Origin of the sequence: Robiginitalea aurantiaca, assembly GCF_030380815.1 — a bacterium.
In the GTDB taxonomy this organism is placed as follows: domain Bacteria; phylum Bacteroidota; class Bacteroidia; order Flavobacteriales; family Flavobacteriaceae; genus Robiginitalea; species Robiginitalea aurantiaca.
In genome coordinates, this window is the sequence record NZ_JAUDUY010000003.1 from 1 (window position 1) to 57671 (window position 57671).

The window sequence follows — 57671 nt, forward strand, 5'->3', positions numbered from 1 at the left end:
TAGCCGAAAAAGCGGGTCCTAAACGCCGGTTGATTGTGGAAGGCATTGAGAATCTCAGCCCGTATTTAAGTGATGGGAGAAGCTGAGCTAGAGCGTATCTGGACCTAACCCTTGCGGCATCCTTCACTCCAACCCCAGCGCCTCCAACTGAAGTACACGCAGCTGCCCCTGTAGTTCCTTCACAACCGCTTTATAGGCCGTGTCCTCAATCAAGTTATTGAGCTCGTAAGGATCCTTTTTTAAGTCGTACAGTTCAGCACTGTCAAACCTCAGCCATTTGATGTATTTATACTGATCCGTAACCACAACCCTGTAATCCAGCTGGGCCGTCCACGGGAATGGGTTTTCATTGCTGTAATACTCTATAAGCCCTGAGGATCGTATTTCATCTTTTTCACCACTCAACAAAGGCATCAGCGATTTTCCCTGAACCGTCCCCGCATTGTTCACCCCTGCAACATCCAGGGCCGTGGCTGCAAGGTCTACAGACAGTGTCAGGCCGTTAACAGTTTTCGCCGGCTTGGGTATTCCGGGATGCCGAATAATGAGCGGGGTCCTTACGGATTCCTCATAGGGCATTCTGCGCTCCAGGGAAAACCCGTGTTCTCCATAGAAGTATCCATTATCGCTGGTAAAAATGACCACTGTATTCTCGCGAATTCCGAGCTTCTGGAGCTCGGCCATAATCCGCCCGAGACTTTCGTCTACGGCAAGCATCATCTCCGCCCGGGTTTGAATCGTTTTTTCGGAAATACCCAGGTCCATACTGCCGGCCCACCTCGGGTCCTTTTCCAGGGCTGCAGCGCGCAGTTTAAAGGCATTTTTAATCACGGGTTTCCCTTCCTCAACACGAGATGTGGGAGAATAGGAGGGACTTCTTTTGTAGGGCTTTCCCCGGTATAACCCTTCGTGCCTTTTTGCAGGAATAAATTCCTTGGGCACATCCAGGTCCGTGCTGCCGTCATCCCGCTGTACCGCTTCCGGATGCACCGCCTTATGCCCGATATACAGGAAGAAGGGCCCTTCCGCATTTTCCTGAATAAAACCAATCGCCATATCGGTGAATATGTCTGTAATGTATCCTTCGGCCACGTAGGAGGTATTGTCTTCAAAAAGAACAGGGTTGTAAGTCCTTCCCTGTCCTTCCATACACACCCAGTAATCATAGCCGGGCCGGGGAGCAGGACTGTTTCCCATATGCCATTTCCCTACATGGGCGGTTTTATAGCCCACCTCCTGCAGGTATTTCGGGAAGAGGTCGAGCATAAAACTCGCCTGATTTCGGGCCGTATTGTCAATAATTCCATGCCTTGAGGGATATTGCCCTGTAAGGATACTCGCCCGGTTGGGGGAGCATAAGGGCACCGCGTGATAGGCCCTATTGAATTGCGTGCCCTCTTTGGCCAGCAAATCGATGGCCGGGGTCTGCAGGTACGGATGGCCCCCACCGCCCCATTCGTCGTACCTCATATCGTCCACGACGATCATCACAATATTCGGTTGGGTGGATTGACAATAAAGGTGTATGGAAGTAAAAAACAATACCAGGATAAAGACAGAGCGGAGCATGGGTTGCGGATATTACCCTTTGAAATTACATAAATTCCGCGTTGATTGACAAGGCCTAAATTATAATCAAAAATTTGGGCCTTGTGTTCTTAATTCGAAAGTAGAATTCTTTAGTATTCTATATAGTCTCTTCCTTCCGGGATGTAGCCGGGGAAATCAGGGCGTTGGATTATCAGGGAGACCCTCCCGGCTCTTCTTTCTTCAGTAAGTCCAATATCTGGCAGTTGGAGTTCTATTTCCATTTCAGCCAAATGAACTGGGCTGAGGTGATCGTTGGAGGAAAGACTATGGAATCAATTTCGCTTCAACCTTTATTGGTCAGGTCTTTTGGGTTTCCGTGGATTTGATGAACACTTGCCAAGTGACGGCCGTCATTGCCATTTGACCGAGCACAGAGTACCTTGGGGATAGATAAAAATTACATCATGAAAGCATATGGCTTCTATTCCCTGTTTTTTGGCATTTTTCTATTGGCCTTTTCCACTGTTCATTCTCAAAATATAATAACCGACGGAGGCTTTAGTTTAACCACTGAAATACTTTCAGATTTTGAAGGGCCTCCTCCCGCTAATATCTGGTGGACATGGCAAGATCAGAATGTAATCGCCAATGCATCGATTGTAAATGAGCAATTGCATTACCAGATACGCAGTTCTGGAAATCAAACCTTTGCGGTGCAGATGATACAGTTGGGGTTCCCTTTGGAGCCTGGGCATTCATATAGACTTTCATTTGATGTTAAGGCAGATTCAAATCGCACTTTTGGTGTTTTTCTTGGTGAGAATTGGGGAAATTGGACAAGCCTGATAGGCTCCAACAACTACATCCAAAATGCCACTACTGAATGGCGGAAGATTAATATAGAGTTTGATGTCTATACGGTATTTCCAGAGCACAAACTAAGTTTTGACTTTGGAACGATAAATACCAATGTGTACTTAGACAATGTATCACTCATTGACCTCGGGGTAATTAAAGAAGCCCCCTTTGCGGAATTGAGTTCCTCTAACAAGGATGTAAAAAACCCAGGTTTCCGGCCCGAATCAATGCTTGATCAGGAATTTATAGATTCGTACAAAGAATCGAAATTTATCATTTACCCCACCATTATCAGGACACCAGGCACTACAACCTGGTCTAAATCACTTTCAAATGAATTCACCCAAAATTTGAATAGTGTGGAGAATTTAAATTTAGCTCTAAGGAAAGAAAAGCTCGATCCGGGAGAATTAAAGGGACAGGCTCAATATCAATTCTTTCAAAATGATATGGAAAGGCTTGGAAGCGGGATTAAGGAGAAAAAGGAGAATATAGATTATTACATCATACCAGAGATTCTATTTGAACCACAAAGAGAAGGGACTCATTTCGTATTTGGTATTCATCTTTTTATCCTTAATAATGAGGGTGAGAACGCATTTTCTTTCTTGCTAAATTCTCATCACCCTTTATTTGTTGAGGCAAAATTATATGCCTACAAGCCGGATGAAAATGATATTGAAGCACTGAAACAAAGGAGTTTGGAAGTTGCAGCACAAGCGTTTTTATTAATGGTTGAACAATATGATGCGCAACTCAACTAACTTATAGGAGGGCACCCGGGCGGAATGATTCAATATAAGGCACCCCTCCGCCATCAAAAGAAATAGGGCTTTAACCAAATCGATCTTTCATTATTTTCCGAAGTGCCAGTGGATGAACTGTCACCTTACTTAAGGTTTCGGTTTTCTCAATACCATCCCGGCCTTTAAATGTTGAAACTCCCCGTTCTCAAAGGAAACCTGTCCATTGACGATCACGAGGGGAATGCCTTCAGGATACTGGTGGGGGGATTCAAAGGTGGCTTTGTCAGTGACGGTTGCGGGGTCGAAAAGGACGATATCAGCCTTCATCCCTTCCCTGAGCAGTCCCCGGTCTGTCAGGCCCATCACAGCGGCTGGCAGGGCGGTCATTTTATGTACGGCTTCGGACAGAGAAAGGACCTGCTTTTCACGCACGTAACGGCCCAGGACCCTGGGGAATGTCCCGTACCACCTGGGGTGGGGGTGGCCCATTCCGGGAGCGACCAGCCTGCCGTCTGAAGCGATCATGGTTTGGGGATGTTTCAGGATACGCTCCACATCCCCTTCGTCCATGGCATGGAAGACACAGGAGGCCCCACCCTTAAGTTGGGCTTCGATGACAAGGTCTGCACCGTTTTCCATGGTGGGTTCCAGCCCTTTTTGGTCACACCAGTATTCCAGGGTCTTTCCCTCCAGCTCGGGCATCCAGGCTACTTTGGCAAACTGAACCCTTTTGAGGTCGGCCCCGCCCCGGTCATTGATCAGATTAAAAATGATTCCAGCACTGATGCTGTCCCTGAGCCGGGGGTTAGAAACCCGTTCCCGAAACGCGTCATTTCCCCCGGCCCTCGCCCAGCCGGGGATCAGTATCGAGATGCTGGTATAACTTCGATCGTAGGGATACTGGTCTATCCGGATGTCCAGCCCTTTGGCCCTTGCGGAATCGACCATGGCCAGGGTTTTTTTGCTCTTGCCCCACATGGGCTTGCCGACTACTTTGTGATGGGTTAGGACCACGGGGATATCGGCCTTTTCGGAAATTATGATGGCTTCTTCGACCGATTCCAGCAGCCCCAGGCCTTCTTCCCTTAAATGGGAGGTATAGATGCCGCCTTCGACCGACGCAACTTTCGACAAGGCAATGACCTCGTTAACTTCGGAGAAGGTGCCGGGCAGGTATTTCAGTCCGGTGGAAATCCCAAAGGCACCCTCCTTCATGGCCTGTGAGACCTGTGCTTCCATCTGTTCGAGCTCCTGTCCGGTCGGAGCCCTGTTATCGAGTCCCATCACATTCCTTCTGACGGTATTGTGCCCGATGAGGTAGCCCACATTCATGCCCACGCCAATTTGTTCCAGGGTGTCCAGATACATGCCAAAAGGCCATGGACTGGATCCATCCGGACCTCCCAGGGCCGTTGTCACCCCCTGCCGGATGTGACTTTCGCATTCCGGCAGTTCGAGAATCGGGTCCAGGTGGGTATGGATGTCTATAAACCCCGGAGCCACCACCAGACCACTGGCATTGATCTCCCGCCTCCCGACAGCATCGGAAAGATCGCCCATGGCGACGATACGATCTGCATTGATGCCGATATCCCCTACATAGGACTCCCTTCCGGAACCGTCCAGGATTTGTCCGTTCTTAATCAGGATATCATAGTTTTCCTGTGTGGCACATCCCGCCAGCAAAAGAGCTGAGAAAAGGAGACAAAGCGCTGTATTCTCAAATTTAAAAATCACGATAATAGGTTATGAGGTCAAGTAGCTCATCGCCCCCTTGGTTTTTGTAGTCCTCAGGGGTTAATGTATTATTGAGAACCAAATACGTTAATGAATCTTACAGTTTATAACTTGAAATAATGGTTTCAAAATTTGCAATTTCCTTTAATAAATCCGTCTGAACTTCTTTATAGAATGAAAGGATTTTCGCGTCGTTATTTCGGTGCTCATTCCAGGTGTTGATTTGAAGGGCAATCAAGATCCCGAGGACCACCAAAACGATTTCCCCAACAGCATACAATATGTATTTGCCCAGGGTATTATCAGAGAGTAAATTTCGACGAATCTTTCGGAAGAATCGGAGCATGGGTTTGTGGTTACACCAATCAGGCAACAAAGATTACCCGCTTGAAGTAACCTTACCGGATTAGTCCATGCGCTTCAGTACTTCAATTCGGGTTCCATTTTCAAAGGTTCTTGTAAAATAAATCGAGTCCTTTTCGATGGTAAGGAGTTTTGAACTGCGGGGCGCGTCATTCATATAATTTGGGGACTTGGCCACGATGGCATACTGAATTAGCGAATCACCTACCACTTCATAAGTGCCCGAATTCGAGATCAAGCCGCTATAGGCGTTCCTGATATCCTCATCACTTCTTTCTTCCCCTTCCTTCAGGGACGGCCAGGACGGCCTGTCTTCAGTAGCCACCTCCATGCTGTAATGCTTGTCTGTGAATATAAAAATGCTTTTGTAGGGCTTCGTATATATTGTAGTATCCGGGGATTGCCAAATCATCTGGCTCACTTCCCAGGCCCCCTCCAGGGTGGGCTCCTCTATTATTTCAATTTCGGCCGGGGCTTCTTTTTTTTCCGCGCAGGCAGCGATTACAAATAGCATGAGCAAAGTAAGTAGAAGGTTTTTCATAACGTGTGGTTGATTTTGTGGTTTCTTTGAAGATACAACATTTAAATTTGATGTCTTTTTGGGCGTATTATGGACGAATGATGCTTAAAGAGGGATGCTATTGAGCAATATCGGATCACCCAATATTCGGGATAAAAAACCCCCCGGAATTTTTGGTTCCGAGGGGGGTTATGATTAGTTGGCGGGAAGGATGTTCTGATTCACCCGGAAGAAGTTCTCGGGATCATATGCCTTCTTGATTTGAGCAAGCCTTTCGTAGTTCCCTTTATAACTTGCCTTGATCCGTTCCTGACCTTCGTCCATAATAAAATTCAGGTAGGCGCCGCCGGTGGAATAAGGATGCAATGCATCCCAGTATTCCTTGCACCAATCTGTGATTTTTTCTGCGTTTGCAGGATCCGGATCCACGCCGACAATAACACCAGCGTATTTGGCATCCCTATTTGCCCAGGGCGTATCTTCCTTTCCAACCCTGCTGGCCGCACCACTAATGGGGTAGAGGTGCATTTGCGAAAGCGGGGTTGGAATTTTAGATCCGTACTCTAAATGTCCGGAGCGCACTTCAGGCCCGAGCTCTTTAAAATAGTCGGCCCTCCAGTACCACTGCAACCCATGCGGGAGCATGCCATCGAACAGCGTTTGAATGGATGGATAGGGCATTTCTCCTACATGCGCAAAAATGGGATTCATGGCATGAACGGGAGCAAAAATTTCGTCCATTTTCTCTGGGTCCCCTACGTAGGCCCAAACAATTCCGCAGAACTTTTTGTTATGCAATTCTTCCGGGAATGGAGCTCCGGGGATTACCATTGTGGCTATGAAGCCGTTAAGTTCATCTGGGGCATTATTGATAAAGGTATGATACCACTCCATCACCTCCTCAACCCGTTCAATGGGCCACAGCGTGGGACCGCCGATAATATTCTTAACCGGATGTGCCTGGAATTTGAAAGAAGTGACTATGCCAAAGTTTCCGCCCCCGCCACGGATGGCCCAGAATAAATCAGCATTCCGCTCGGCATTTACGGTTACTATGGACCCGTCTGCCAGCACCATGTCGGCCTCGAGTAGGTTGTCTATAGTAAGGCCGTACTTTCTGGAAAGATGTCCGACCCCTCCGCCTAATGTAAGGCCGCCAACGCCGGTGGTTGAAATGATTCCAGCCGGAACGGCCAGCCCAAAGGGATGTGTTGCATGATCCACCTCTCCCCATAAATTCCCTCCGCCAACACGGACAGTACTGTTTTCGACATCCACATGGACGAATTTTATACCGGACAAGTCTATGACCATGCCTTCATCGCAGAGTCCAAGCCCGCCCCCGTTGTGTCCTCCGCCTCTCACGGCCACTAAGAGATTATTCTCCCGCGCAAAGTTCACAGCGTACTTTACATCGGCAGCATCTACACACATCACAAACATTCCCGGGCGCTTGTCGATCATTCCATTGTACACCTTCCGCGTTTCGTTGTACTGCGCATCATTGGGGAAAATAATTTCTCCCCTCACCTGAGCTTTCAGAGCGTCAAAAGCAGACGCCTCTAATTCCTTAACTTTTGTTTTTGCTGACATTGTTGTTGTTTTAAATTAATTGGTATGTGGTTGTTTCACGGGGGTTGTTTGTGTTTTTTCGCCAGGCCGATTTCGGCCTTGGCGCTATGCATAGGCATGCCCTTTCATTGTGTCAATCACGAAATCCAGGGCAGTATTCCAGGCCTCAAGGGTTCGTTTGGTTTTGTTTTCACCCAGTACTTGCTCGATAGTTTGCATCATGGCCAGCTTTACCACCGGGTAGTACTCTGCTTTCACGCCATACTGAACATGGCTCCGGCCCAATTTTGCCAAACCCTTTTTAAGGTGTTCCGGCCTGGAAAAGGAATACACAATCCCGCCCAGCATATGGGTAAGTAGGCGTCCCTGTTCAGTCATATTGTTGCGGAAAAGTGCCCTTACCTGGGGAGCCAGAGTAAATACCTTGTTATAGAAGATGCTTGCGAATTCTTCCTCGTCATCGAGCATTGTGTTCATGGAAGATTGCAGTTCCAATTGAAGGTCCATATCCTTAAAACCAACAAGCTCATGCAGACGTAAAGGGTCGTCTTTCCCGGCCAATTTATTCAGGAAGGTTTTTCCTGTTACAACCGTGTCTGTATCAACGTTATTCAGCACGGTTTCAGATATCAGAATATCCGTATCGGTAACCTTGGTTTCGTTTTGGATTCTGCTCGCTACGTTTACCGGGTCCCCGATTACGGAGAATTGTTTATGTGTTGGATGGCCGAGATGCCCTATAAATGCCGTCCCGAAATTGATGCCGATACCCGATTTCAATTTAACGTCGATATCCTTCAGATCAGTCCGGTTCAGGGATTCAAGCGCATATTGCATTCCCAGGGCAGCGCGTATGGCATCTTCACAATTCTTTTTTCCTGATCCGCCGGTGGTTCCAAAAACCCCGATAATCTCATCCCCGACGTATTGATAAATGATACCATTGTTCATCAGGATAGGCTCGCCCAATGCGGTATAAAACCGGTTGAGCATATAGGCGATGTCAAAGTTGAGGTTATGAGAAGAGAGGTGGGTGAAATTTCGGAGATCACAAAAGAGTATGGCTATGGGACGCTGCTCCGCGCGCCCTGTGGGGGCTAATTCCTTCTGTAAGTTGTTTACCTCGCTATTGGACCAGATCAAGCGTTGAAGTGTCACATCACCTTTCGGACGTGCCTGACATGCCAGTCGAATAGAGGGATCCCATTTTCTGGCGTGACTGCTGCTAATTTCAAAAGCGGATTTCGGGCTTAGGTTCTGAATGCCTTCCAGGATTCGCACCCTGCACGTCGTGCATACCCCATTTCCCCCGCATTCGTGAAGGTGTGGAATTTTATTGTCTATAGAGATGTCGAGAAGGGATTTAGAATTGGAATCCGAAGAGACTTCCTTTTGTATTGCTGCGTATGTTATCTTGTTGGTCATCGGAACGGTGTTTCATCAAAATGCTCGCATCCTCTCTAATCGCTTTTGGTCAAAGTTACTTTTGAATGTTTTGGGATTTTACACCCAAATGAGTGATTTTTAAAAATAACCTTTTTCTATGAGGCTGCATCACACAATTGTGTGATACTGATAATCATTGAATTAGGTGTTGACGGCGCCAAAGAATTCGATAATTTTGATTGCATGGGATCAGCATCCCGCAAACCTCCGAAACAAAAAGGGCCGGCAGTTGCCCAGTCAAAGCATTTTATAAAATCCGGGTATGAGAACTATAAGGGTATTCATCATTCTGTTCCTGGCGGGTTTCAACTTTATGGCCAGTCAGTCAAGGGAGTTGGACAGCCTGAGTGCAGCTGTAAAATTGATGCCGGAAGACTCGTTGAAATGCGAGACCTATCTGAAGATGGCTTACCTGTTCTATTCCGGAGATGCCTCAGAAATGTATGCCCATAAAGCACTGGACCTGGCAAAACAGTTGAACAGCCCTGGGCTCGCAGGGAAGGCCTTTCACAGATTGGCATGGTCCTATGGGCTGGATGAAATGGATAAGAAAACAGCATATTTGGATAGTGCCGCAGCCAGCTTCACTAAAATCAATGACGCTTACGGTCTCGGCAATGTTTTTGATACCAAAGGGACGATCTTAATGATTTATGGCTCCATTGAAGAGTCCTTTGAATCGTATCAAAAAGCCTATGACTATTTTTCCAGCATTCCTGATGAGGAGCGTAAAGCAGGGGTTTTGAACAATTGGGCAATTGCTGAATACACAGGTGGAAATACCCAGGCTGCATTGGAAAAATACCAAACTGCCCTGGAGTACAGGCTTAAGGAAGTCCCGGTATCGCACATTGACATTGCCAGGTTATATCAGGGAATGGGAGAGTGCCATCGACTAAATGGAAATCTGGATTTGGCGGCAACCAACTACCTGAAAGGATATGAACATCGGAGTGCAGCGGATAATATCGGCGTGGTGGAATCCATGATGAGCATCGCATCTATGATTTATGAGGCCGCTGAAAAACAAGAGGACACTACTTCCATATTGGCCCTGTTAAACACTTATGGGTTCCAAAGTTCTCAGGACCTTATCGAAAAATCCGAAAAGACCCGTGGTGTGTCGGATCGACCCGGACTGCAGAACGAAATCATGGATGTAAAGCGACAAAACTACCTGCTAAAGGGAGATTTTGAAGCGGCTTACGGACTGCTGGAGAAACAAAAGGAATATCAGGAACAGAATAAATTAAAAGAAAGCAGTCTGGAAGCCCTGGCCGACATGAAGGTCAGGTTTGAAAAGGATCAATTGAAGATCGAGCTGTTAGAAGAAGAAGTAATGAACCAAAAAACCCAGGAAAGCGTGAACATGTTATTATTTTCTTTAGTAGGATTATTGTTGATTTCGCTAGCCGGATTCCTCTATTTCCAGAATCGAGTCAAATCAGGTAAACTGGAGCTTAATGAAGCGCACAGGGAACAACAAATCATATCGATGCGTTCCATGCTGGAAGGTCAGGAAAAGGAGCGATCCCGAATTGCGCGCGACCTTCATGATGGTTTGGGGAACCTACTGTCAAGTCTGAAGGTAAATTTTGGGAGTCTCCAAATAAATTTTGACGATAAAAATTCAGAAAGAATTTATGGTACTGCCAGTGAGATGATCGATGAGGCGTGTTCTGAGGTCAGAAAGATCGCCCACGAAATGATGCCGCAATCCCTAAGAAAATTGGGACTTCGAAAGGCGGTTGAAGACCTGGTTGTGAAAATGGACGCCGTACATGAATTCAGTGCGGAGCTGCATGTTCACGGAACAGAACGGACTTTTGATGACAATACCAATGTGATGTTATTCCGGATTATTCAGGAAGCGTTGAATAACATTGTAAAATACGCCCAGGCACACGAAGTCTCCGTGCAGATGGTCTATGGGGACGAATGGTTCGATCTCACTATAGAAGACGATGGGATCGGTTTTGATCCGCACAGCGCAGATGTGGAGAAGGGCATGGGGTTAAAGAGCATAGCTTTTAGAACGGAATTTATCGGGGGCACCTACGATTTGAACAGCAGAATAGGCGTCGGCACTTTAGTGACTATAAATATCCCGCTAAGTGAGATAAGCGAAGTCTAATATAAAAGGGAATCACATGGAAAAGATTAAGGTACTATTGGCAGATGATCATCAGATCATGCTCGATGGCCTGAAAGCAATCCTTACTAAAGACAGGTCATTAGCAGTGGTGGGTACGGCCAAAAATGGACTTGAGGTCCTTGAATTCCTTAAAAAAGAACCCGTGGATGTCCTGCTACTCGACCTGCAGATGCCTGTAATGGATGGCCTGGAGACTACCATGCATGTCAAAAAGGCCTATCCGGAGGTAAAGATTATCATGCTGACCACCAATGACGAGGGTAGCATTATCACATCTTTGTTTAAGGTTGGGGCTAGCGGATACTTGCTGAAAAATGCGTCCAAAGAATATCTGTTAAAAGGCATTAAGGACGCTCATGAAGGTAAAAAAGTGATCAGCTCCCATCTTGCCGAAAAGATCATTGAAAGCCTGACAGAAGACCCCAAGCCAAAAGAGGGAACGAGACCTATGATTACCAAGAGGGAAATTGAGGTTTTAAAACTAATCGCAGAGGAGTATACCACCCAGGAAATCGCAGATCAATTATTTGTAAGCACCAATACGGTGGCAACCCACAAAAGAAACCTCTTTGTAAAGATGGACGTCAAAAATTCCGTGGGTATGATCAAAAAAGCGGTAGACTGGGGACTCATTTGATTCTGCCCGATCAGAGACTGGCAATCATCCGTTTGAGTTTTTCAGTGACCTCTTCAGCAAGGACGCCAAGTTCGGGGTTTTGGACAGCCTGCATGGAAGCCATGGGATTAACAGCAGAGACCTCGACCTTACCCTCACCAATATCCTGAACAATCACATTACAGGGGAGCATGGTGCCTATTTTGTTCTCTGCTTGCAAAGCCCTGTAAGCGTATTGAGGGTTGCACGCACCTAGGATCTTGTAAGGTGGCAGATCCACATCCAGTTTCTTTTTCATGGTCTGTGCAATGTCGATTTCGGTCAGGACACCAAAGCCTTCTTCCTTTAATGCAGCCGTAGCTACTTCAATGGCCTTGTCAAAGTCCATGGTGAGTGTAGTATTAAAATAGTAGTTCATAGCATGAGGTGTTTGTTGGAAAAACCGAGCACATTTTCTTCACTCTAAAATTACGCAAAATGAGGGTAGGCGCGAAAAACAAATCAGAACCTTTTACAGGTATAAATTTGAACTTAAAGAAATCGGAAAAACACCATCACCGATCACTTTCGGTAATCATAAGAAACCCATTTTCAAAAGCGCCGTAGGTACCTATACAATTTCCCGTCTCATCCGAGACCCGGGCAAGGGTGGTATTATCCCCTTCCAGTCCGAAATAATCGTTGCCGGGGATCGTGGTGAAGGTGTTCGGGGGAACGGCAAATTCCGTAACGCCCTGTCCTTCATTATTGGTCAGTTTAAAGTGTACGGTTTCCGGGGTGAGGTTGGCATAAAGCTCGCTGGATCTTAGGGCTTTCAAAGGTTGGAGCTCCGATCTGGTAACCCCACAGCGGTACTCTGCAAAGGGCGTCATCCCAATTTTTTGAAATAACCTTTGGATTTCAACTGCGCTGTAATTGTCCTTGAGCTGTTTCAATATGGCCAGGGTGGCGATGGTTTGGGCCCTGTAGCGGGTAATTTTATCGTAATAATTCTGGGTTTGAACCCAATACCGAAAAACGGTGGTCTGATATTCTTCCTCGTAGAGGAAAAACGCTATGCGTTTGGCTGTGGAAAGCGAATCCTTTTTCACAAACCAGTTAAAACTCGTTAAGAACTTTGTGTTCTCGTCAATATTTGCATCCAGGTTAGACCAGGCATCGTTCAGGACAGAGCTGAAATTCTGAAGCTTCTTAAGGCCGTCAACGATCGGTTTATAGACCGCGGGCACGAGTTTTTCAGATTCCACAAATTGATTGATGTTCTTTTCGGCAGGCAGGTAATATTCCCAGTTACTAACCAAATAGTCAAGCCTGGAGTTGTTTTCATAATCCGCTGCGGTCAGGCTATTGTTGGCAATGCGTTTAACAACCGAATCCTGCATTCTGTAGAAATCCAATGCCTGGTCTGCCAACTCATAATTCAAAAGGAGGTCCTGTTCGATATCGAGCAACAATTGGGAGATTTCCCGCTGCTTTTTGCGTTCTTCATTCCAGTTATCTACCTGAAGGGCAATCAAAATCCCTATCACTACAAGCAGGATTTCCCCGATGGCGTACAAGAGGTATCTGCTGAACTTGTTTTCAGTGATCAGCCGTTGGCGTATGGTGCGAAAGAAGCGGAGCATAGGTATCTGGAATTTCTTTATTCAGTCTTTTTGTTCAGTTATAGTATCTTAGAGCATATAAAACTAGTTTATAGGGGGGACTTCTCAGCTAACAGCGAGAATATTTAAAATACATGGCAACACCTGAATCTGAGAAAAGTAACTATAAAAGATGGAAGCAGGTCGCGCAGATTTTTGCGGCTTATTTGGTGGGCGCATGGACCTTTCTGGAATTCCTGGACTGGATTCTCAGTCGCTACTCCCTTTCCCCTTACTGGGTGGAGCTTCTTTTATGGGTTTTTATTGGGATCATACCTTCTCTGCTGATTTATCTCTTTCACCATGAACGCATCAATCAAAAGTCCTTACGCTTAAGAGAAAAGATAATCTTTCCCCTTAATATTCTCGTACTGGCCGTTGGTCTGTACTTCGGGTTTGGCACTACGGATTTAGGTGCGACTACAAAGGCTATTGAGTACACGACTGAATCCGGCGAAAAAAGGACTGCCTTAATTACCAAAGAAGAGTTCCGGACAGGCTTCTACATTTACAATTTTGAACCCAAAGTCGCCGACAGTACGACGGCCTGGCTTGAGTTTGGCATTCCCGTATTACTCAATGAGGACTTGCTGCAAAACAAAAACCTGAAACCGGATGCTGTGTTTATAGATAATACGGCGGAGAAGGTAAAGGAGGCCAGTTATTTTTATGACTTTTATATCGACGGGGATTATGAAGTGACAGATAGTTTGATTACCCTGAACACCTATATCCGGAAAGCCAAAAATGCCAAGGTGATCATGGAGAAAACCTTTAAGGGAAACGATATTCTGGACCTGATCGACGATGCGACAGTATTTATCACACAATCATTGGATTCCGATGAATTCAACAACCCCAGTTACCTCGATTTGCCCATTAAGGAAATTACGAGCAGCAACCTCAAAGCCCTTGAGTATTTCCGATACGGCGATTATGAAAATGCGGTAAAAGAAGACAGCACCTTTGCCCTGGCGTATCTTTTTGACGGAAGGCGGAATGTCATCTATAGCCGGAGCAAAACACAGGAGCAAAGTCTGGCGGATAAGGCCTATGAATACCGGCAAAGGATGCCTCTGCAAAGACAAAGCGAAGCCCTGGTCCTCAGATACCTGGCCTATGACCAGTTTGAGGAAGCCGAGAAACTCGTGAAAATCCAGTTGGAAGTCGACCCCACTAGCGACATTTATAACAATACCCTGAAAAACATTTACGGGAGAACCAAAAACCTGAAGGCATACACCCAAATGGCCATGGATGCCTGGGATAATCAAAAGGATCGTGAAAGCGGCTTATCGATGATCGAAGCGGGACTTATTCAGGAAGAGTATGACGCTGTCATAAATCAAATTGATGCGTTCTCTCTGCTTCAGCCCAACGACGATGTCTTATTTGCATTCAAATTAATGCCGGAACTTTTGAAAGGTGACATTGAAGCGGCTCGTGAAACACATGAACGAATTAAACTGTTATATCCGGACTTACAAAATAAAACCAGGGTATACGACTCCGTACTGGCGTATTTGGAAGAAAATCCCGCAGAAGGGGAGGACTTACAAAAGTTCGAGGGGGAGTATCGGAGTGAGAGCAGTGAACAAACGTTCACCTTTTGGCCAAAAGGGAATACTGTTCTGAAGTATACTTCAGGCCAGCGCATCAGAGTCCTTATCAGGGCGGGTGATCATCGTTTGGTTTCAGGGCATCCGCTAATTGAAGCCACTCAAAACTATGATTTTTTATGGGATGATAAGGGACAGTACTACGGGGTTAAATTCGATCAGATTCAGGCCGATGTGACAGATACCTTCTGGTACTGGAAGCAGGATGAAACAATTAAAAAAGCAGAATCTTTGCTGCAGCAAAGACAGTTGGACGAGGCCAAATCGGCCTATGAAAATGCCATAAAGGCGAATCCGAGACATTATTACCTGAAAACAGCATTGGAGCATATAGACTATGTGCTGGGTATGGATTCAACGGCACTGATCACCCAGCTTAAGGGGGTATCAGGCACCTACAGTATAGATGGAAATGAAAGTGTTCGAAAATTCTGGATTGAGGATGGCCGGTTGATGTATAAGCGAGATGGCCTGCCAGGGAAGGAACTTCTGCCGATTTCAGAAACCAGTTACATAAGTATGTCCGGGGTGCAAATCAAATATTCCTTCGAATACGAAAACGAAGCGGTAATTGCCAGCTACGTGTGGAGATTTAATGCTGAGAATATGAGCTGGGAAGAAAACTACATGCCGGATATCAATTATTTGCCGAAGGATTAAGAGCAAACGGACAATAAGGGCTTCTTTGCTGAGGTCGATTTACTCCCACCTATTACAGGCCAATCTCCTTACAGCAGAGGGTATTGCCAGTTGATTTTTTTTTCAGAAAAGAACCGGTAGCGGATATTTCTGAAGAAGTTTATCGGGGATCCAGGTAGTCTTGTATGCGATTTGATAAGGCGAGGTTGGACTCCCTGTAGGTTTTCAGGTTAGAAAAAACCAATTCGCTCTGGTGTAAAAGGTCTGCAAGGAAGTTTAACACCTCAGGCTCATGGATAAATTCCGTAAAATCGGTTTTATACGTGTCCTCAAAAGTCAACCGAAACTCGGGAATGGAAGTATAATTCGCGCCCGTTTGCAGTTTGTCAAGCGGCTGAAAATCCGGGACGTTATTAAAATCAAACGCACCGGCTTTTTGCTGATATATCTCCAGGGACCATTCGAGGAATTGTCGGGAGTAGTAGGTTATGATTTCCTCGGAAAGCTTTTTGTCTTTTATGCCCTGAAGGATCCCGCTACTGTATAGGGTCTGGTAGTTTACGTCAATTTTGGAAAATTTTCGAAACTCAAAAGTGTTTAGAAAATACTGGCCGAGTTCTTTGTTGCTTTGGGTTGCTTTTCCCTGATGATTTAAAAGAATTTGCTGAATTCCATTTGTGATTTGGGTGTAATAGCCCGTTAGGAAATCAATTCGCTCAACCTCAAGTTTCAAATCGGCCTGTATGCCTTTCAGGAGCTGTTCCGTCACCTTTTTCTCTTTGAACTCCTCTTGTTGAATATTCACCTGCAGGGCGATCAAAATCCCGATGACCACCAGCAGGATTTCTCCGATGGCGTATAAGAGGTATTTTCCGAATCTGTTTTCTGTAAGCAAGCGTTGGCGCAGTTTACGGAGGAAATGGAGCATGCGTTGTGAAAGCTATTTTCACTTTTCAAGATAGAGAAATATTTGGCGCACCTGCAAATCCCCGGACCTTCACCGGCATAAATTCTTAATATACCACAGTTCAGGAGGTTTCCTGGGGCATCAAAAAACAGATTGCTTCCGGCAGTATGCGCAGGGTTGCCGGGGCCAGTCCGATGTACTCCCCATCTGCCTCAATATGACAGGGAACATTGCTTTCAAGCAATAGCTCCTTAGCATTGTAGTAGGTGATTTGGGGGTGGTTTATCCTGACGCCTTTTTTCAGGTTGCCGAGGTTTTTCAAGTAATCCCAGACACTCAAATCCCCGAATATTGTGACCTGAAAAAGGCCATCGGTAAGCCTGGCATCCGGGGCAACGCAGAGGGCATTGCCAAAATAACGCCCGTTGGCCACTGCCAATTGTAGCAGCCGACCCTTCCACTGCCAACCGCTGCCGGTACAACTCACCTCTTTTTTGGCATATCGGAGAAATCCCATGAAAATTTGCCTGAAGTAGTTTAACCCCGGCCCCAGTATCCCTGAGGATTGTTCCATTTTTTGAACCACTTCGCCCCCAAGCCCTGCTCCTGCAATATTGATGAAATAGCGGATTTCCCCGGTTTGCTCCAGAACGATTTGCCCGAGGTCAATTTTTTGGATTGTATGGGATTGAATGAGATTCATCAGGGAATCTATGGAATCTGAAAGATGTGCCGTTCTCGCAAAATCATTGGCCGAACCACAAGGAATGAGCCCAATTGCCGGGTATTCAGGCATTGGAAGACTACTCTGTAAAAGGCCATTGATCACTTCGTGCAGCGTGCCATCCCCTCCGATAGCAATCATGTAATCACAACCCCTTTCAGCTGCTTCCCTGGCCAGATCGATGGCGTGCTTTTTTCGCTGGGTAGCAAGGATCTGTACGCGGCCCTGGTTCATTTGACCAAAATACCGTTCAAGCCCGGGAAGGGCTTTTCCAGCGCGCTTGTTTTTGTTATTTGCTATAAAGACAATCTTCATCCGGGCGTATTGGGGATAGCAATTCACTGGCCAATGGCCCCTGGGTCATTTATTCTTTCCCGGTCAGCGAGAGGTTGATCACAATGGCCATAAGGAGCCATATGATGAAGGTTTCTCCATGCGACATTTCATACACAGACCCGGCCGCCTTGGCGGCAAGTAATACCAGGTATACGACTATAGGTGATAGTAAGAGGCTGATGGCGAGTTTAAGAAGTGATTTCTTGTAGTCCATAATGGGTTGGGTTTAGGAATTTAAGGTAACAATTCTTTTTCCAAATTCAGGGTTTTTACGAGTAGGGCCAGCAAAATACCAATAATGATAATATTATTACTTCCTGGACGTACCGCAGTTTTTTGGATTCGCCCTGCTCCCATTAAGTCTTACAGGACAAAACAATCATAAAACCGGCACTTTGGAACTCCTACCTTCTATTTTATACCGATCTTTGGGAAAAATCCACCATGGTCAAGAAAAATATACGTCTGGAAGTAATGGAGGCTATTGAGCCCAAAGTAGACGGCTATATGAAAGAATTTCTGATTGCCCCGGAGGATATCTGGCAGCCCACGGATTTTCTTCCGGATTCCCAGAGCGAAAACTTTTATGATCAGGTAAGCGATCTCAGGGAAGCCTCCAAAGAACTCGGATATGATTTCTGGGTTACTCTGGTGGCAGATACCATTACCGAGGAGGCCCTGCCTACTTACGAATCCTGGTTGATGGACGTTGAAGGAATCAGTCAACAGGACGAGCCGAACAGCTGGTCGCGATGGGTGCGCGCCTGGACGGGTGAAGAAAACCGTCATGGGGACGTGCTGAACAAATACCTGTATTTGTCGGGACGCGTGAATATGCGCGAGATCGAGATATCCACCCAGCACCTGATCAGCGATGGCTTCGACATTGGTACCGACCGGGACCCTTACAAGAACTTTGTATACACCACATTTCAGGAACTGGCCACCAACCTTTCCCATAAAAGGGTTGCACAACTGGCCCGGAAAAAGGGCAATACATTACTGGGCAAAATGTGCAACATCATCGCCGGAGATGAGATGCGCCACCATCTTGCGTATCGGGAGTTTGTCAAGGTAATCATGGACCACGACCCCAACGGCATGGTTCTCGCCTTTACAGATATGATGAAGAAAAAGATTGTGATGCCTGCCCATTTTCTTCGGGAGTCCGGGGAATCGGCCGGAAAGGCCTTTGAAAATTTTTCCGTCTGTGCCCAGCGTTTGGGGGTTTATACGGCTACAGATTACATTGAGATACTTAAAAAGCTCAATGACTACTGGGAGATAGACGGCCTGAGAGCGCTTTCCGATGATGCAGAAAAGGCGCGGGAATATCTGATGAAACTGCCCGCGCGCCTGGAGCGCATAGCCGAGCGCATGTCTTATCCTGAGGACGCCTACCGTTTTTCCTGGGTGACACCCAACGGGAGGTTGTAGTTATATTCACCACATCTGGTCCATCGTACATATTGTACGGCATCTGTTCCGTGACTCGCGCAAAAGCACCTTACCGAAATGAGAGAAGTTGGCCGTGCATCAGTGCCAAAGGGGCTAATCGGATTTGATTTCTTCATCCAATATCGCAAGGACCTCATCGATATAATTGAGAACGCCTTTTGACTGGGTATTTATCAGGGAAAGCCAGCTAATGGTAAACGCAAGGTAGTTTTCAAATTCGACGGCATTGAGCAGGACATCGAGTTCCACAGGCTTGTTTGAGTAGCCAATTTCAGTATTGACACTTTCTGGTGAAGCGAGTAAAATAGGGCTTATGACCTTGTTCCGGATACGGCTGTTTATGATGTTTCTGCTATTGTAATTCTTATAGAGGAAGGGCCTGAAGTGGTTGTGGTTATAACTGTTGTACATGTTTTCATCCTCTTTGAAATCCTCAATCATGGAAGCCCATGCCGATAGCTTGTCGTTAAGGGCTTCACTCCTCAGCAGGGTGAGTTTATCCGTTGAGGTCAACTGGTTCAATACGCCTTGTGAGGGGTCAAAGGTATAGACCGGCAGCGCAATAGCCAGTAGACTGTCTACCTGAGAGCGGGAGGCATTTTCAGTCGGGTCATCCACGATGCGGACGAGTTCCCTGGCGGATTCCAGGGCCCGCTTCCTCATCTCTATTTTCTGAAGCAGCTGATTCCGGTTATCCTGGAATTCATTTTTTAATCGCCGCATAAATACCTGAGCCTCTGCACGGTCCTGCCTTTGTGTATTCCAGTTATCTACCTGAAGAGCGATAAGAATCCCCACAATGACGATGATGATCTCGCCGATTACATAGAGAAAGTATTTCCTGAATTTGTTATCGGAAATAGAGCCCTGGCGGATTTGTCGGAAAAAGCGAAGCATTACCTGCCCATATTATGTTAAACTGTTTTGTATCCAATCAGCTGATCTCAACATCTGTGGTATTGTCATCTGGTATACGGTCGATGAGTTTGTTATAGGGATCGATCCCGGCTTTTTCAGGAGTGCCCTTTACACGAATGGTAATCGTGGATTCCCCGGGTTTAATCCTGTGTTTTTTCAGATATAACGCATTCACGCGATCCCGCCCGTTTTCATCCTGGTCGTCCGCAGCAAAAACACCAATATCGATATAATCGCCTTCATAGGAGGCGTCGGATTCTTTTCCGGTTTCGTCCGCATAGAGCTTTTGAGAGCGCACCTTGAGGGTGATTTCGTATTCTTCCTCCCCGAGTTTTTTGACCTCAGCGACCTCGGCCCTGTTATCGTAAAGGGTAATGCGTTCCCATGTATCTTCCAGGTAGTAGTGCAGGCTGTCTGGGGTTACCTCCTTTAGATGGCGGTATAAGTCTGTACTGCCCGGAAAAGGCGGGGTTTGTTTAAGTCCGAATTCGGCATTGAATTTATAAAGGGCCGAGTCCATGGCCTGTTCCCCAATCAAATCCCGAAGGCCATACAAGATCAGGCTGCCTTTGTTATACCACTGATACGGACGGTTACAATTGATAAATACGTTTTCTTTTTTGTTTTCATTAGATCGACCCCTGAGGTAATCGTCGAGCTCGCTTTTTAAAAACCGCTTCATATTGTCTTTACCATAACGCCTTTCGGATAGTACAAGGGCTGAGAATTCGGCCAGGGCTTCTGAAGTCAGGTTGGAACCCCGGGTATAATTCGGGGCAATCTGATGCCCCCACCACTGGTGGGCCAATTCATGTGCGGTTACATAATAGACATAGTCGAAGTCGTTCACATCCGAAAAGTCTGCCACCCACCCGAAACTCTCTGAAAACGGAACCGTATTGGGAAAGGACTGCGCAAATCCGGCGTAGCGGGGGAATTCCAATAGCCGCATTTGCCGGAATTGAAAATCGCCATAGGTTTCGGAAAAATACGTCAGGCCATCCTTATAAGATTGCAGGAACCGATCCAGGTTGTATTTGTGATCAGGGTGATGGAAGATTTCAATAGCGACCTTCCGACCATCGGGCAGGGTAGCCTCATCTCGGAGCACATCGTATTCCGCAGAGACAAAAGTGAAAAAGCATTGGATGGGTGTATCCTGTATGTAGTGAAAATACCTCCGCCCTCCTTCTTCCCACTCCTTTTGCAGGTATCCCGGAGCCACCGCAATTTGAGAAGGGACCGTACTTACCACGGCCTCAAACTGAATAAAATCTGCATCATCCACAAAGAGCAGCGTACTTCTTCCTTTGGGATCATTATGGGGGGGGAGATCTTCGGGTTTTTCGGGCAAATCGTACTTTCGGCGGTCCTCATCAGAAGAAATCTCCGCCCCGGGGTCATAACCGATATCGGGAATTCCCCCACTGAAAAACGAACCGTTATAGACGAGTTCCCGCTCATAGCCTGAGTTTGGAAACCCGGTATTGATCACCTCGCTTACAATTGTCATCTGCAGGGTATCCCCGGGCATCATGGTTTTGGGCAGGGCGGTGATTTTATACCATTCGCGCTGCGGATTCTTGCCAAACACCTGAAATTTAGGAGCCTTGTAACGCAAAGGGAATCGATGTTTGAGGGTGTCTCCACTCAAAATAACTTTAAAATCCGAGAGGGCCGTCGAATTGAAGTGAATGGAATCGATAGGTGAATTGGTTTTATTAACCAGTTCCACTTCGGCCGAAAAATAGGCGTCCCGTTCCATGGGAAACAGATCGGCCTGTATTTTGACTTTTGTGTACTTGGGTTGCGGAATGCCCTCGTATTGCTTTAACTGCTGTTCATAGGCCGCCAGCCGCATTTCCCCTTCATCCGGGGTGAGGTAATTTTTTTTATACACGACATTCTGATAAATATAGGCTCCCGATGCCAGGGCAACCAGGAGAAAAACCAGTGAGAACTTTTGGGAAGATCCCAGAAATCTGCTTTTAGCTGTTTTCCACCTGCTTTTTAAGGTATTTTCGCTTCCCCTGCTAAAGAATGCACTGAAGAACAATACCAGAAAAACACCCCAGGCGGTCCAGTAGAGGTTAAACCAGAACAATGGTTTCGCAAAATGACCCAATCCATTCATGTCGCTCCAGGTATATCCCGGTTTGTAGCTGAAAAAGAACAGGTTGAAATTGTAATCGGCAAAGTTTCTGAGAATCAGGATAACCAGCCAGATACCTATAGCTGCAGCATGACCCGCAAATTTGTTGTTGATCACAAGATGTACTGCAAAAACCAACATGGTCATTTGCAGGTAGTCGGGGAGGGAGATAAGAAAACTATCGGTAAAATAAACCGCGAAATCGTAGTCAAAATACCCTTTAAGCGTTTGAATGAGGACCCCAACGATAATCGGAAGGGTAGTTAACACCAGGCAAATTACCGACATGCCTATGAACTTTGAGGCGATAATAACCCAGTCGCGTACAGGGAACGTATCGTTGATGACCGAGTATCCGGTCGACTTATCCCTATGGAGGCTCTCCCCGGTAAAGAATACAATGATGATAAAGACGAAGAGGTTGTAATCAAAGGTCTTATACTCCATTAAAAAGGAAGTAGAAGGAAAATTTGGGACGCTGTAGGTGGTAAACCCGATCCAGAAATCGAGGATCAGAAAAATGAGTCCACCCAACAAAATGGACTTGAAATACACATCTTTAACCACATTTTTGACCTCGATTCGGGCCAGGGTTTTCAGGCTTGCCCACTGATATCCGGACGAAAAGTCAGCTACAGGGGTTACAGGTTCCGGGACCGTCTCGACCTCGTCCTGGGGTTTAGACTTTTCAGCTTTGCGATCGGTTTTAAAGAAATACTCGAAACTGAACCTCCAAAAGGCGGCGATGAAAAACACCAGGCCAACACCAACCCAAAGAACCCGATTCCAGAGCAGATTGCCTTCCAGGGGCAGGAAAAAGCTATTTTGTTCATAGGGCGTCAGGTATCGGGTTTGGATATCAAAAGAGTTCAGACCAAAAGGGTCGATGAGTTGAACGATATCTTTGTTTTCAATGTCCTGAGCCAGGAAGTTGGCCAGCAGATAACCAATAAAAATGATGATGCCCCCGGAGTAAATGGAACGGATGTTCCGTGTAAAGATGATCAGGGCAAAGAAAAGGGCACTTGCCAACCAGAGGTTGGGGATCAATAGGGTAAACCAGGGTTGAAAATAGTTAACCAGCAGATTTGGACCATAGCGTGTGGCTTCGGTCCCAAAAGCCGGCCCGAGCAAACTGCCCAACCAAATACCTAAAAGCGTACCTGAGGAAATAAACAACAGGGTGACAAATGACCCCCAGAAACGGCCCATAAAATACCCGGTTTTGGTAATGGGATAGCTGAACAGGTAGGTCCCTGTTTTATGTTCGAGATCCCTGTAAAGGGGGACTCCCATTACCGCAGAGGCGATTAAAATCCCGAAAATCGAAATCAGCAGCAGCAGATTGGCAATTACGATCGGGGCGTTGTGAAAGACTTTTTCGGAGGCAGGGGTATTTCCGAAACCAATAAGCAACATCGGCACAATGACCAGGATCAGAAAGTAGATCCAGGTAGCCGGTCGTCTAAAACGGTATTTGAGTTCAAAAAGGAAAATATCTTTAAACATGAGGGCTGATTATATGGTGATTGGATCTACTTTCTTAGAAATATAGCTGAAGTAAACATCTTCCAGTTCAGCCGGGACGGACTCAAAGCCATTCCCTGGGTTGGACTCGTTTTCGACACGCAGACTGAGTTTTCCTTCGATGAGTTTGGTAGAAATCACATTGTACTCTTCCCGATAATGCTCCAGGTCTGTTTTTTCAATGGCCTTTTGAAATATTTTACCGTTTACAAGGGCAAGACCATCGTGTGGTTTGCCTTGCATGAGTACTTCCCCCATACAAATGATGGCCATGTTGGAACAGAGCGTATTCACGTCTTCCACAATATGGGTGGACAGGATCACAATCGTGTTCTCACCGATTTCTGAAAGCAGGTTGTAAAAGCGGTTTCGCTCCGAAGGGTCCAGGCCTGCCGTAGGTTCATCAACAATGATAAGACTCGGACTTCCCACAAGGGCCTGTGCGATGCCAAATCGCTGCCGCATCCCACCGGAATAGGTGCCCAGGGCTTTCTTTCTGTCTTTATATAAATTCACTCGATTCAAAAGAAAACTCACGAGGTCTTTGCGCTCTTTTTTATTGCTAATCCCCTTCATCTGGGCAATATGATTTAACATGGTTTCGGCATTGATCCTGGGGTATAACCCAAAATCCTGAGGGAGGTACCCCAGGCATTCCCGTACTGCCTGTTTGTTGTTAAGGACATCTACGTCATCCAGGGTGATGCTTCCCGAATCGGCATCCTGCAGTGTTGCGATCGTCCGCATCAGGGTGGATTTTCCCGCGCCATTCGGGCCGAGCAGCCCGAACATTCCCTGGGGGATGGTCAAAGAAACATCCTTGAGGGCCTGCACCCCATTGGAATAGGTTTTTGAGAGATTGTTGATCGTGAGTTCCATGAATTAGGTGTGTTTTTTAGGGTATGGGTTATCGCTTCAAACGAAAACAGCATGTAATTTGATTATGAATATAGGAAAATGAATCTTAGGCGTGGCTGGCAGGCCAGGTTTTATGCAGGTGCCTATAAGGCATTGAGTATTCTGTTCTTTGTGTTGAAGATTCAATTTTGCAACTCCACATCAATTTGTAATATCAATGTTTCCATTTCACGGATAAGTTCCCGGAGGGTATTGATATTCCACTTTCTGTTGGATATTATTTCGGCATTGATGCTTTTAAATTGATCATCCTGTAGCAGGGCGTTATAGTCAAAGGGTTTGGCAAGCTCGACTACCGTGTCATTTACGCTGGAATAATATCTTCTGAAATGTTTTACGTGGTAGGGATATGAAATGTTTTGCTGCAAATTGTTGGACCACACTTCATTCTCGTTTTTTAGTATTGAGAACTCATTTTCAAAAATAAAGCTGATGCTTTTGCGCAGGCTGTCATTGGTGATCAGATCTACCCCTTTAGATTTCAGAAAGTCATACCCGCCCTTGACCGGATTGGTTGAAATGGTCCAGAAGTAGACTCCGAAAGCCCGCTCCAGTGCCTCGTCATAAGGCTTTTTATTGTCGAGATAATCGAGTATGGTTTCATTGTAAGAAAGATATTCGAGCTCAGTAGACAAGCTCCTGTCCAATATCCTGAGATTGCTTCCAAGGTTAGATTTCAGCTCCTGTAGCAGTTTAATTTCTACTTGCCGGGCGCGCTTTTCGTCATTTAAATTGTCCAGATATAAGGCGAGCAATATCCCGACGACTATCAGGAATACCTCCCCAACCGCATAAAGCAGATACTTACTATAATTATTCTCAGTTAGAAGGCGTTGACGGAGTTGTCTGAAGAAGCGTAGCATGGATTGGAGTTGGTTTTGCCTTTATCAAGATAGTGAAATATTGGCCCGAAGCGACTCTGCTCATTTGAGGAGCTCACAGAAAACAAGTCGTCAGCCAAGGATGATTAAGAAAAAGACGCTTGAATTGTTTGGAGGAAGCTCAAAAGTTCAGCAGGAACCCCTGGGCATATAGATGTCAGGGCAAACAGCATTCTGAATATCAGGAACGGTTATCCAAAGGAGGAGATCTGGAATTCAGCACCAGCATGTTGATCCATTCTCCTGTCTTTACAGCTGAGGTTTTCAGTCATGGATTTCGCTCCGGATTAACATCAGGATTTCTTCTATACGCTTGCGGAGTGTTTCGGATTCCAGGTTGGCTGCCGAGTTATAGGTGATGGCATAAGAAACCAGTCCCTCCAGTTCCTCGCTACGGATGATTTCCGACACGGTCGTGTTGTGGGTGGATTTCCCAATGGCCACTTTATTGAACCCCGTCGTAGGGTCGAGCTGCCATTCCAGGTCCAGGTCATTGGTAAAGTGGTTGGCCATGTCCCGGGAAAGGCCCATCCTGGTGACCACAGGCTGGTACTGCTGGTAGATTATTTTCGACCAGTCCTGCTCAATTTCGCGTACCGCCACGATGTCGGCAGACCAGGTGGAGAGCAGCCGCTTTAATTTATGGTTGGTAATCAGGCGCAGGTTCCCGGTACTGCTCATATCGTTCTCAATGGGGTCAAAGGTCGGGTCAATCAACAGGACGGTGAGGTTCGCGATAAGGCTATCCCTGGCGACCCCCTCCGGCTGATCCATGGCCTGGAGGATTCCCAGGGCGGCTTGGATAATGTTTTTCCGGATTTCAACTTTCTGATTCAATTGTTTCAGATTGGACTCGTAGTCTTCCTCGAGTTGCCTTAAAACAATTTGTTCTACCTCGCGTTCCTGACGCCACTCGTTCCAATTATCGATCTGCAATGCGATTACAATTCCAAGCACGACAAGGACTATTTCTCCAATGGCATAGATCAGGTACCTCCCAAACAATTTATTGGCGAGAAGGTCCTTCCTGAAACGGCTTAGAAAACGTATCATAATTGAAATGAAAAATACCGGTAGTCCTAAGATACAGATTCCTCAGAAACAGCAGGGCTCATGGAATCAGCTGAAAGAAAGAGGAAATCTAAATACCACATGAGCGTATTGATCGTTATGGATTGGAGCCTGAAGTCTCGCGATCGAATAAGGCGCTGCAGGTGTCATTCAACTAATTTAATGGCATTATGTCCCGTAAGTGAAATGTATCGCAATCATGGATGTTCAGGTACAGTTAATTAAAGTCACATCTAATATGAAACACATCAAATTGCAAACAAAGATGTCGCTGGCAGCATGGGGTCTATTCCTGTTGCCATTTCTTACATCGGCCCAGTGCGAACTCTTCAAAAGCGAAATCTCCGAGGTAGGTACCTATTCGGAACTCGTGAGTATTAATTCGGATAGTCTCAGGAATTATTCAGAAATCGCGGGGTATGCAGATACCTTTTCTCTGGCAAAGGAGAATGCCCGTAAGGCCAGGATTTTTGCTGGTGAGGCGCAGGCAGCTGCCGAAGAAGCGGTTTCCCTGGCGGGAGATTCTCAATATTATGCAGAGGTTTGTGGCCTTGATGCCGTCATTACCAATGCTATAGAAGCGGAGAGCCGGGCTATTGACGCCAGGGACTTTGCAGATGTAGCAATGAATAATTCGAAAAAAGCGACGGCTGCCCGAAAACTCGGCGACGTTCAGTACTATATGCGAAAGGCATTGAATGCCGCCCGGGAGGCTCATAAATCAGCAACGGCTGCCGTATATGCAGCTTCTGATGCACATTACAGCTGCACCCACGATGATGCCTCTACCCCCGGGCAAGGCAGGTAGTTGTCTGAGCTGAAAAAGATCAGGAATCACACGTAGATTTCTGCAATTTCCTGTTCGAATTTTTTGCGGATCACCCGTCTTTTGAGCTTTAAGGTTGGGGTGAGTTCCGCTTCAGACTGGTCCTCATGAACCGGTAACCACTGGGAGGGGACCAGTTTGAATTTCTTGATCTGCTCAATATGTGAGAATTGAGGATTCAGCTTATCGATGATTTTCTGGTATTTGGCAATCACCTTTTTTTGTTGAATCATCTCCGGTAAACTGCTCCATTCGATGCCCTTATGATCGCACCAGTTTTTAAGGGCTTCTTCAGCAGGGACGATAAGGGCTGAAACAAATTTTTGTTTTTCCCCCACAACCATGATTTGCTCAATGAGAAAATCCTCCCGGAATTTATTTTCAATCGGGGCCGGAGCTACGTACTTCCCCCCTGAGGTTTTTAGGAGTTCTTTTTTACGATCTGTAATTTTAAGGAACTGACGACCTCCCTCCCCGGGAATAAACTTTCCGATGTCCCCGGTACAAAACCATTTTTTTCCATCGATCTCTTTAAAGACCTGGGCGGTTACTTCAGGCTTTTTGTAATACCCCTGCATCACATTAGGCCCGTGGGCGAGGATTTCTCCCTCTCCCTCTCCGTATTCCCCGGAGGCACTTTCTATTCGAAGTTCTATACCATCAACAGCGTAGCCAACAGTGCCCAACATTGTCCCGCCAGGCTCCATTCGGTTCCCGGTGAGGGTTGGGGAGGTCTCCGTAAGGCCATAGGCTTCTAGGATATTGATGCCAGCCCCAGAGAACACCCGTAGGATTTTAACAGGACACGGGGCGGCCCCAGTTACAATTACGCGTACATTCCCGCCAAGGGCTGCGCGCCACTTGCTGAAAATCAGCCGGTCTGCTATCTTCCATTTCAGGCCTTCCACAAAGGAGCGTTTTCGCCCCGGATCGTAATCATCGGTAAGGCTGAGGGCCCAGAAAAACAAGTTGCGTTTAACGCCTTCAAGGGCAAGGCCTTTGTTATAGATGGCTTCGTATATTTTCTCAAGTAATCTGGGCACTGTGGTGAAGGCTACCGGCTTAACGGAGGCCAGATCACCTTCAGGCCCACTGAGGTTATCCGTACCGCAATAGTACACAGAGGCCCCTTTATAGTAATAGACAAAGGAAACAGCCCGCTCGTAGATATGGCAGGTCGGCAGAAAGCTAAGTACTTTCTCCCCCTCATCCACTTTGAGAAGATGTGATGTTTCCAATACCACAAACATGATGTTGGCATGGGTGAGCATCACCCCTTTGGGATTTCCCGTCGTCCCTGAGGTATAAATGATCGTCATCAGGTCTGTTTCCTTAATGGCATCCTTTATGGGTTGCAGGCCTGCTATTCCTTCAATGTAGAAAATGTCCTTCCAGAAAGGTCGATCCGGATGCGAATCAAAACAGTAGATATCCGTAAGGGTTGGCGTGTTTTTTTGAGCGCCCTTTAACTTGTCGTAAAGGTCCATTGCACCGCAAAAGGCCATTTTTACCTCGGCTTCATTTAAAATGTATTCGTATTCGCCTATGCTGATCGTGGGATACAGGGGAATGCTGATAGCCCCGGACATTTGAATGGCAAAGTCCATAATCAGCCATTCCGGTCTGTTTTTATAGGCTACAATAGCCACCTTATCCCCGGGTTTTATTCCTGTTTTTACAAGGCCCCAGGCCGCTTGCTCCGCCGCTTCCAAAACCTCTTGAGAAGTGTATGAAACCCAGTTTCCTAAAGCGTCCCGGGCACTTACAGCTTTGTCAAGGGGCAGGTTTTCCACCTGGTTGTAGAGCAGATCAAAAAGACGTGTCATCGTGAAGTTGGTTTTTAGAAGTACTTAAGATACAATTTATATGGAGAGAGTCTTTATTCAAACATCAGGCTGATAAATTCGGCAACACAGGCGGGTTTTGAAGCTCCTTCGAGTTCCAGCGTACATTCCCATGTGATTTTCACACCCTTCTCTGCATAGGACTCAATTGAAGCAATCCGGGTCAACAGGCGAACCCGACTTCCGGAAGGTACCGGACTTGGGAATCGCACCTTGTTCAGGCCGTAGTTCACGCCCATCGTTGCAGACTGTACCTTCATAACATCCATGAGCCTGGATAGCAGTGAAAGGGATAAAAACCCGTGGGCGATGGTTGTTTTAAATGGTGAAAACTTCCGTGCCTTTTCTACATCGGTATGGATCCATTGATTGTCTCCAGTCGCTTTTGCAAAGTCATCGATCATTTCCTGGGTCACCGTAAACCAATCCCCTTCCGGAAGCTGCTTGCCCTTAAGGGCTCGTAATGCGGTAAGATTATCTAATACAAGTTTGGCCATAACACTATCTTGAAGTTCCACCATCAATGGTCAGACAAATACCCGAAACAAATCTGGCCTCATCAGAGGCGAGGTAGAGATAGCCATAGGCAATGTCTATCGGTTGGGCTACCGTTCCCAGTGGAATACTTTTTTTGATCGCTTCAAAATGCGCCTCCGGGATCTTCTGAACCATTTCGGTCATTGTGAAACCCGGGGCTACGGCATTGGCTGTGATTCCATGTTTCCCCAGCTCCACAGTCCAGGTCTTGGACATGGCGATGACGCCTGCCTTTGTCGCTGCATAATTCGTCTGTCCGAAGTTCCCTCTGAGGCCTACATTGGAGGCCGCGCTGACGATGCGTCCGTATTTTTGAGCTTTCATATAGGGGGCTGCAGCCTGGGTGCAGATGAACACCCCTTTTAAATTTACGGCTACAACGGCGTCCCATTCGTCCTCACTCATTTTTTCCAGGGTGCGGTCGCGGGTGATTCCCGCATTGTTGATCAGGATATCGATTTTCCCGTAGGTCTCATCTACGTGTTTAAACAGTGTTTCCACAGCCGGTTTGTCGGTCACGGAAACTTTGTGAAATTCGGCCTGCCCCCCTGAGGCCTTAATCGCTTCGGCAACCTGCTGACCTTCGGGTAAGAGGTCCAGTACTATTACAGTGGCGCCTTCCCTGGCGAAGAGCTCGGCAATAGCCCTGCCAATACCCCGGGCTCCCCCGGTTACAATTGCAATCCTATCTTTTAGTCTCATTTGTTGTAAATATGAATTTAATGCTATGTGATTGTATTCCCTTTGGCCTTTAAAGGTTATTCCATTTGAACGACAACTTTACCCTGCACCTTGCGATGCATCAATTCCTCAATAGCCTTTGGCGCATCTTCCAGATTAAAGGTTTTATGGATATGGGGGGATAGTTTCCCCTCCGCATGCCAGGCCATAAGTTCGCGGGTATTTTGAAGGTTTTGTTTGGGTTGGCTCATTGCGAACTGTCCCCAGAAAACGCCAACAATCGAAGCCCCTTTCAGCAACGGCAGGTTCAATGGGATTTTAGGGATCTGCCCGGCGGCAAAACCAACCACCAGAAAGCGGCCTTCCCAGGCAATTCCCCTGAAGGCGGGCTCGGAATACGACCCGCCTACCGGATCCAGAATGACATCCACGCCCCTGGACGATGTAATTTCTTTGAGGCTTGATTTCAAGTCAGCTTTAGTATAATTAAGGAGGTGATCCGCCCCGAAAGCAGCACAGCGTTCGAGTTTCTGATCTGTTGAGGCTGCAGCGATTACCGTTGCCCCCATGAGCTTACCCAATTCCACGGCGGCTAACCCCACGCCTCCTGAGGCTCCTAAAACCAGCAAGGTTTCCCCGGGCTTAAGGGCTGCGCGATCTTTTAAGGCGTGGTATGAAGTTCCATAGGCCATCATAAATGAGGCTGCCACCGGGAAATCCATCTGCTTTGGTTTGGGGAAGCACGCTTTGGCCGGCATAATGACTTCCTCAGCCAGGCCGCCGTAAGCCACAAAGCCGATGACATGGTCCCCGGGGCCTACATGGTCTACGCCTTCCCCAACGGCTTTGACAACCCCTGCAACATCACTGCCAGGGGTAAAGGGGAGTTCCGGTTTTATTTGATAGAGTCCCTGTATGATCAGGGAATCGGGAAAGTTAATTCCGCATGCCTTAACCTGCACCAACACTTCATGCTTTTTTGGTTTCAGGTCAGGCACGGATTCCAAAACAAGATTGGAAGGAGGCCCGTAAGTATTACAGCGAATTGCTCTCATGTCTTTTTAGTCTTCGAGCACTTTGAGTACCAGTTTCCCCGTTTTATCGCCCGAGAATAACCTGTTGAAGGTTTGGGGGAAATTTTCAATACCCTCGTAGACAGCCTCCCGGCTTTTGAGCTTTCCGGTGGCCAGCCAGCCCCCCATAACCTGGGCAGCTTCCTGATAGCGGTCCGCCCAGTCAAAAACCACCATGCCCTGCATGGTAGCCCTGTTGACCAGGAGGGACAGGTAGTTGGATGGCCCTTTAACGGCTGTTTTGTTGTTGTACTGGGAAATGGCTCCGCAGATTACAATGCGCGCATTTCTTCTCAAACGACCCAGGGCGTAGTCCAGGATGGGCACGCCCACATTGTCGAAGTACACATCCAGGCCTTTGGGACAGGTTTCCTTCAGGCGAACCCGGACGTCCTCGTTCTTATAATCTATGGCATGGTCAAAACCGAGTTCGTCAATCAGGTATTTACACTTTTCAGGACCTCCGGCAATACCGATGACGGTACACCCTTTTATTTTGGCGATCTGACCGACAACACTGCCAACAGCCCCTGCCGCACCGGAAACCACAACCACATCCCCTTCCTTTAATTTTCCCACCTCGAGAATCCCAAAATAGGCAGTCATTCCCGTCATTCCAAGGGTTCCCAGGTACGTGGGGAGGGGTGCAAAAGCCGGATCTGCCTTAAACCAGCCTTTGCCATCGGTTACTGCATATTGCTGGACCCCTCCTCCGCCGGAAACGAAATCGCCCACCTCAAATCCAGGCAGGTTTTTTACGGCTACCACTTCGCCCACGGAACCAGACCGCATAACGGAACCGAGTTCCATGGGTTCGATATAGGACTTTCCTTCGTTCATCCATCCGCGCATGGCGGGGTCCAGGGAGACATAGTGCTGGCGAACCAGCATCTGTCCGTCTGTGATTTCCGGGATTGGGTTGGTTTCCAACGACCAGGTGGAGGCATCAGCGGCTCCAACCGGGCGCTTGACAAATAGGAGTTGTTTGTTCATCGTCTTATTGAGATTTTTTAGTTGAAAAACTGTTTACATAGGCTTCCATCTTCTGGCGGATTTCCGGTTTCCACCACAGGGTTGCAGCCTCCTTAAGGGATTGGGATGCATCTGTGTCGAGCCGGTCCAGCCAGTGCTTTCGGACTTTCTTTTTTGTGCTGACCCATATTTCAGGATCGGCTTTCAGGTAGGTTTTCATTTTGGCTTCGGCCCGTTCCAGGACGTATTCAAGAGGAAGCAATTCATCGACCAGTCCCGAGGCATGTGCCTCAGCGCCTGAAAGCAGTTTTCCTTCAAGAATGTAACGGCTCGCCAGTCCGTCACCCATCCAAAAGGCATAGGCCTCGGTCAAATTTTGTGAAATCTGAATGTTTACGGCTACCTCATTCAATCCGATCACATATTTATCGCCCTCTGCCATGATGCGGTTGTCACTGGTTACGGCCAGGACGCATCCCCCGGCAGGGGCATGGCCCGTGATGGCAGAAATAAAAGGTTTTGGAAACCGGACAAGTTGAAGGTACAGCGCTCCGAAGTCTTCAAAAAAACTTGAAATCTGCTTTTTGTCGTATCGGATAAGCTCGATTAAATCCAACCCGGCAGAGAAAAAATGGGGTTGCCCGGTCAGAATCGCCCCCCGGACTTCAGGGTCGTTTTCCAGGTCCTGGAATACCTGGCGTAATTCCATCACCATTTCATGGTTGATTGCGTTTACCTTTCCCCGGTTTAACTGGAGTATGGTGTATTCTGATTTGTCAATCCGTGTGATTGTATTCATTTCTCTGATAAATTAGGTTATAACAGGGACGTTCCCCCGTCCAGAACAAGGGTTTGGCCCGTTATGAATTTCGCCTGATCCGAGGCCAGCCATGCAATGGCTTCTGCTATTTCATCGGCTTCTCCAAAGCGGTCCATTGGAATGAGCCGCTTTAAGGTTTCTTCCATTTCCGGCCGAAACCCCAACAGTTTCTCGAGCAGGGGGGTACGCGTATACCCCGGACACACCGCATTGATCCGGATATTGTCCTTGCCGTATTCCAGGGCGGCCGATTTGGTCATTCCAACTACAGCGAACTTACTGGCGCTGTAGGAGAGGTTGTATCCCGAAGCCTTCAGCCCCGCCAGGGAGGCTACATTGACAATAGAACCTTGGCCTTGCACCATCATCTGTTTCAGGGCAGCCTGCATGGTGTAAAAGACCCCGGTCTGGTTTACGGCGATCACATTGTGCCAGTCCTCATGGGTGTGTTCCGCCGTCTTGTGTTGTTCTTTTCCGCCTATCCCCGCGTTGCTTACCACGATATCAATGCTGCCATAAGCTTCTACTGCCGCTTTAAAAAAAGCATCTACCTGATTAAAATCAGAAACATCTACCCGATGTGCAAAGGCAGTGCCCCCGGCATCGTTAATTTCTGTCACTACGTTTTCGAGACGTCTGAGATTGATGTCCGAGGCTGCTATTTTAGCGCCTAAAACGCCCATGTGTCGGGCTGTAGCTGCCCCAATACCGCTTGCGGCCCCCGTGATTACGACTATTTTGTCTTTTAAGTTCATCAGTGTAAATCGTCTATTTGATTTTTTTGAATGGCGCGTAAGGCCGTATCGCAACACAGTGCGGAAGCTTTATCGAGTTCTGAAAATCGGGGATCACTGGTATAACCATGTTTATACCGAAAGTAGATTTGCTGGGCGATTACCGCCACCTTAAACAGCCCATAGGCGTAGTAGAAAACCAGGTTGGAGACATCGCTTCCGCTTCCGGCTGCATAGGCCCCGACAATTTCTGATCTCAAAGGGTTTCCGGGCAGCACCGTTGGGGAAGGGAGCCCCAGTTTCATAAACTCGGGGTCTGAGGCTGTGGTCCAGTACCCGAGTGAGGTTCCCAAATCCATCAGGGGGTCTCCGAGGGTGCACATTTCCCAGTCCAGAATAGCGGCTACTTCCTGCCAGCTGTCATCTTTGAAAACCAGGTTATCGTATTTGTAATCGTTGTGAATCAGGCTGTGCTGATAGGTTTTGGGTTGGTGGTCCTGCATCCAGGCCATGACCTTATGGGCGGAATCCACATTTTCAGTCACTGCTGCCAGGTATTGCTTGCCCCAATTGGCCACCTGCCGTTCCACGTAGCCTTCAGGTCTTCCCAGGGCTCCAAGGCCAGCGGCATTGTAATCTACCTTGTGAAGGTCGATAAGTGTATGTAGCCAGGTGTTGGAGATCGCCTGGAATGCTTCAGGGGAAGGGTTGCGTTTATGAGCTTCCCTTGCAGAGAGAATGATCCCGTCTACTTTTTCCATGATGTAAAAGGGGGCGCCCAGCACCTCCGGATCCTCTGAGAAAACATATACCAGGGGCGTTTTATCAAAAACCTGACGGAGTTTGTGGAGGACCTCGTATTCCCGACCCATATCGTGGCCCCTTTTGGGAGCCCCAACAGGGGGCCGCCTGAGCACGTATTCTTTCTCTTCAAACCCGAGGAGGTAGGTGAGGTTTGAATATCCATTCTTAAACTGGCTGACACGAATAGGACTGTCATAACTGTCGAGCAATCCTGCACCTGTCAGGAACTTCCTGAGGTTTCCCTCCGGCAATTCCTCTCCTGGACGCACGGGCCTTGTGGCAGTTTCCTCAGTCATTTGCCTGGCCGTATTTCCTGATGGTTGATTTTCCGAGCTGGCTCAAATGGACTTCATCCGGGCCGTCCGCCAGGCGCAAACTGCGGGCTGCAGCATAGAAATGCGCCAGGGGCGAGTCTCCGCTTACCCCTTTTCCGCCCATAATCTGAATGGCTCTGTCTATGACGTTCGCAGCCATGGCAGGCACCACTATTTTGATCATGGAAATAAGCTCTTTTGCCGATTTGCTACCCACCCGGTCTATGCGGTCTGCGGCGGAGAGCACCAGCAGGCGTGCCTGTTCGATTTCACAGGCAGAGCGGGAAATCTCCTGCCGAATGCTCGAATAGGTGTCCAGGCTTCTGCCAAACGGACTGCGGGATGTTGCCCTTGCAGACATGAGTTCCAGACTCCGCTGCGCCATTCCTATCAGGCGCATGCAGTGGTGTATCCGACCCGGACCCAGACGTCCCTGGGCAATTTCAAATCCTTTTCCCTCCCCGAGGATTAAATTGGATTTGGGCACCCGGACCGATTCCAGGACGATCTCAGCATGTCCTTCGGGTGAATCCAGGTATCCAAAGACACTTAAGGGGCGAATAATTTGCAATCCGGGGGTGTCCATTGGGACGAGGATCATGCTGTGTTGCTGGTGCCTGGGCGCATCAAAATCTGTTTTTCCCATCACGATGGCAATCTTGCAATTCGGGTCCATGGCCCCTGAAGACCACCATTTTCGCCCATTGATGAGGTAATCCCCCTGATCCGGCACAATTGATGTCTCCATATTAGTGGCGTCCGAGGAAGCGACCTCCGGTTCGGTCATCAGGAAGGCCGATCTGATCTTACCTTCCAATAAAGGCTCAAGCCATTTTTTTTGCTGTTCCGGGCTTCCGTACCGGGCCAGTACTTCCATGTTTCCAGTATCCGGAGGGCTGCAATTGAAGACTTCTGAAGCCCATCGGGTACGCCCCATAAGTTCAGCCAGGGGGGCGTATTCCAAATTGGTCAGTCCCGGGCTGAAGTCGCCGTAATCGCGGGGCAGGAACAGATTCCACAACCCTTCTTTCCGGGCTGCGTCCTTAAGTTTTTCGAGGCCGGGCCATTTTATCCACAAGTTTGCCGGATCCCTGTCAAAGGCCTCAACCTCCTCATCTGCCGGGAGGATCTGTTTTTTGAGGAAGTCTTTCAGGCGACTCTGGAGTTCCAGGGATTTCTCAGTGTATTGAAAATTCATGTTTTGGTTCTTCTCGACTCATTAATACCTATCCGGCAACCATATACCCGCCATCGGCTACATAGACACCTCCCGTCATATAAGATCCGGCATCTGAGGCCAGCAGCATGACCAGCCCGGCCATTTCATCCGGGTTCGCAATCCTTCCCAGGGGGAGGTGCTTGGTAAAGCGGCTTACCAGGGCCTCATCTGCCCACAGGCCTTCACTGAATTTTGTCTTGATGAGGCCCGGACAGATGACATTGGCGCGAACCCCGTAGCGACCCCATTCCTTGGCCTGGTTCTGAGTAAGTGTAATCAGGGCCGATTTGGTCGCACTGTACAGGCCGAGCCCAAACCCGGGACGCAGCCCTTCCACAGAGGAAATATTTATAATGCTGCCGCCTCCGGCTGCCTTCATATGCTCAAGGGCATGGTTGGAGAGTAGCCAGGGCGCCTTGACATTTACTTCCATGATCTTGTCAAAAACGCCTTCCTCTGATCCTTCCAGGGGACCGTAATAGGGGTTGATTGCCGCATTGTTCACAAGGATGTCGATTTTCCCAAAGGCCTCAATAGTTTTCGAAATCAAGCCTTCCCGCTGCCCGGCATCTCCAATATGACACTGGATTCCGATGGCCTTCAGTCCCAAATCTGAAAATTCCCTGGCGACATCGTCTACAGCGTCCTGTTTGCGGCTGCTGACGACCACTTGTGCACCGGCTTCGGCCAGGCCTTGGGCAATAGCCTTGCCTATTCCCTTACTGGAACCGGTAACAATAGCCACTTTGCCATTAAGGTCAAATTTTGATGTAATCGTATTCATTTTCGTTCTGTGTTTTTCTTTTAATCCGGGGTGCTACTCAAAAAGTCCCTCATCCACGGATACGGTGAGGTCTGAGGTGTTGAGCAGGATTGCTGCCGAGGCCTCGCTTTTGGGCAATTCATAGGTGTAATAAAATCGCATCGCGTGAATTTTGCTTTTGTAAAAGGCAGCGGAGTGCTTTGTTGCTCCATCGGAAAGGGCTTTGTTTGCATGCAGTGACATATCCAGCCATAACCATCCGATGAGAATGTTCCCGAAGAAATCCATAAAGACGGTGGCATCTGCCAGGAAACGCTCGTAATTTCCTTTTCCTGCATACCCCATGAGGTAATTCAGAACCTTTTTCATCAAATCTGTTTTTCCGGCCAGGACCCCCGCAAAGGATTTTAGGGAGTCCTCGCCCATGGCCTCTTTGATGGTTTTCCCCATTTCCCCTGCCAGATGGGTTAAGGCTACCCCCTGATCCATGGTCACTTTCCGCCCCAGCAGATCCATGGATTGGATACCGGTAGTCCCTTCGTAGATGGAAAAAATCCGGATGTCCCTGTAGTATTGTTGCAGGATAAAATCGGAACAATAGCCGTAGCCCCCGAGAACCTGTACCCCATTGCTCACCGATTCAAGACCCTTTTCCGAGGGATATGTTTTCGCTACCGGAGTTAAAAGTTCGAGCAAATAGTGGTATTTTTTTCGCTCGGATTCCTCGGGATGGGTAAGGGACAGATCCTGGTATTTCGCTGAAAGCAGCACCAGGCTCAACGCACCTTCAACAATTACCTTTTGGGTTAGCAGCATGCGCTTGACGTCCGGGTGATTAATGATGAGGGTTTGCGCTTCAGACACATCTTTTTTTCCGGTACTGGTCAATTTTCGCCCCTGTGGGCGTTCCTTGGCGTACGCCAGGGATGCCCGGTAAGCCGCCATCGCAATTGCGGCTGCCCCGCGACCAACGGCAATCCGGGCGCCGTTCATCATCAGGAACATGTATTTTAATCCCTGGTGGGGTTCCCCGACCAACCAGCCGCGGCACTCTTTTTTGTCGCCAAAAGACAAATGGGTGGTACAGTATCCGCGTTGCCCCATTTTTTGAAAATCACCTACGGTATTCACGTCGTTAAAGACGAGTTGCCCGTCTCCATCCGGCCTGTGCTTTGGCACGACAAAAAGCGATATGCCCTTTGTGCCGGCCGGCGCGCCTTTGATCCGCGCCAGGACCAAATGCACCACGTTTTCAACACCCTTATAATCTCCACCCGAGATAAAAATCTTCTGACCTGAAATCAGGTAATGCTCCCCATCAGGTTCTGCCGAGGTTACAATATCCGAAAGGGAACTCCCGGCCTGGGGTTCTGTCAGGCACATGGTTCCGTTCCAGGCACCGGACAGCATGTTCGGCACATAGGTTTTTTTCAGGTGTTCATTTCCAAAATGAAGGATGAGTTCTGCAGCCCCGAAAGTCAGACCGATATACCCGGGCAAGTGGTTGTTGGCGCTCTCCTGAATATAGGCGGCTGCCGTCACGACACAATTGGGCATCTGAAGCCCTCCGACCTCGTGGTCGAAAAGGGCCGCTGCCAAACCCATTTCCCCGGCCTTTTTCATATACTGGGTTACCTGTGGGTGAACGTGCACTTCTCCATCCTCAAAATGGGCCGGACGGGCGTCCATTTCCTGGAAATAAGGAAAGAGCTCCTTATCCGAAAAGTCAGAAACGGCATTCAGAAAAAGATCCACAGATGCGCGATCATAATCCTTAAAACGCTCCTGGGCCAAAACCCCATCCAGGTCATGCACATTGTAAAGCAGGAATTTTACGGTGTCTAAATCGAGATATCGGGAAGCCATAAGCGTTTGTTTTAGTGCTGGCCTACTAAGATAACAGATAAAACGCAGGGATTGAATCTCTGTCCCAAATTTAAGCCGGACCGGTTTGCCCCAGGTTCTGACTGAAATCAGGCGGGTACTCCCCCCGGTTGCAAAGACCTTGCTTGCATGCCGTGCGATGCCGGCACAAGGTATTTTAGGTCCAGGCCACGGACTTGATCCCTGAATTCCAACTGATTATTTTATATCTTATCGGGCCTAAAAATCCAATAATGCAAAACATCAGATCCCTTACCCTTTGTTTGATGGCTGTTTTTTTGAGCGGATTGCTCTCTGCCCAGAAGAAAAATCCATCCTTCGAAGAGGTGATTTCACTTCAGTCTGTTTCGAATCCGGTAATTTCGCCCGACGGGCGGCATGTCGTTTTTGAGAAATCGGCTACAGACTGGGCTGAGAATCGTTTTGACCGGGAGTTATGGCTTTCCAAAGACCAGGGAGCCCCTTTTCCACTTACCAATAACCCTTCAGCAGATAGCCGGAACCCGAAGTGGTCACCGGACGGAAAATGGATTTCATTTGTTTCCAGGCGGGGGGATAAGAACCAGATCCATGTGATGCGATCCGGAGGGGGAGAAGCCTTCCAGCTGACAGATGCCAAAGAGGGCGTATCCAGTTATGAGTGGTCTCCGGACGGGAAACGTATCGCCTTTCTCCAGAGCGAGGACAAGGGAGATGCGGAGGAGGCCCGGGAAAAGAAATACGGGGAATTTATGGAGGATGAAGCCGAATATGAGCTATCGTGGTTATGGGTAGTGGATTTCAAACCTGAGCGGTTTACACAAATGCCGTTGCCTCAGCAAATGGAGGATTCCCTTTTTAAGGCGGAACGAAAACCCAAAGCCCTGCTGGATAGCGTCCCTTTTACCATTAATGAATTCCAGTGGTCTCCGGACGGCACTAAAATTGCTATAGAACACCAGCCGGACCCGTTGATCAATTCTTTTTTTAAAGCCGACATCTCGATTTACGATGTGGCAAGCGGAACCCACAAGCCGCTTATTGCCAACCCGAGTTACGACGGTCTGGTAGACTGGTCTCCCGACAGCAAATCGATCTTGTATCAGACCAACCTGAATGACAGCACCTCCAATTACTATAAGAACAATAAGCTATTCCGAATTGATATAGATGGTTCCGGGGACAAGCAGCTTGCAGCCGATTTCGACGAGAACATCAACAACCTGAACTGGACCCCGGAGGGGATTTACGGCACGGCCTGGCAAAAGACCAAACGCCCCATTGTAAGGATCGATCCGAAATCCGGGAAGACAAAGGTCATGACTACAACCCCGGATCAGGCGTGGAGCCTGAACTTTGATAAAGACGGAAAGAACATGGTATTTGGCGGTCGGAACTATGATAGCCTGGGAGAGATTTGGACCACCGGGACGGACTTCAGGCAGGTAAAACAGATCACGGAGAACAGTTCGCAGATCTCCGGTTGGGCCACTTCCCAGAGCGAAGTAATTCAATGGAAAAGTGAGGATGGCGCCCAGATTGAAGGGGTTTTGCACAAGCCCGCGGACTACGACCCTTCAAAAAAGTATCCGCTACTTGTTGTTATTCACGGTGGGCCCACAGGGATTTCTACCCCCCAGCCCGTGCCTGCTTATGTGTACCCCATCCTTCAATGGCTTAATAAGGGTGCCCTGGTGTTGATGCCGAACTACAGGGGTTCCGCAGGGTATGGGGAGGAATTCCGTTCGCTCAATGTTCAAAACCTCGGCGTCGGGGATGCCTGGGATGTGCTCTCAGGCGTTGCACATATGGAAAAACAGGGGCTTATTGACCCAACCCGCATGGGTTCCATGGGATGGAGCCAGGGTGGGTATATCTCAGCTTTTCTCACCACAAACTCCGATCGCTTCAAGGCGATTTCCGTAGGGGCGGGAATTTCCAATTGGGTTACGTATTACGTGAACACTGACATCCACCCCTTTACCCGCCAGTACCTCAAAGCTACCCCCTGGGAGGATATGGAAGTCTATGAGCGCACCTCGCCCATGACAAACATTTCAAAGGCATCCACCCCGACATTGATTCAACACGGGGAAAATGACCGAAGGGTGCCCATAGCCAACGCTTATGAACTCGTACAGGGATTAAGGGATCAGGGCGTGGACTCCAAACTGATCGTTTACAAAGGCTTTGGACATGGGATCACCAAACCGAAAGAACGCCTTGCAGCCACCTGGCACAACTGGCAGTGGTTTGGGAAGTATATATGGGGAGAGGAGATTGAGATGGGGGAGTAGGTTGTAGCACCTAAATTCGCGAACCTTAAAATAAATCTCCACTTTACCACCCTGCAGTGTAGGGAGAAAGGGTATTGGAAGGACTAGCTCAAAATCGTAGGGGGTATTGCCACAGGAAAGCCTAAAGGATAAGCTATTTATTACAGGCATTATTCCCAAATTGGCTTTGAGCTTGAGCTCCAGCCCTGTTTAAAAGTTTTATTGCGGAGCATTGAAATTTCTAGCTCTAAACTGCACGGACAAGCAATCGGGAAGATCAATACATCCGGTAAGACTCCCCAATGGCATACCGGACGGAAAAGCCAGCACCCAGGTTTTCACCATTCACATCAGAGAGGTCGGCCCCGAGTTGGAGGCCTAGTTGCAGATGCTCCCAAAGTGTATATTCTGCAAACAACTGGATATACATTACATTTTTAAAAGGAGTGTAAGGTTTTGTGGAAAGGCCTCTATTTGTAGCATAACTTCCCATAAGTTTCAGGTTGAGATTTGAGACAGAGGCTTTTACTCCTATATGATGTGCAGTCACCCTGTTATTGATAATTCCGGGAGAATCAGTGTCAGGGGTTAAATAGGGCGCTCCGATGACTCGGTTGAAATAGGTCCAGCCGGATTGATAAACGCGGCTATTAAAATAATCTTCTCCTCCATCATTGCCATTCTTTTGAGGTCCGGTAGTATGAGTGTATTCATAGACAATGCCCCTGATGATACTGTTTTCGGGGAGTTCCCAAAATCCACCCCAAACCCCATCCGGAAAATTGTTGAAGAGAAGCCCATCTGTATTTTCAAAAAGATTTTGGAAATAAACGGATAAGGAACCGGCACGCAATTCATATTGGTAGTGAAACCTCCATGAGCCCATTTGGTTAGCCAGGGCAACCGAGGGTCCTCCAGCACCGGTATCAATACTTTCTTTCCCGAAGAAAACGTTTACAAAGTCACCGAAGCTATTCGGCATCTGCCCCCTCTCCGGGCTAATTCCACCCCATTGTGCGTAATGGTGCAAGGCGAATTTGAATAAAGAACGCTCGGAGAGTTGAAAATTCAGTGCTCCGAATTTATAGTGTATATAGGGGTTTTCAACGAACCTCTCGTCATTGAGCCAGTAATGCGACATCCCACCCTCAATACCTAACCAATTTGTAACCCAGAACGGTGCAGAGGTGTACACTTCAACACCCGGGATGGCTCTTGCGTTATTACTCCAAAGGATATCCCCATTAACAGAAGAAAGGCCAAGGAATTGTTTCGGACGTCCACGCGCACCTGCGGTAAAACGAAGGACATTCCATCCGAGCGTCGCGTAGTATTCATTAGCCCTAACCGCATTTTCACCACCTTCATAATAGTCAATGAATAAGGAACTTCCTGCCTCCACCTCAAAACGTTCACCCAGATATTGACGGTAATGACCATCCAGCAATCCCAGGCCCTGAGTTTCCTGTGAAACCATTCCCAGTTGATTTGAGTAGAACCAGAACGGGTTTTGGCCATTGTTAAAATACCCGCCCGCCTTCAGGCCTACTTCGTATTCATATTGAGTGAAAGCATGCAAGGGCAACCCGAATAGCATCATGTATAAAATGACATTGACATAGAAGCCAGGAAGATGGTTAATTGGGTTTTTCAATGAAGTTCTCTAAGTCTCGAAAGCCTATAAGATATTTAAAAATATGATTATCAGTATAATTGGAATTATTAGAGATGAAAATAAATGGCGATCTATTAAATTCATTTCCCAGAAATGCAGTCATCCCCTTAGAGGTGAAATAGCATTAAAAAAGGGGATTGTTATTAAAACAATCCCCTTTAGACTAACTAATAAAGTGAAACGGTTAGTTATTGCCCGTCAAACACATCCATTCTAAACCGTTCTCCAATCATATATCTGAAAGAGAGGCCAATGCCGAAATTATCCTGTTTAACACTGGAAACATCCGTACCGATGGAAAATCCAAGCTGCATGGTCTCACGCAGGGCATAAAAAACACGGGCATGGGCGTAAAATACATTTTCTTCAGGGTTAAAGGGGGCGTCATATCGCCCTTTATTGATAGTGTAGCTCCCCATCAATCGCAAATCCCACTTTTCATCAAAACTTTGAATACGCGCGCCAAGATGGTGGGCAATTATCCGTGTGTTAATTATAGGTGGCAAACCATCGGCAGTCGTGAAATAAGGGAGTCCCACCACACGATCTTTGTACGTCCATCCGGAACGGTACACATTATGGTTAAAATAATCATCATTTCCGTTTGTAATGCCTTGAGGCCCGCTCTGGTATGTAGTCTGAACGTATTCATAAACAAGGCCTCTCAAAGCACTGTAATCTGGGAGTTCCCAGAACACACCAAAAACCCCATCTGCAAGGTTCTGCAAACTCACCCCGGACACGTCGTCCCAAATCGTTTGTATATAACCCGTTAAAGATCCGTTATTCAACTCATGGGAGTATTCTAATTGGTAAGAGCCAACATGATTTCCAATAGCTATCACGTCTTCTTGGGTCCCTTCATCTCCGCGTAAACCAAAGAATACCTTCCAATAATCTCCAAATCCTGCAGATTGCGAACCACTTTCAGGGCTTATCCCTCCCCATTGGGCAAAGTGCTCAATTCCCGCCCTTAAGGTTGAAACATCAGAAAGGGTAAAATTTAGGGTTAAATTTTTGTAGTGTACATAGGCGCCCGTTACATATCTGTCATTATTTAACCAAAAATGTGCCAAATTTCCCTCTAAACCTAACCAAGGAAATACTTGTAGAGGTTCAAGAGTTTGAATTTCCACACCGGGCATTGGACGTGCATTATTACTCCAAACAATGTTTCCATTTACCGAGGAGATGCCCATATAGCGTTCCGGCCTTGCCCGAGCTCCTCCGGTGATCCGAAAGGTTTCCCAAATGAACGAGGCATAATATTCATTGCCACTTACCTTATTATTCCCTCCACTATAGAGATCTGTGAATAAAGATGCTCCAATCTCTATTTCAGTAGTCTGGCTCAGATATCTGCGATAATAGCCATTGGCCATTGCCAAAACTTCGGTATCTTCTGAAACCATCCCCAAGGTATTTGAATACTCCCAAAAAGGATTACTTCCATTATTTATAAACCCCTTAAGATAGAGGTCGGCCTGCAACTCATACTGGGCGGATAATCCAGTTGTAGATATAAGAATTAAGAAACAAAACCCCGAAAAGAGGGTTGAAACCGAATTAAACTTATTATGAGTTTTTAACATAACCTTCAAGATAATGATTTTTCATTTAACCTCCTTTGCCAAAAACACTTTTGTACCAGGGGGTCTTCTTTTTTTGGTCGGAGTAGCCGTAGCCGTAGCCATAATTATAGCCTTTCGCATGGGTTCTCTTCACATCATTCAGAAGTAATGCCATATGTTGCATTTTGCCTGATTTTTGTAGGTTCTTGATGTGTTCAGTAAGTTGCTTTTCCGTATGACCGGAGCGCACTACATAAAGCACCAGATCAAGGGGGTCATCCATAATTAGACTGTCGGTAACCAGAACGGTTGGAGCTGTGTCCAAGATCACAACATCGAACAGGTCACGTGATTCCCGTAGGAATTGCAAGTAGCGTTCCCCCGAAAGCAACTGTGGAGCATTTGGAGGTATTGGCCCACTGAAGCAAATACTCAGGTAGGGGAATTTACGGTCTGGATTTTGAAGGCAGTCTTTTAATCTAAGATCTGGTTCGGAGAGGTAATTTGAGAATCCTACAACGTTTTTATCGCTTCCGAAAAATTCATGGAGTCTTGGATTTCGCAGGTCCCCTCCGACTAATAAAACCTTTTGGTTTAAACTGGAATATGCACGCGCTAATTCTATGGCTATTAGGGTTTTCCCTTCACCTTTTACTGATGACGTGACCATTCCTACTTTTCCTTTTTCAGAGGATTTAGTTTTTAGCAGGAACTTAATATTAGTGACGAGGATCCGAAAACTCTCAGCCAGTTCGGAACGTTCATGAGTTTTACTTGGGTCACGAGGGATATGTGGGATTTCCCCAGCAATTGGCAGGTCGGGTAGTGCTTTTTCCAATTCTTTACGATGGTACAGCTTGTTGTCAAGGGTAAACAATATAAATAAAATAGCAAATGGCACTAGAAAACCGACAAATGCACAAATCCCGTAAACAGAGATCTTTTTAGGGGCTATTGGTCCGGAACTTAGAGCGTAGTCAATTACCTTAATAGACGGGGCTGTAACGGCCCGTTTGATGCCTGCTTCCTCCCGTTTTTGAAGGAGAACCAGGAACAAATTTTCCTTAAGATTCTGTTGGCGCTCAATGGCCCGAAGCATGCGTTCCTCTTCAGGAAGTTGCGCATAGACTGCATCGAAGGTTGCTTGATCCTCCTGCAGGCGGGTAAGAGATGTTAATAAATGGGCTTCATAAATATCAAGGGAATTCAGGATATTTTTTTTTCTACGTTCAAGTTGCTTGTCAATTGCATGCAAGGTTGGATTATCTTCTCCCATGTTTGGCGATAACATATCCCGCCTCAGAATGAGCTCGTTGTATCCTAACACCAAAGTATTTAAATTCAGGTTTTCGAGACCAATGTCCCCGGGGAGAAGGCTGTCAGTATTCTGGGCCTCGAGATTTTCTTTGAGCATTTTGGCAAGAGAAAGCTGGGTTTCCAAATTGGAAGTTCTAAGCTCTGTCTCAGATTTCTGTTGCAGAGCTAAACTTGCATCGGCCTCAATATAAGTGAGTTCATAGGCTTCCTTAAATGATTGTTTTCTGGTTTCAATTGAGTCGAGCTCCTTAGAAAGATATATAAACCGACGATTGATAAAATCAATAGTGCGCTGAGTGACCTCTTGACGGTCTATCATGCCATCTTGGTTGAATTTTTCCACTACGGCATTTAAGATGGCTTCAGAGCGATCCCGACTTTGACCGAACAAAGCTAGTGACAGAATTTCACTGCCATCTTCTGTTGGCCAGACCTCAATTGACTGAGAAAGAGCTAGAGCAACTTTGCTTGGTTCACTGAAGACAATCTTATAAGGATATGGGCTGGAAGGAAGCTTCTTAAATGGATCTGAAAGTTTAATAGTAAATGGTAAAGCAATCTGAAGGCTGTCAGGAGTATTAAATGCTATTTTTTGAGGAGTCTCTTCTTCTCGGGATATTAAGAATCCATCATCCTCAAATTGAATTAAATATATCCCCGATCCAAGCGCCTTGTCTTCAAATCGCTTTCTTTCTATAATGAAAGGTACATTCCAGACCTGTGTGTCTCTTACATCTCCCATCAGGTAATAATCGATGTCTAGATGTAGAAGTTCAACTACCTGTTTCAATAGACGGTAGGACTTGATGACTAAAACTTCATTATGGAGATTTAATTGTGAATTACCTAAAACAGCAGCCCCTCCAAGATCTAGGACGTTTTTGTCGTCCTCTTTTAAGATTTTGATCTTCGCCTCTGAATAATAGGTTTGCGGAGTATAGCGCAGGTATAAATAGCCTATTAAAAGCGCAAATAGGAGTCCAAACAGGAACAAATACCAAAAATTCAGGTACTTTAACAGGAATCCTTTTAGATCAAAGTCCTCCTCCCTTGAATCTATAAAGGTGTCGAAAGGATTCTCTTGCATGTGTTCGGAAGTTTTTAAAACCTCTTTTGTTAATTTCAAAAGCTCGCGCGGGTGTTTCCCCTTTTTAATAGGATGAAATTAACATAATCCGCGGGGAATGCCTAAAATTGAATCCATTAAATGGATTTTAAGAAGATTAACATTTTTCGGGCGATATCCTTACGACCAAACTTCAGCGAAAGAGCATTAGTCCCGATTTTTGCTTTGCTATATTTTTCAGGCCTTCTGATCTCCTCCAAGGCATTTAAAAATGACATCTTATCTTCAGGCATATAGCATACTCCTGCGCCAAAAAATTCGACTATTTCCCTAGCTTCACCTTCCAAACCCAAAAGGATGGGTTTTTCCATTGCTGCTGCCTCAAAGATCTTAGAAGGTATCACTGCTTTGAAGGTTTCACTTTTCCTCAGGTTGACTAAAGCTACGTCTTGAAGGCTCAGGTACCTGTGTACCTCTGCTTTCGAGACAGAATCCAAGAAAAGGGCATTGGAAATCCCTAATTTTTGTGCTTGCAACAGCAATTTTTGTTTCTCTGCACCATCCCCAATGAACAAAAACAACAGCTCTGGGTGGCTGGTCCGCAGTTCTATAATGGCATTCAAAATAAAGTTGAGACCATGTGCCATACCTAAGGTGCCAATATATCCGACAACAAACTTGCCTTTAAGGCCCAGCCTCTCAACAAGTTCTTCATCCTTCACTCTCGGCCTGAAATTTATAAGAGACACTCCATTTTTAAAGACGGCGACTTTTCCCGGGTCAATGCCTCGGGCCACTATTTTCTCTTTAAAGGTATCAGTTACTACGACGATCCGGTCTGCTGATTGGTACAGCCGTTTCTCTAGCCATTCGAGGATACGTAGGGTTGAACCATTATTCATGGCACCAACAGCAACAATAGATTCTGGCCAAAGATCACGTACTTCCATCACCCATTTTTTACCCCTAAAAAATGCTAACCAATGCCCAGCGACAGCTGTGAAGAACTGGGGGGAGGTGGCAATGATGAGGTCAGTTTTAATTCGAAGACCGCTCAGAAAGGCCATAAAGGCGAAACTTAGATAATCTAAAATGCGCTTTAGGAAGCCTTCATTTGCTGCGATTATGGTCCAAATTCGGACCACCCGAATCCCTTCAATGTACTCCTCTTGGTAGAGGCGATTACTATACCCGGAAAATACCCTGCCTTTTGGGAAATTGGGCACCCCGGTAATTACGGTCACCTCCACCCCTTCTTTAACCCATTCCCTGCAATGCTCGAAGGTGCGGTTGGCCGGGGCATTGACTTCAGGGGGAAAATTATCAGTTAGGAACAGGATTTTCAAAGAAGCGACGGTTTAGTTCGGAAAGAAGATGGTTTTAGCCTTTAACGGGTCGAATCTGAATTTCACAAGGTGTTTTGAATTTATAGGAAATTTTCCACGCATTTTCCAGTTTGTTAAATTCCCTTGCAAATAAATATTTCGAAAGATCCAGTGATTCGATAGCTGTAAATTCAAAGGATAAGCCTCCGGCCCGAATCGAATTTCCGATTTTCACAGGGGTGATTCCCGGCGGGAAATGCAAGTGTCCCAAGAGTACTTTAGATTTAAACCTTCCTTTGATTTCATCATTGATGATGATTCTTCTATGGCAAAGGGTAAGGGTCCTTCTATGGGGATGGGAATATCCATAATGCTCTGCCTTTATCCGATACTTGTCTTCCTCAAGGATGCTCACCTCTGCACGTTTTCCCACCCGGAATCCTCCCCAAACCTGAGAGGAATTTTTGTTGTTAACCACAACCGTGTTATGCGACACAGTAGAACGCTCCAGTTGTCGGCGCCGAGTTTTTTCATAGGTGCTAGTGCCCGTATCTACGAGGATGTCACTGCCCTGATATCGCAATAAAACCTGCAAGGTATCCGCATGGGTGTGACCAGGCTGGTAAGTCGGCAGGATGGGGCAAGCATCGAAAAGCACTTCAAAATCGCCTGAAATGTATTTGCGATACCCACTACAATTAAGACTCATGTTTTCGGCTTTCAGGCCCAACCTTTCCCCATACAATAAAAGGGGCCGGGTACCTGCAGCAATACCGGGGGCTGCGTCATTGATAAAGGGGATGCTGCCGTCCTTCCAGCTGATGGTTTGCAGCCAACCCAGCATCTTTAGTGCGGTTTTCTCCAACAGGGAATGCAGTTCCGGAAGCGCATGTGCATTGTTATTTAGAAGGTTGTAGGCATCCAGGACACGGTAAAGCATCATTTGATGGTACATGGGACTGAGTTCGCAATGAGCACCATCCTTCAAGATCTGTTCCTTAAGTTCCAGGGTTAGGATTCGTCTGGCCATATCCGCAAATTTTTCATCTCTGAAATAGAGGGCGCCAAAAAGAAGGGAAAAGCCGTTTTCAAGAAGGTGGTTACCCTGTAGGTGGTACTCAAGGTTGTCTAAGAGGCGGCAGTAATCTTTATATAATATGGCGCTCAGGCTTTCATCAGTAATACTATGCAAGCTAAGGAATTTGATCCAGTTTATCCCCCTTACAGATGTGGGATAAGGTTCGACCCCATCTTTCCGACCCGACGCTTCCTTGAGGTACCCCATCATCAATTCAAGCCCCGTTTCTCTGTTAATCCCATCCTGCAGTAGGAAGTCAAAATAGTTCAGGTTATAGGTCCAGAGTTTGCCGAAGCCTGAATAGTTCCAATCGACGGTCTTAAATATTTTTTGCTTGTTCAAAAAGCGAAACGTTCCAGGTCCCTTATAGGAGGTGGGTGAAGGAATTCCTTTTGCGAAAGCCAAACTTTTTACCCCTGAAGGGTTTCCCGAGTAGGTTTTCCTGCCTAAGAGCGGCCTAACCCGGTAATAGAGTAGGTACCAGAGCTGGAGGGGCTTTAAATGTCGTAATGTATGGTAATAGCGGAAAACCTTCTCTGGAGTCAAATTCCGGATTTTGCGTATGCGTTGATCACAAGTAAACCTATTGCCCGCTTTTCAAGCTTTCGATGGCCGCAATCGAAGCCTTAGAGGTAGTTTAACTGATTCAAAGGGGATAATATGATGTCCCCCTTCTTTGAGAGAATCCATAAGGTTCCAAAACTGTCGTGGATGCCCTTTATCCTGAGACTTTTTCAAACGATAGAAGTCCTTGAGGCCGGAACCTTTATGCATGCGCTAATTGTCCAATAGCAAGGATCGCGTGGCTCTGATTAATATCTTGCCGGGCCTGACCAAAGCAGTAGGTACTTCTTCAAGCAACGTGTGATTTTTTTAAGATCCTGTATGAGTTGTTTCATCTTTAGCGGATTTCAGAGATCACAAATTTCAATTTACCAGAGTTAGGTTTGTAAATTTTATCATAATATCTAATTTTAATATCTATTTCATAACCAAGTCTTTGCCTCGTAGCATTAAGTATGATTGGTTCATGAACTTCCCTTTTATATTCGGAGGCAGGTACAATTCTAATTTCTACCTCATTTAGAGATTTCTGATAAAACTGAGCCTCTTTCACAAAGGTAGCAGTAAGGAAAATCATTGTCAGCCTGCCTATTTTAACCCCGTTCGGAAGTGTTATGTAGTCGTCATTCCTTCCCTCTATGGAAATTATTTCACCATGGTTATCTAAGAGTGCAATATCATTGGTGTCATACCTTATCAAAGGGAACGCATGGTTTGAATAATTTGTTCCAATGATTTTAAAAAGATTTGCCCCTAAATCTGACTTAATGAACTCCACAAAGGCGAAATCCTGATCTATCTGGTACTTACCACAGGGGGTTAGGCTTATGTTAGCTACACCCTCCTTAAGCCCATAGTGTTCAATGGGTTTTATTTCAAAAACTTCTTCAATTATTTTTATCTGATGAGGCAGCAGGCTTTCGGATCCGATGGAAACGTAATCCATGGGTAAGGAAGGGAAGCCCTTTTCCCTTATCAGGGATGCCAGAAATGCCAACTGTGAAGGATAACCATGGATCCACTTCAGGTTACTGTTTCGGAGTTTATTGTAATATTCACTAATGGTTTTTGCATTTAGATGAAGTGGGCTGAACATGACCTGTCTCATAGGATGGTTGTATCGCCAATAGGGGGGTTTATTTTGATTCGAAGGAACAACACTTCTTCCTCCGAATAAGCCCATCCAATCGCCAAATGAGATGCCAAACCGTTGGCGGAACCTCCACCAAACTGCCCATTGCTTTCGTTCCATACTAGCAGTTTGAGGAAAAACCAATCCTTTGCCAGTTGTTCCGCTGGTTGCCAGATATGATGTTGGTTCTTTAAGAGGAACCTTCAGTAGTTCAAAATGCTGATCCACTTCATACCTGGTTAAGATAGGCAGTTTTTGTAATTCCGTGATAATGTCCTTTGAAACGGGATTTACTTCATACTCTTGGAACCGCCTTTTCCAAAAAGGACTTTTTGCAGCATTTTTAACAAAGGATGTTAGCTCAGTTATATTGACTTCATTTGGATTCCCACGATTAAATGCATCCAGTATTTCATAAAATTCACTGTTATATCTTTTTTTATGACGAAAATATTCCCTCCCGGAAATTAATAGGTTTTGAATGGGGATCGGCGAATTATTATAAATAAAGGGAATCAATTGACAAGAAATAAATTAAACTTGAAGTATGAAGAATAACTCTTCTAAGCATTCGAAAACCTCAATACAATAGATGTGTTTTCCTGTATATACATCATAGTGGGGGCTCTTAAGTCTTATTTTTCGCATTGGAGATGGAGACATCAATAATCTCTTGGCATTGTATTTTTTATCTTCGGAACCTCTGTTTTGAACTTTGAAAGGTCAATAAAAAGAAACCAATTCTTTTTTCCAAAATAGGCAAATTTTCTTTCTGAATTTAGTGCAATAATATAGGCGAACCATGGAAAGAACAGGAACTGCCCCGACGTTAAATTTCCTTCAAAAAATGGAATAATTGCAAGTGGAATAAATAATAAATCGTAACGCGAAACTCTGTTTATGATTTGCCGGATAGGCTCAAATAGCATGAAAAACATAAAAAGCGTAAACACTGGCAACCCTAAACCAAATAGAAGCTCAAAATAGGAATTGTGGTAACCAGGCATAACCATGCTATTAGTAGAAAAGGCACCTGGGTTATAGAAACCTACCCCGGTAAGAAGTACCATAGGATTTTCTGAAACCTTACTATTAATTGCTCTAAACCTGACTAATCTCCCTTCTATTCCTGTTTCCTTTTGGCGGACGCTACGGTCAATTACAAATGTAACGGCATCATTACCCTTGCTCGTGAGATAGGTAACTAAAATAATTGGCGCAAACACGATCAACACCTTTTTTTTTAAGGACATTTTTTTATTGTAAATCAAATTAATGAGCAATGCAAGTCCAACAGCAAGAAGTGAGGTTCTGTTTCCGGAAACAATCAATAAATAAACAGCCAAAAAAATGAAGAAATACCAGACTAATTTGATAAATGAATTTTTTATTTTCCCTTTTGAACCATGAAGATTAGCAATCAGAAAAAGTGCGGCTGACCATCCAAAATGATTTGACACAAATACCATTTCTTCATTACGGCCATATATTGATTCACCGCTAAAATCTCCTCCAAAAATCAAGAAACTAATCATTGGTATTGCATAAATTATCATTACCATATTTGAAAATAGATCAAGAACTTTTCTTTGCCCATATCTATAGATAAGTATGCTAGTGGAAAGCCAGACGTACAAAAGTGGTAATACAAAGTTCGATGCGCGATTTAATGAACGCATTATGTCATTGGATAAAAGTGTAAACACTGGCAAAATCAAACAAAGGCCAAGGATTAGTTGAGTGTTTTTAGTAGCAATGAGAGATACTTGGCAATCTTTTTGCATTAAAAGCCAAATAGAAGAATAAATAAGTAACAGTATCTTGATTACTTTTACCACGTCAACGGAGGCACTTCCAGTAGCCACGGCCATAGCATAACCAATAATGACAATAAAAGCATTAAGAAAAAGCAAAAGATATATGCGATCTTGATTTATTAATGAAACCATCTCAACATTTGTCAATCACAATTGGTGTTTTAGAAAGGTTCAAAATCTCAATGAAATTTTCAAGGATAATCTTGTAATCAAAACTCATACAGTGTTTTAGACCCATCTCAATTTTTTTATTTCGAAGATCATTATTTGTAATACATTCCCGAAATGCCTCAGATAATTGTTTAACGTTTCCTGGCTCGACCAACCATCCACAATCACCATATTTTAAAACCTCCGGTATGCCACCAACATTGGTCGTAATTACAGGCACTCCATAACTTATTGCCTCCAAATTCGCAACTCCTAATGCTTCCCGATATGATGGAACAGAATAAATGTGAGTTTCCAGTAATTTCTTAAATACAACTTTTTGTGATTGATAACCTAAGAACACTATAGACACATTATTCTTGCCGGCTAACATTTGTTTGATCTGATTTTCCTCAATATTCTTAGGGCCAATTATTGTCAACTCAAACCCAAAAGGAAGCATGCCAAGGGCGGATAAAAGTAAAGGCAATCCGCCTAAATAATAGTTTGCTTTAACGAATAATACTTTTATTATTTTTGAACAATCGATTTCTGTAGAATTGGTCTGTTTTGGAATTTCAATCCCTTTATACAAGATTTGGAATTGACTTCTTGGGATTTTGTATTTCGATGCGAGATAATTTGCTAAAAACCGTGAATTGACAATAGTTGTTTTTTGATTTTTTAGCGTGATCCACTCTAGTTGTTTAAAAATTAGATTCTTAAGATATTTATATTTGAACTTAAAGTTACTAATGTCACGACACGCATTATTATAGTCATTTACCATTCCAATGGTTTCTGGTTTCAAAATGGTAGAATACAAACCTATCAGCGCATTATTGTATACAAGGATATCATAGGAATAGTAGTTCGTCTTAATTTTTTGGGCTGCTCTGTGATATTGTATAATACGAAAAAGCTGACCAAAAAACCCTAAAGCTTTGGGATATTTCAGATCGAGCTTGTAGACACAGGGCCCTGATTCCGATACATCTTCTGTTAGAATCCGAATTTCGTGTTCCCTAAATTGTTCGTTAATATCAAGAACTAGATTAGCAAATTTAGCTGGACCATTTGAAACTTCTGAGAACTTATTAGTACAAAAAAGAATTTTCATAATTCGTGTGCCAATAGAAGTCTCCCCTGAACACTCTCCCATGCATACGATTTCTTTAGATCCTCTGTGAAATTATATGTGCCTAGTTTGTTTATCATTTCATTGGTGAGGGCTTTGAAACTTTCAACATGATAAGATGGAAGTACGATACCTATGTTTAAATCTTCAACTAATGAGGCAATTTTTACCTCTGGATTAATAATTAGTGGGGTTTCAGTATGAATACTATCATAAACCTTATTGGGACTTGCATAGACTATATTCAGGTTGTTTCTAGGCTCATAGAGGCACAATATATAATCCACTTCTGAGGCGGCAATCTCTAACGCCATTTGTTGTGAAACAACGCCCCTATATTCTGCCCTGGGGTGATTGGAAAGCAGTCTGGAATCTTCATCGGCAAACCACCCCAACATGATTAGACGTATTCGCTTATCATTTTCCAATAGACCTTTTGCAACAGCACCTCCGCGATTCATCCCAAGCCATCCAAAGAAAAGTATTCTTATGGACTTTTCATTGGAGGATTTGGATATAGGACCATGATACCGAAAAGGATAATTTGGAAGGACAATAAGTTTTTTCTGCAGGAAATCGGGCATTAGCCCCTTGCGAGCTTCGTCTGTTACAATAACTTTATCACAGGGGGCATACACAATTCTTTTTATTATGGTGTATTGCCTTTTCTTAATACCATACCTCATAAAAAACGAATCGAAAACATCCAAAACTGTATGCTTAAAGAAAAGAAATGGCCAAAAGAAAATCATCAATTGTTCATTAACTATATGTACGCTAGAAATAGGATGCTTTAGTACTAGTTTCAAGTATGCAGTAATCTGTTTTAAAATAGTGATTAGATGATTGCGCTTGCCTTTTATTAAATGAGACTCGAAGACATAATTCTCTATAAAACTTGTTGTTTTGGCACTTTCTGAAACACCAATGAAACAGACATTATATTTTGCTGAAAGGCTACGAACTTCTTTATTGATGCGCATATCGGTGCCGTCATTCGAAGATATGTAGAGCAAATATTTTAGATTATCCTTTTTTTGCAATTGTTGAAGTGTATTTGATTGCCAAGATGGATAGTATGAAAAAAATTATGTCGCCTAGAGTGGTAATAAACCTGAAGATTAGTGCAATAATTATGCTTTTAGAATCATCAACAACAAATCCTAGTATTAAAATTAGAATTGATTCCCGCACCCCTAGCCCTGCAGGGGCTCCCGGAGTTATATATCCACCTATCCAAGAAACAGAAAATGCTGTCAATGAAATGGCCAGAACTTCAATGTTCATTACACCTGTTGCACCCACTAACAAAACAAGGATACTGCCGATTAAAACAAAAAAAGAGAAATAGAGGAATTCTATTTTTAGTAGTTTGTAAAACAGTTTTTGATCATTTCGGACGATTGTAAAGGGCTTAAATATCTCAAATTTATTACCAAAATAGTTCAGTAAGATTAAGCCAATAATTACCGCAAGTATGGCCCAATATGCAGATGACTCAATTGCTTTTCCAATAAAAAGCCATCCAAATAAGGATAGAATTGAACTCGCCATTAAAAGCCCAATTATTTCGAAAAATGCACTTCTTACTAAATCAGAATTGGACGTATCATCGTCATACGTCTGTAAATGTCGATTGATTATATGAAATACATTTCCAGGTATATACTTTGAAATTTGAGTCCTTCCATAAATACTCCAGTAATAGACATTAGTATACTTTGACAAAGAGGTAAGGAAAGTGAGTTTTCTCCAGTTTTCAGCCAACAGAAGATTTCCCATAAGATACAGAAGAATGCCAATTGTAACGATGGGAATGTAATGATGAAAACTAATTCCTCCAAAAGAGGGCATATTTTTAGTAAACTGAAAGACAAAATATCCAAATCCAATGGCTGTTATTGGATATCCTATTAGTTTGGAGTATTTTTTAATTCCTTGATTCAATTTGTAAATTTAATTTCAATCGTTCTAGAAACAGTGAGGTGCTTTGTCCGTTTTAAGGTTTTTTTGAAACAACTTTTTCGTCTAAATTTTCCTTCCTGATGTAATATTGTATTTCTTCCAATATCTTTCTATTTGCGCTGAATAAATCAGCCAACATGGCGAAGAGCCACAACTGAACTCCAAGAAATATAAAAATTGAGGCAACAATAAGACTAGGAACTCTTGAAAGTCCTTCGAAGAAAAATAGCCTTAAGACAACCCAACGAAAGAGTAATAGGAGGCCAATAATTAATGAAACATTGCCTAGGGTCCCAAAAAATTTCATTGGTTTGTAAACCATGAAAATGCGAAATATTGTAATCATAGATCTTTTTACGTAAGACCAAATATTTTTTACCAATCGAGAAGGCCGAATATCTTCGTTCGTCCTTATAGGAATCGATTTGGTTGCTATATTTTTATGCCCAGCTTGAATTATAGTCTCAAGGGTATATGTATATTCATTGAAAACGTTTAGCTGCATTGCGGCATCTCTAGAGATTGCCCTGAAACCGCTAGGGGCATCAGGAATATTGGTGCCACTTATTTTTCTAACCACCCAACTCCCCAACTTTTGAAGTCCTTTTTTCAATAGAGAAAAATGACTTGTACTCGAAATCGGTCTCTCGCCGATTACTATATCGGCCTCTTCATTTAAAATTGGCTCTACTAGTTTTAGGATGTCATTAGCTTCGTATTGGTTGTCTGCGTCAGTATTTACAATAATATCTGCTCCCAGAGCCAAAGAGGTTTGAATTCCGGCCATAAATGCTTTAGCAAGCCCTTGATTGGTTCTGAAGTTAACAACGTGATTAACCCCACATTCTCTGGCGACCTTTACTGTGTCATCGGTACTCCCATCATTGATTATAAGCCATTCTACTTCACTGATATTTGGCAGGGTTTTTGGTAAATGAGAAAGCGTAATACCCAATGATTCAGCTTCATTAAAACACGGAATTTGTATAATAACCTTCATGATCAGTTAGTTAATTTAGGGCCTTTCATTTATTTAGGCCTAAATAAATGAAATCTATCGCTTTCAAAAATCTCAAATAGAAAAACGAGGATTCCTAGTATTTGAAAAGGTATTAAAATCGTAAAATACCTTGGATTGGGATTAGTCAATGTATGAAGTAATACATAATAAAGCATTATGCTACTGACAAGAAGAAATAAGGGATATTTCTTTCTAAACCGAATTGTGATTATTAGGGTTGAGATGAATCCAAAGAATGATATTAACATTACTAATAATCTCTCCCAGTAGGCCTTTATAACATAATCCGGATGCTTAAGTAGTATCTGAAACGGAGTTAGTTTTTCCTTATTTCCAAAATAGGAATATATACCTTTTTCTCTATATGGATTTTTATATCCGGTTTCATATGGAGCTGCGATTACGAGCGGCAGTCTCTTCATAGTGGCTTTAATGAAGAAGATAGGATTTTCTTTCACATAGCTTTTGACTTGATTCTTAAACCAGTCATTAGCTTTAAAAGTAGCCCTGTCCTTGAATCCATTGGCCATAGCAACTTTATTTGCATAGTTATCATCTCTTATTACTCCCCAAGGATTATCGAATTCTCCAATACATTCCCATATGGTGCACCACGAAGCTGAAGAACCATAAGTCCATCTGCCCCAGTTATCATAGTTGAATTTAGCCCATGGTGTCAGTAAAAGATATGAAGATATTCCTATTATAAATGCAAATTTCAAAGATGACAGGAATCTTTTAGTCATCCAAAAAAGTCCGAATCCAATGAAAACCCATATATGAAGGGCTG

46 protein-coding genes (1 of these 46 running past the window's edge) are annotated in these 57671 nt (G+C 45.5%); 7 read left to right on the forward strand and 39 right to left on the reverse strand.

Annotation, left to right across the window (positions count from 1 at the left end; genetic code table 11):
- Window positions 1-123: 123 nt before the first annotated feature.
- Window positions 124-1569 (reverse strand): sulfatase-like hydrolase/transferase, encoded by a 1446-nt coding sequence (locus QU605_RS06435; RefSeq protein WP_289724461.1) that lies wholly within the window; start codon window positions 1567-1569, stop codon window positions 124-126.
- Between the two features lie 425 nt (window positions 1570-1994).
- On the opposite strand from QU605_RS06435, the gene QU605_RS06440 reads away from it, so the two are divergent.
- Complete coding sequence (locus QU605_RS06440; RefSeq protein WP_289724462.1) at window positions 1995-3152, forward strand: carbohydrate binding domain-containing protein; 1158 nt, start codon at window positions 1995-1997, stop codon at window positions 3150-3152.
- Window positions 3153-3281: 129 nt separating this feature from the next.
- Here the strand turns inward: QU605_RS06440 and QU605_RS06445 are convergent, their stop codons facing one another.
- The 5 genes from QU605_RS06445 to QU605_RS06465 all read right to left on the reverse strand — a co-directional run bounded on the left by QU605_RS06445 (window position 3282) and on the right by QU605_RS06465 (window position 8751).
- Window positions 3282-4871 carry an N-acyl-D-amino-acid deacylase family protein gene (locus QU605_RS06445; RefSeq protein WP_289724463.1) on the reverse strand — a complete coding sequence of 530 codons (1590 nt, stop codon included), beginning with the start codon at window positions 4869-4871 and terminating at the stop codon, window positions 3282-3284.
- A 97-nt stretch (window positions 4872-4968) separates the two neighbouring features.
- On the reverse strand, window positions 4969-5217 hold the full coding sequence (locus QU605_RS06450; protein WP_289724464.1) for a DUF6090 family protein: 249 nt from the start codon (window positions 5215-5217) through the stop codon (window positions 4969-4971).
- A gap of 60 nt (window positions 5218-5277) precedes the next feature.
- Window positions 5278-5775: a lipocalin-like domain-containing protein gene (locus tag QU605_RS06455; RefSeq protein WP_289724465.1), complete on the reverse strand. Its 498-nt coding sequence runs from the start codon at window positions 5773-5775 to the stop codon at window positions 5278-5280.
- 174 nt (window positions 5776-5949) lie between these two features.
- The gene (locus tag QU605_RS06460) at window positions 5950-7347 is read right to left on the reverse strand and encodes an FAD-binding oxidoreductase (protein ID WP_289724466.1); all 1398 of its coding nucleotides are present in this window, start codon (window positions 7345-7347) and stop codon (window positions 5950-5952) included.
- 84 nt (window positions 7348-7431) lie between these two features.
- Complete coding sequence (locus QU605_RS06465; protein ID WP_289724467.1) at window positions 7432-8751, reverse strand: adenylate/guanylate cyclase domain-containing protein; 1320 nt, start codon at window positions 8749-8751, stop codon at window positions 7432-7434.
- 283 nt (window positions 8752-9034) lie between these two features.
- Between QU605_RS06465 and QU605_RS06470 the strand changes: the two genes are divergently transcribed.
- Window positions 9035-10906 carry a tetratricopeptide repeat-containing sensor histidine kinase gene (locus tag QU605_RS06470; RefSeq protein ID WP_289724468.1) on the forward strand — a complete coding sequence of 624 codons (1872 nt, stop codon included), beginning with the start codon at window positions 9035-9037 and terminating at the stop codon, window positions 10904-10906.
- A 16-nt stretch (window positions 10907-10922) separates the two neighbouring features.
- Complete coding sequence (locus tag QU605_RS06475; RefSeq protein WP_289724469.1) at window positions 10923-11564, forward strand: response regulator; 642 nt, start codon at window positions 10923-10925, stop codon at window positions 11562-11564.
- Between the two features lie 10 nt (window positions 11565-11574).
- On the opposite strand, the gene QU605_RS06480 is transcribed toward QU605_RS06475, so the two are convergent.
- Both QU605_RS06480 and QU605_RS06485 read right to left on the reverse strand, forming a co-directional pair.
- Entirely contained in the window at window positions 11575-11961 is a 387-nt protein-coding gene (locus QU605_RS06480) for a DUF302 domain-containing protein (RefSeq protein ID WP_289724470.1), read from the reverse strand.
- 136 nt (window positions 11962-12097) lie between these two features.
- On the reverse strand, window positions 12098-13168 hold the full coding sequence (locus QU605_RS06485) for a DUF6090 family protein (protein ID WP_289724471.1): 1071 nt from the start codon (window positions 13166-13168) through the stop codon (window positions 12098-12100).
- A gap of 113 nt (window positions 13169-13281) precedes the next feature.
- Here QU605_RS06485 and QU605_RS06490 point away from each other — a divergent pair, with 113 nt between their 5' ends.
- Window positions 13282-15465 (forward strand): tetratricopeptide repeat protein, encoded by a 2184-nt coding sequence (locus tag QU605_RS06490; protein WP_289724472.1) that lies wholly within the window; start codon window positions 13282-13284, stop codon window positions 15463-15465.
- A 139-nt stretch (window positions 15466-15604) separates the two neighbouring features.
- On the opposite strand, the gene QU605_RS06495 is transcribed toward QU605_RS06490, so the two are convergent.
- The 3 genes from QU605_RS06495 to QU605_RS06505 all read right to left on the reverse strand — a co-directional run bounded on the left by QU605_RS06495 (window position 15605) and on the right by QU605_RS06505 (window position 17625).
- Window positions 15605-16372, reverse strand: a complete 768-nt coding sequence (locus QU605_RS06495) for a hypothetical protein (protein ID WP_289724473.1) — start codon at window positions 16370-16372, stop codon at window positions 15605-15607.
- A 100-nt stretch (window positions 16373-16472) separates the two neighbouring features.
- Entirely contained in the window at window positions 16473-17390 is a 918-nt protein-coding gene (locus QU605_RS06500; RefSeq protein ID WP_289724474.1) for a diacylglycerol/lipid kinase family protein, read from the reverse strand.
- A 49-nt stretch (window positions 17391-17439) separates the two neighbouring features.
- Window positions 17440-17625, reverse strand: coding sequence for a hypothetical protein (locus QU605_RS06505; RefSeq protein WP_289724475.1), 186 nt, complete (start codon window positions 17623-17625; stop codon window positions 17440-17442).
- Window positions 17626-17855: 230 nt separating this feature from the next.
- Between QU605_RS06505 and QU605_RS06510 the strand changes: the two genes are divergently transcribed.
- Window positions 17856-18848 (forward strand): acyl-ACP desaturase, encoded by a 993-nt coding sequence (locus QU605_RS06510; RefSeq protein ID WP_289724476.1) that lies wholly within the window; start codon window positions 17856-17858, stop codon window positions 18846-18848.
- Window positions 18849-18962: 114 nt separating this feature from the next.
- Here QU605_RS06510 and QU605_RS06515 read toward each other — a convergent pair whose 3' ends face one another.
- From QU605_RS06515 to QU605_RS06535, 5 genes are all read right to left on the reverse strand, one after another.
- Complete coding sequence (locus QU605_RS06515) at window positions 18963-19766, reverse strand: DUF6090 family protein (protein ID WP_289724477.1); 804 nt, start codon at window positions 19764-19766, stop codon at window positions 18963-18965.
- Between the two features lie 37 nt (window positions 19767-19803).
- On the reverse strand, window positions 19804-23448 hold the full coding sequence (locus tag QU605_RS06520; protein WP_289724478.1) for an ABC transporter permease/M1 family aminopeptidase: 3645 nt from the start codon (window positions 23446-23448) through the stop codon (window positions 19804-19806).
- A gap of 9 nt (window positions 23449-23457) precedes the next feature.
- Window positions 23458-24345 (reverse strand): ABC transporter ATP-binding protein, encoded by an 888-nt coding sequence (locus QU605_RS06525; protein WP_289724479.1) that lies wholly within the window; start codon window positions 24343-24345, stop codon window positions 23458-23460.
- A 161-nt stretch (window positions 24346-24506) separates the two neighbouring features.
- On the reverse strand, window positions 24507-25247 hold the full coding sequence (locus QU605_RS06530; RefSeq protein ID WP_289724480.1) for a DUF6090 family protein: 741 nt from the start codon (window positions 25245-25247) through the stop codon (window positions 24507-24509).
- A gap of 282 nt (window positions 25248-25529) precedes the next feature.
- Window positions 25530-26318, reverse strand: coding sequence for a DUF6090 family protein (locus QU605_RS06535; protein ID WP_289724481.1), 789 nt, complete (start codon window positions 26316-26318; stop codon window positions 25530-25532).
- A gap of 256 nt (window positions 26319-26574) precedes the next feature.
- Here QU605_RS06535 and QU605_RS06540 point away from each other — a divergent pair, with 256 nt between their 5' ends.
- Window positions 26575-27144, forward strand: a complete 570-nt coding sequence (locus QU605_RS06540) for a hypothetical protein (RefSeq protein ID WP_289724482.1) — start codon at window positions 26575-26577, stop codon at window positions 27142-27144.
- A 26-nt stretch (window positions 27145-27170) separates the two neighbouring features.
- Here the strand turns inward: QU605_RS06540 and QU605_RS06545 are convergent, their stop codons facing one another.
- From QU605_RS06545 to QU605_RS06595, 11 genes are read right to left on the reverse strand one after another with little or no spacing between them, the layout of a single operon-like run.
- Entirely contained in the window at window positions 27171-28988 is a 1818-nt protein-coding gene (locus QU605_RS06545; RefSeq protein WP_289724483.1) for an AMP-dependent synthetase/ligase, read from the reverse strand.
- Between the two features lie 53 nt (window positions 28989-29041).
- Window positions 29042-29503 (reverse strand): MaoC family dehydratase, encoded by a 462-nt coding sequence (locus tag QU605_RS06550; protein ID WP_289724484.1) that lies wholly within the window; start codon window positions 29501-29503, stop codon window positions 29042-29044.
- Window positions 29504-29507: 4 nt separating this feature from the next.
- Window positions 29508-30245, reverse strand: a complete 738-nt coding sequence (locus QU605_RS06555; RefSeq protein WP_289724485.1) for an SDR family NAD(P)-dependent oxidoreductase — start codon at window positions 30243-30245, stop codon at window positions 29508-29510.
- Window positions 30246-30301: 56 nt separating this feature from the next.
- On the reverse strand, window positions 30302-31279 hold the full coding sequence (locus QU605_RS06560) for an NADPH:quinone oxidoreductase family protein (protein ID WP_289724486.1): 978 nt from the start codon (window positions 31277-31279) through the stop codon (window positions 30302-30304).
- 6 nt (window positions 31280-31285) lie between these two features.
- Window positions 31286-32290 (reverse strand): NADP-dependent oxidoreductase, encoded by a 1005-nt coding sequence (locus QU605_RS06565; protein ID WP_289724487.1) that lies wholly within the window; start codon window positions 32288-32290, stop codon window positions 31286-31288.
- 4 nt (window positions 32291-32294) lie between these two features.
- A complete protein-coding gene (locus QU605_RS06570) occupies window positions 32295-33068 on the reverse strand; it encodes an enoyl-CoA hydratase/isomerase family protein (protein ID WP_289724488.1) in 774 nt (257 codons plus the stop codon).
- Between the two features lie 17 nt (window positions 33069-33085).
- Window positions 33086-33844 (reverse strand): SDR family NAD(P)-dependent oxidoreductase, encoded by a 759-nt coding sequence (locus QU605_RS06575; RefSeq protein WP_289724489.1) that lies wholly within the window; start codon window positions 33842-33844, stop codon window positions 33086-33088.
- A complete protein-coding gene (locus QU605_RS06580; RefSeq protein WP_289724490.1) occupies window positions 33844-34923 on the reverse strand; it encodes a phosphotransferase family protein in 1080 nt (359 codons plus the stop codon). The genes QU605_RS06575 and QU605_RS06580 overlap by 1 nt, the downstream gene beginning before the upstream one ends.
- Window positions 34916-36139: an acyl-CoA dehydrogenase family protein gene (locus QU605_RS06585; RefSeq protein WP_289724491.1), complete on the reverse strand. Its 1224-nt coding sequence runs from the start codon at window positions 36137-36139 to the stop codon at window positions 34916-34918. Before QU605_RS06585 ends, QU605_RS06580 begins: the two co-directional genes overlap by 8 nt.
- A gap of 28 nt (window positions 36140-36167) precedes the next feature.
- A complete protein-coding gene (locus QU605_RS06590; protein ID WP_289724492.1) occupies window positions 36168-36944 on the reverse strand; it encodes an SDR family NAD(P)-dependent oxidoreductase in 777 nt (258 codons plus the stop codon).
- Between the two features lie 33 nt (window positions 36945-36977).
- A complete protein-coding gene (locus QU605_RS06595) occupies window positions 36978-38789 on the reverse strand; it encodes an acyl-CoA dehydrogenase family protein (protein ID WP_289724493.1) in 1812 nt (603 codons plus the stop codon).
- A gap of 251 nt (window positions 38790-39040) precedes the next feature.
- Here QU605_RS06595 and QU605_RS06600 point away from each other — a divergent pair, with 251 nt between their 5' ends.
- Window positions 39041-41083 (forward strand): S9 family peptidase, encoded by a 2043-nt coding sequence (locus QU605_RS06600; protein ID WP_289724494.1) that lies wholly within the window; start codon window positions 39041-39043, stop codon window positions 41081-41083.
- A gap of 256 nt (window positions 41084-41339) precedes the next feature.
- On the opposite strand, the gene QU605_RS06605 is transcribed toward QU605_RS06600, so the two are convergent.
- From QU605_RS06605 to QU605_RS06660, 12 genes are all read right to left on the reverse strand, one after another.
- Window positions 41340-42716 carry a capsule assembly Wzi family protein gene (locus QU605_RS06605; RefSeq protein ID WP_289724495.1) on the reverse strand — a complete coding sequence of 459 codons (1377 nt, stop codon included), beginning with the start codon at window positions 42714-42716 and terminating at the stop codon, window positions 41340-41342.
- Between the two features lie 209 nt (window positions 42717-42925).
- Window positions 42926-44329 (reverse strand): capsule assembly Wzi family protein, encoded by a 1404-nt coding sequence (locus tag QU605_RS06610; RefSeq protein WP_289724496.1) that lies wholly within the window; start codon window positions 44327-44329, stop codon window positions 42926-42928.
- Between the two features lie 25 nt (window positions 44330-44354).
- Entirely contained in the window at window positions 44355-46751 is a 2397-nt protein-coding gene (locus QU605_RS06615; RefSeq protein WP_289724497.1) for a GumC family protein, read from the reverse strand.
- A gap of 77 nt (window positions 46752-46828) precedes the next feature.
- The gene (locus QU605_RS06620) at window positions 46829-48037 is read right to left on the reverse strand and encodes a glycosyltransferase family 4 protein (RefSeq protein ID WP_289724498.1); all 1209 of its coding nucleotides are present in this window, start codon (window positions 48035-48037) and stop codon (window positions 46829-46831) included.
- Window positions 48038-48071: 34 nt separating this feature from the next.
- Complete coding sequence (locus tag QU605_RS06625; protein WP_289724499.1) at window positions 48072-49499, reverse strand: alginate lyase family protein; 1428 nt, start codon at window positions 49497-49499, stop codon at window positions 48072-48074.
- Window positions 49500-49995: 496 nt separating this feature from the next.
- On the reverse strand, window positions 49996-51309 hold the full coding sequence (locus tag QU605_RS06630; RefSeq protein ID WP_289724500.1) for a phenylacetate--CoA ligase family protein: 1314 nt from the start codon (window positions 51307-51309) through the stop codon (window positions 49996-49998).
- 143 nt (window positions 51310-51452) lie between these two features.
- Window positions 51453-52754, reverse strand: a complete 1302-nt coding sequence (locus QU605_RS06635; protein ID WP_289724501.1) for an O-antigen ligase family protein — start codon at window positions 52752-52754, stop codon at window positions 51453-51455.
- The gene (locus tag QU605_RS06640; protein WP_289724502.1) at window positions 52741-53877 is read right to left on the reverse strand and encodes a glycosyltransferase family 4 protein; all 1137 of its coding nucleotides are present in this window, start codon (window positions 53875-53877) and stop codon (window positions 52741-52743) included. Before QU605_RS06640 ends, QU605_RS06635 begins: the two co-directional genes overlap by 14 nt.
- A complete protein-coding gene (locus QU605_RS06645; protein ID WP_289724503.1) occupies window positions 53874-54605 on the reverse strand; it encodes a glycosyltransferase family protein in 732 nt (243 codons plus the stop codon). Before QU605_RS06645 ends, QU605_RS06640 begins: the two co-directional genes overlap by 4 nt.
- Window positions 54606-54921: 316 nt before the next feature.
- Window positions 54922-55842: a hypothetical protein gene (locus QU605_RS06650; RefSeq protein WP_289724504.1), complete on the reverse strand. Its 921-nt coding sequence runs from the start codon at window positions 55840-55842 to the stop codon at window positions 54922-54924.
- 52 nt (window positions 55843-55894) lie between these two features.
- Window positions 55895-56860: a glycosyltransferase family 2 protein gene (locus QU605_RS06655; RefSeq protein ID WP_289724505.1), complete on the reverse strand. Its 966-nt coding sequence runs from the start codon at window positions 56858-56860 to the stop codon at window positions 55895-55897.
- Between the two features lie 29 nt (window positions 56861-56889).
- Window positions 56890-57671, reverse strand: partial view of an ArnT family glycosyltransferase gene (locus QU605_RS06660; protein WP_289724506.1) — the 3' portion only. Its footprint extends 541 nt past the window's final position; the window shows 782 of its 1323 coding nt (coding positions 542-1323); its start codon lies beyond the right edge, outside the window; the stop codon is at window positions 56890-56892.

Coding starts and splice junctions, on each gene's coding strand:
- QU605_RS06480 (WP_289724470.1), bottom strand. CDS start 11,961: ATGAACTACTATTTTAATACTACACTCACCATGGACTTTGACAAGGCC.
- QU605_RS06565 (WP_289724487.1), bottom strand. CDS start 32,290: ATGAACAAACAACTCCTATTTGTCAAGCGCCCGGTTGGAGCCGCTGAT.
- QU605_RS06520 (WP_289724478.1), bottom strand. CDS start 23,448: ATGTTTAAAGATATTTTCCTTTTTGAACTCAAATACCGTTTTAGACGA.
- QU605_RS06505 (WP_289724475.1), bottom strand. CDS start 17,625: ATGGACTACAAGAAATCACTTCTTAAACTCGCCATCAGCCTCTTACTA.
- QU605_RS06595 (WP_289724493.1), bottom strand. CDS start 38,789: ATGGCTTCCCGATATCTCGATTTAGACACCGTAAAATTCCTGCTTTAC.
- QU605_RS06475 (WP_289724469.1), top strand. CDS start 10,923: ATGGAAAAGATTAAGGTACTATTGGCAGATGATCATCAGATCATGCTC.
- QU605_RS06545 (WP_289724483.1), bottom strand. CDS start 28,988: ATGACACGTCTTTTTGATCTGCTCTACAACCAGGTGGAAAACCTGCCC.
- QU605_RS06640 (WP_289724502.1), bottom strand. CDS start 53,877: ATGAAAATTCTTTTTTGTACTAATAAGTTCTCAGAAGTTTCAAATGGT.
- QU605_RS06490 (WP_289724472.1), top strand. CDS start 13,282: ATGGCAACACCTGAATCTGAGAAAAGTAACTATAAAAGATGGAAGCAG.
- QU605_RS06500 (WP_289724474.1), bottom strand. CDS start 17,390: ATGAAGATTGTCTTTATAGCAAATAACAAAAACAAGCGCGCTGGAAAA.
- QU605_RS06555 (WP_289724485.1), bottom strand. CDS start 30,245: ATGAGACTAAAAGATAGGATTGCAATTGTAACCGGGGGAGCCCGGGGT.
- QU605_RS06460 (WP_289724466.1), bottom strand. CDS start 7,347: ATGTCAGCAAAAACAAAAGTTAAGGAATTAGAGGCGTCTGCTTTTGAC.
- QU605_RS06550 (WP_289724484.1), bottom strand. CDS start 29,503: ATGGCCAAACTTGTATTAGATAATCTTACCGCATTACGAGCCCTTAAG.
- QU605_RS06600 (WP_289724494.1), top strand. CDS start 39,041: ATGCAAAACATCAGATCCCTTACCCTTTGTTTGATGGCTGTTTTTTTG.
- QU605_RS06535 (WP_289724481.1), bottom strand. CDS start 26,318: ATGATACGTTTTCTAAGCCGTTTCAGGAAGGACCTTCTCGCCAATAAA.
- QU605_RS06575 (WP_289724489.1), bottom strand. CDS start 33,844: ATGAACTTAAAAGACAAAATAGTCGTAATCACGGGGGCCGCAAGCGGT.
- QU605_RS06465 (WP_289724467.1), bottom strand. CDS start 8,751: ATGACCAACAAGATAACATACGCAGCAATACAAAAGGAAGTCTCTTCG.
- QU605_RS06540 (WP_289724482.1), top strand. CDS start 26,575: ATGAAACACATCAAATTGCAAACAAAGATGTCGCTGGCAGCATGGGGT.
- QU605_RS06610 (WP_289724496.1), bottom strand. CDS start 44,329: ATGTTAAAAACTCATAATAAGTTTAATTCGGTTTCAACCCTCTTTTCG.
- QU605_RS06585 (WP_289724491.1), bottom strand. CDS start 36,139: ATGAATTTTCAATACACTGAGAAATCCCTGGAACTCCAGAGTCGCCTG.
- QU605_RS06510 (WP_289724476.1), top strand. CDS start 17,856: ATGGTCAAGAAAAATATACGTCTGGAAGTAATGGAGGCTATTGAGCCC.
- QU605_RS06590 (WP_289724492.1), bottom strand. CDS start 36,944: ATGAATACGATTACATCAAAATTTGACCTTAATGGCAAAGTGGCTATT.
- QU605_RS06580 (WP_289724490.1), bottom strand. CDS start 34,923: ATGACTGAGGAAACTGCCACAAGGCCCGTGCGTCCAGGAGAGGAATTG.
- QU605_RS06440 (WP_289724462.1), top strand. CDS start 1,995: ATGAAAGCATATGGCTTCTATTCCCTGTTTTTTGGCATTTTTCTATTG.
- QU605_RS06530 (WP_289724480.1), bottom strand. CDS start 25,247: ATGCTACGCTTCTTCAGACAACTCCGTCAACGCCTTCTAACTGAGAAT.
- QU605_RS06525 (WP_289724479.1), bottom strand. CDS start 24,345: ATGGAACTCACGATCAACAATCTCTCAAAAACCTATTCCAATGGGGTG.
- QU605_RS06435 (WP_289724461.1), bottom strand. CDS start 1,569: ATGCTCCGCTCTGTCTTTATCCTGGTATTGTTTTTTACTTCCATACAC.
- QU605_RS06450 (WP_289724464.1), bottom strand. CDS start 5,217: ATGCTCCGATTCTTCCGAAAGATTCGTCGAAATTTACTCTCTGATAAT.
- QU605_RS06570 (WP_289724488.1), bottom strand. CDS start 33,068: ATGAATACAATCACACGGATTGACAAATCAGAATACACCATACTCCAG.
- QU605_RS06495 (WP_289724473.1), bottom strand. CDS start 16,372: ATGCTCCATTTCCTCCGTAAACTGCGCCAACGCTTGCTTACAGAAAAC.
- QU605_RS06515 (WP_289724477.1), bottom strand. CDS start 19,766: ATGCTTCGCTTTTTCCGACAAATCCGCCAGGGCTCTATTTCCGATAAC.
- QU605_RS06485 (WP_289724471.1), bottom strand. CDS start 13,168: ATGCTCCGCTTCTTTCGCACCATACGCCAACGGCTGATCACTGAAAAC.
- QU605_RS06470 (WP_289724468.1), top strand. CDS start 9,035: ATGAGAACTATAAGGGTATTCATCATTCTGTTCCTGGCGGGTTTCAAC.
- QU605_RS06560 (WP_289724486.1), bottom strand. CDS start 31,279: ATGAGAGCAATTCGCTGTAATACTTACGGGCCTCCTTCCAATCTTGTT.
- QU605_RS06655 (WP_289724505.1), bottom strand. CDS start 56,860: ATGAAGGTTATTATACAAATTCCGTGTTTTAATGAAGCTGAATCATTG.
- QU605_RS06455 (WP_289724465.1), bottom strand. CDS start 5,775: ATGAAAAACCTTCTACTTACTTTGCTCATGCTATTTGTAATCGCTGCC.